This is a genomic window from Nitrosospira sp. Nsp11 (assembly GCF_900142705.1).
In the GTDB taxonomy this organism is placed as follows: domain Bacteria; phylum Pseudomonadota; class Gammaproteobacteria; order Burkholderiales; family Nitrosomonadaceae; genus Nitrosospira.
The window spans coordinates 398,624-444,807 of sequence record NZ_FRBV01000002.1 but is presented as its reverse complement, the minus strand read 5'-3'; the positions used below and the strand labels follow the sequence as shown (position 1 = coordinate 444,807).

The 46,184-nt window shown below is 53.4% G+C and carries 57 protein-coding genes (1 of these 57 cut by a window edge); 27 read left to right on the top strand and 30 right to left on the bottom strand.

Features of this window, described 5'->3' with window-relative positions; genetic code table 11:
- A partial coding sequence (locus tag BUA28_RS05285) for a chromosome partitioning protein ParB (RefSeq protein ID WP_072767047.1) occupies window positions 1–1,419 on the top strand: 1,419 nt, incomplete at its 5' end.
- 92 nt (window positions 1,420–1,511) lie between these two features.
- Here the strand turns inward: BUA28_RS05285 and BUA28_RS05280 are convergent.
- Complete coding sequence (locus BUA28_RS05280; RefSeq protein ID WP_072767046.1) at window positions 1,512–2,012, bottom strand: hypothetical protein; 501 nt, start codon at window positions 2,010–2,012, stop codon at window positions 1,512–1,514.
- 520 nt (window positions 2,013–2,532) lie between these two features.
- Complete coding sequence (locus BUA28_RS05275) at window positions 2,533–3,258, bottom strand: glycosyltransferase family 2 protein (RefSeq protein ID WP_072767103.1); 726 nt, start codon at window positions 3,256–3,258, stop codon at window positions 2,533–2,535.
- 280 nt (window positions 3,259–3,538) lie between these two features.
- Between BUA28_RS05275 and BUA28_RS05270 the strand changes: the two genes are divergently transcribed.
- Complete coding sequence (locus BUA28_RS05270; RefSeq protein ID WP_256598241.1) at window positions 3,539–3,751, top strand: hypothetical protein; 213 nt, start codon at window positions 3,539–3,541, stop codon at window positions 3,749–3,751.
- Window positions 3,752–3,810: 59 nt separating this feature from the next.
- On the opposite strand, the gene BUA28_RS05265 is transcribed toward BUA28_RS05270, so the two are convergent.
- Window positions 3,811–4,083, bottom strand: a complete 273-nt coding sequence (locus BUA28_RS05265; RefSeq protein ID WP_072767101.1) for a hypothetical protein — start codon at window positions 4,081–4,083, stop codon at window positions 3,811–3,813.
- Window positions 4,084–4,223: 140 nt separating this feature from the next.
- On the opposite strand from BUA28_RS05265, the gene BUA28_RS05260 reads away from it, so the two are divergent.
- From BUA28_RS05260 to BUA28_RS15815, 19 genes are all read left to right on the top strand, one after another.
- The gene (locus BUA28_RS05260; protein ID WP_143148444.1) at window positions 4,224–4,514 is read left to right on the top strand and encodes a hypothetical protein; all 291 of its coding nucleotides are present in this window, start codon (window positions 4,224–4,226) and stop codon (window positions 4,512–4,514) included.
- Between the two features lie 207 nt (window positions 4,515–4,721).
- Complete coding sequence (locus BUA28_RS05250) at window positions 4,722–5,291, top strand: hypothetical protein (protein WP_218587229.1); 570 nt, start codon at window positions 4,722–4,724, stop codon at window positions 5,289–5,291.
- Window positions 5,292–5,451: 160 nt separating this feature from the next.
- Entirely contained in the window at window positions 5,452–7,182 is a 1,731-nt protein-coding gene (locus BUA28_RS05245; protein WP_072767043.1) for a replication endonuclease, read from the top strand.
- 68 nt (window positions 7,183–7,250) lie between these two features.
- The gene (locus tag BUA28_RS05240) at window positions 7,251–7,613 is read left to right on the top strand and encodes a hypothetical protein (RefSeq protein WP_072767042.1); all 363 of its coding nucleotides are present in this window, start codon (window positions 7,251–7,253) and stop codon (window positions 7,611–7,613) included.
- Window positions 7,610–8,107, top strand: coding sequence for a hypothetical protein (locus tag BUA28_RS05235; protein ID WP_143148443.1), 498 nt, complete (start codon window positions 7,610–7,612; stop codon window positions 8,105–8,107). Before BUA28_RS05240 ends, BUA28_RS05235 begins: the two co-directional genes overlap by 4 nt.
- A complete protein-coding gene (locus BUA28_RS05230; RefSeq protein WP_083569877.1) occupies window positions 8,104–8,787 on the top strand; it encodes a hypothetical protein in 684 nt (227 codons plus the stop codon). Before BUA28_RS05235 ends, BUA28_RS05230 begins: the two co-directional genes overlap by 4 nt.
- A 134-nt stretch (window positions 8,788–8,921) precedes the next feature.
- Entirely contained in the window at window positions 8,922–9,074 is a 153-nt protein-coding gene (locus BUA28_RS15820) for a hypothetical protein (RefSeq protein ID WP_178297907.1), read from the top strand.
- A gap of 32 nt (window positions 9,075–9,106) precedes the next feature.
- Entirely contained in the window at window positions 9,107–9,937 is an 831-nt protein-coding gene (locus tag BUA28_RS05225) for a major capsid protein P2 (protein WP_072767040.1), read from the top strand.
- A gap of 68 nt (window positions 9,938–10,005) precedes the next feature.
- Complete coding sequence (locus BUA28_RS05220; protein WP_072767039.1) at window positions 10,006–10,254, top strand: hypothetical protein; 249 nt, start codon at window positions 10,006–10,008, stop codon at window positions 10,252–10,254.
- Between the two features lies 1 nt (window position 10,255).
- Window positions 10,256–10,549: a hypothetical protein gene (locus BUA28_RS05215; protein ID WP_072767038.1), complete on the top strand. Its 294-nt coding sequence runs from the start codon at window positions 10,256–10,258 to the stop codon at window positions 10,547–10,549.
- Window positions 10,546–10,944: a hypothetical protein gene (locus BUA28_RS05210; RefSeq protein WP_072767037.1), complete on the top strand. Its 399-nt coding sequence runs from the start codon at window positions 10,546–10,548 to the stop codon at window positions 10,942–10,944. The genes BUA28_RS05215 and BUA28_RS05210 overlap by 4 nt, the downstream gene beginning before the upstream one ends.
- Window positions 10,929–11,417, top strand: coding sequence for a hypothetical protein (locus BUA28_RS05205; RefSeq protein ID WP_072767036.1), 489 nt, complete (start codon window positions 10,929–10,931; stop codon window positions 11,415–11,417). The genes BUA28_RS05210 and BUA28_RS05205 overlap by 16 nt, the downstream gene beginning before the upstream one ends.
- Window positions 11,414–12,169 (top strand): hypothetical protein, encoded by a 756-nt coding sequence (locus tag BUA28_RS05200; RefSeq protein WP_072767035.1) that lies wholly within the window; start codon window positions 11,414–11,416, stop codon window positions 12,167–12,169. Before BUA28_RS05205 ends, BUA28_RS05200 begins: the two co-directional genes overlap by 4 nt.
- On the top strand, window positions 12,166–12,378 hold the full coding sequence (locus BUA28_RS05195; RefSeq protein WP_072767034.1) for a hypothetical protein: 213 nt from the start codon (window positions 12,166–12,168) through the stop codon (window positions 12,376–12,378). Before BUA28_RS05200 ends, BUA28_RS05195 begins: the two co-directional genes overlap by 4 nt.
- Window positions 12,368–12,961, top strand: a complete 594-nt coding sequence (locus BUA28_RS05190) for a lytic transglycosylase domain-containing protein (protein WP_072767033.1) — start codon at window positions 12,368–12,370, stop codon at window positions 12,959–12,961. The genes BUA28_RS05195 and BUA28_RS05190 overlap by 11 nt, the downstream gene beginning before the upstream one ends.
- On the top strand, window positions 12,958–13,245 hold the full coding sequence (locus BUA28_RS05185) for a hypothetical protein (protein WP_072767032.1): 288 nt from the start codon (window positions 12,958–12,960) through the stop codon (window positions 13,243–13,245). The genes BUA28_RS05190 and BUA28_RS05185 overlap by 4 nt, the downstream gene beginning before the upstream one ends.
- Window positions 13,227–13,541 (top strand): hypothetical protein, encoded by a 315-nt coding sequence (locus BUA28_RS05180; protein WP_178297905.1) that lies wholly within the window; start codon window positions 13,227–13,229, stop codon window positions 13,539–13,541. The genes BUA28_RS05185 and BUA28_RS05180 overlap by 19 nt, the downstream gene beginning before the upstream one ends.
- 14 nt (window positions 13,542–13,555) lie before the next feature.
- The gene (locus BUA28_RS05175; protein WP_072767030.1) at window positions 13,556–13,933 is read left to right on the top strand and encodes a hypothetical protein; all 378 of its coding nucleotides are present in this window, start codon (window positions 13,556–13,558) and stop codon (window positions 13,931–13,933) included.
- Between the two features lie 6 nt (window positions 13,934–13,939).
- Window positions 13,940–14,095 carry a hypothetical protein gene (locus tag BUA28_RS15815; protein WP_178297903.1) on the top strand — a complete coding sequence of 52 codons (156 nt, stop codon included), beginning with the start codon at window positions 13,940–13,942 and terminating at the stop codon, window positions 14,093–14,095.
- Window positions 14,096–14,151: 56 nt separating this feature from the next.
- Here the strand turns inward: BUA28_RS15815 and BUA28_RS15810 are convergent, their stop codons facing one another.
- Together BUA28_RS15810 and BUA28_RS05165 are read right to left on the bottom strand one after the other, a co-directional pair.
- The gene (locus tag BUA28_RS15810; protein WP_178297901.1) at window positions 14,152–14,298 is read right to left on the bottom strand and encodes a hypothetical protein; all 147 of its coding nucleotides are present in this window, start codon (window positions 14,296–14,298) and stop codon (window positions 14,152–14,154) included.
- Window positions 14,295–14,738 (bottom strand): helix-turn-helix domain-containing protein, encoded by a 444-nt coding sequence (locus BUA28_RS05165; RefSeq protein ID WP_083569876.1) that lies wholly within the window; start codon window positions 14,736–14,738, stop codon window positions 14,295–14,297. The genes BUA28_RS15810 and BUA28_RS05165 overlap by 4 nt, the downstream gene beginning before the upstream one ends.
- Window positions 14,739–15,394: 656 nt before the next feature.
- On the opposite strand from BUA28_RS05165, the gene BUA28_RS05160 reads away from it, so the two are divergent.
- Window positions 15,395–15,886, top strand: coding sequence for a hypothetical protein (locus BUA28_RS05160; RefSeq protein ID WP_072767028.1), 492 nt, complete (start codon window positions 15,395–15,397; stop codon window positions 15,884–15,886).
- Between the two features lie 134 nt (window positions 15,887–16,020).
- Entirely contained in the window at window positions 16,021–16,365 is a 345-nt protein-coding gene (locus BUA28_RS05155; protein ID WP_072767097.1) for an NrfJ-related protein, read from the top strand.
- Window positions 16,366–16,414: 49 nt separating this feature from the next.
- Here BUA28_RS05155 and uvrB read toward each other — a convergent pair whose 3' ends face one another.
- Window positions 16,415–18,499, bottom strand: a complete 2,085-nt coding sequence (gene uvrB / locus BUA28_RS05150) for an excinuclease ABC subunit UvrB (protein ID WP_072767027.1) — start codon at window positions 18,497–18,499, stop codon at window positions 16,415–16,417.
- Window positions 18,500–18,597: 98 nt separating this feature from the next.
- Between uvrB and BUA28_RS05145 the strand changes: the two genes are divergently transcribed.
- On the top strand, window positions 18,598–19,791 hold the full coding sequence (locus BUA28_RS05145; RefSeq protein ID WP_072767096.1) for a pyridoxal phosphate-dependent aminotransferase: 1,194 nt from the start codon (window positions 18,598–18,600) through the stop codon (window positions 19,789–19,791).
- Window positions 19,792–19,836: 45 nt separating this feature from the next.
- Here BUA28_RS05145 and BUA28_RS05140 read toward each other — a convergent pair whose 3' ends face one another.
- The 3 genes from BUA28_RS05140 to BUA28_RS05130 form a co-directional block, all read right to left on the bottom strand.
- Window positions 19,837–21,210, bottom strand: a complete 1,374-nt coding sequence (locus BUA28_RS05140) for an alkaline phosphatase family protein (RefSeq protein ID WP_072767026.1) — start codon at window positions 21,208–21,210, stop codon at window positions 19,837–19,839.
- Window positions 21,197–21,847 carry a hypothetical protein gene (locus BUA28_RS05135; RefSeq protein ID WP_072767025.1) on the bottom strand — a complete coding sequence of 217 codons (651 nt, stop codon included), beginning with the start codon at window positions 21,845–21,847 and terminating at the stop codon, window positions 21,197–21,199. Before BUA28_RS05135 ends, BUA28_RS05140 begins: the two co-directional genes overlap by 14 nt.
- Before the next feature lie 166 nt (window positions 21,848–22,013).
- Window positions 22,014–23,102 carry a hypothetical protein gene (locus BUA28_RS05130; protein WP_072767024.1) on the bottom strand — a complete coding sequence of 363 codons (1,089 nt, stop codon included), beginning with the start codon at window positions 23,100–23,102 and terminating at the stop codon, window positions 22,014–22,016.
- Between the two features lie 520 nt (window positions 23,103–23,622).
- Here BUA28_RS05130 and BUA28_RS05125 point away from each other — a divergent pair.
- Complete coding sequence (locus BUA28_RS05125) at window positions 23,623–24,375, top strand: hypothetical protein (protein ID WP_072767023.1); 753 nt, start codon at window positions 23,623–23,625, stop codon at window positions 24,373–24,375.
- A 124-nt stretch (window positions 24,376–24,499) separates the two neighbouring features.
- On the opposite strand, the gene fliR is transcribed toward BUA28_RS05125, so the two are convergent.
- The 13 genes from fliR to fliF form a co-directional block, all read right to left on the bottom strand.
- Window positions 24,500–25,294, bottom strand: coding sequence for a flagellar biosynthetic protein FliR (gene fliR, locus BUA28_RS05120; RefSeq protein ID WP_072767022.1), 795 nt, complete (start codon window positions 25,292–25,294; stop codon window positions 24,500–24,502).
- Between the two features lie 112 nt (window positions 25,295–25,406).
- Entirely contained in the window at window positions 25,407–25,676 is a 270-nt protein-coding gene (fliQ, locus tag BUA28_RS05115) for a flagellar biosynthesis protein FliQ (protein WP_025039698.1), read from the bottom strand.
- Between the two features lie 134 nt (window positions 25,677–25,810).
- Complete coding sequence (fliP, locus tag BUA28_RS05110) at window positions 25,811–26,587, bottom strand: flagellar type III secretion system pore protein FliP (RefSeq protein WP_072767094.1); 777 nt, start codon at window positions 26,585–26,587, stop codon at window positions 25,811–25,813.
- Window positions 26,577–27,164 carry a flagellar biosynthetic protein FliO gene (fliO, locus tag BUA28_RS05105; RefSeq protein ID WP_256598240.1) on the bottom strand — a complete coding sequence of 196 codons (588 nt, stop codon included), beginning with the start codon at window positions 27,162–27,164 and terminating at the stop codon, window positions 26,577–26,579. Before fliO ends, fliP begins: the two co-directional genes overlap by 11 nt.
- 23 nt (window positions 27,165–27,187) lie before the next feature.
- Window positions 27,188–27,583: a flagellar motor switch protein FliN gene (gene fliN / locus BUA28_RS05100; protein WP_072767093.1), complete on the bottom strand. Its 396-nt coding sequence runs from the start codon at window positions 27,581–27,583 to the stop codon at window positions 27,188–27,190.
- Window positions 27,584–27,639: 56 nt separating this feature from the next.
- The gene (gene fliM, locus BUA28_RS05095; protein ID WP_072767021.1) at window positions 27,640–28,617 is read right to left on the bottom strand and encodes a flagellar motor switch protein FliM; all 978 of its coding nucleotides are present in this window, start codon (window positions 28,615–28,617) and stop codon (window positions 27,640–27,642) included.
- A 7-nt stretch (window positions 28,618–28,624) separates the two neighbouring features.
- Complete coding sequence (fliL, locus tag BUA28_RS05090) at window positions 28,625–29,128, bottom strand: flagellar basal body-associated protein FliL (RefSeq protein WP_072767020.1); 504 nt, start codon at window positions 29,126–29,128, stop codon at window positions 28,625–28,627.
- A gap of 363 nt (window positions 29,129–29,491) precedes the next feature.
- Window positions 29,492–30,973, bottom strand: a complete 1,482-nt coding sequence (locus tag BUA28_RS05080; protein WP_072767018.1) for a flagellar hook-length control protein FliK — start codon at window positions 30,971–30,973, stop codon at window positions 29,492–29,494.
- A 48-nt stretch (window positions 30,974–31,021) separates the two neighbouring features.
- Window positions 31,022–31,471 (bottom strand): flagellar export protein FliJ, encoded by a 450-nt coding sequence (gene fliJ, locus BUA28_RS05075; protein ID WP_072767017.1) that lies wholly within the window; start codon window positions 31,469–31,471, stop codon window positions 31,022–31,024.
- Between the two features lie 76 nt (window positions 31,472–31,547).
- Window positions 31,548–32,978, bottom strand: coding sequence for a flagellar protein export ATPase FliI (gene fliI, locus BUA28_RS05070; RefSeq protein WP_072767016.1), 1,431 nt, complete (start codon window positions 32,976–32,978; stop codon window positions 31,548–31,550).
- 113 nt (window positions 32,979–33,091) lie between these two features.
- The gene (locus BUA28_RS05065) at window positions 33,092–33,778 is read right to left on the bottom strand and encodes a flagellar assembly protein FliH (protein WP_072767092.1); all 687 of its coding nucleotides are present in this window, start codon (window positions 33,776–33,778) and stop codon (window positions 33,092–33,094) included.
- Window positions 33,779–33,925: 147 nt separating this feature from the next.
- Window positions 33,926–34,924, bottom strand: a complete 999-nt coding sequence (gene fliG / locus BUA28_RS05060) for a flagellar motor switch protein FliG (RefSeq protein ID WP_072767015.1) — start codon at window positions 34,922–34,924, stop codon at window positions 33,926–33,928.
- Window positions 34,917–36,614: a flagellar basal-body MS-ring/collar protein FliF gene (gene fliF / locus BUA28_RS05055; protein WP_072767014.1), complete on the bottom strand. Its 1,698-nt coding sequence runs from the start codon at window positions 36,612–36,614 to the stop codon at window positions 34,917–34,919. The genes fliG and fliF overlap by 8 nt, the downstream gene beginning before the upstream one ends.
- 346 nt (window positions 36,615–36,960) lie before the next feature.
- Here fliF and fliE point away from each other — a divergent pair, with 346 nt between their 5' ends.
- Together fliE and BUA28_RS15325 are read left to right on the top strand one after the other, a co-directional pair.
- Entirely contained in the window at window positions 36,961–37,302 is a 342-nt protein-coding gene (gene fliE, locus BUA28_RS05050; protein WP_072767091.1) for a flagellar hook-basal body complex protein FliE, read from the top strand.
- A gap of 403 nt (window positions 37,303–37,705) precedes the next feature.
- Entirely contained in the window at window positions 37,706–40,174 is a 2,469-nt protein-coding gene (locus tag BUA28_RS15325) for a PAS domain S-box protein (RefSeq protein WP_083569887.1), read from the top strand.
- A gap of 75 nt (window positions 40,175–40,249) precedes the next feature.
- On the opposite strand, the gene cas2e is transcribed toward BUA28_RS15325, so the two are convergent.
- The 8 genes in view from cas2e to BUA28_RS04995 are tightly spaced (at most 49 nt apart) and all read right to left on the bottom strand, a layout consistent with a single transcriptional unit that may run on beyond the window.
- Window positions 40,250–40,549, bottom strand: a complete 300-nt coding sequence (gene cas2e / locus BUA28_RS05030; RefSeq protein ID WP_072767013.1) for a type I-E CRISPR-associated endoribonuclease Cas2e — start codon at window positions 40,547–40,549, stop codon at window positions 40,250–40,252.
- Window positions 40,527–41,426 (bottom strand): type I-E CRISPR-associated endonuclease Cas1e, encoded by a 900-nt coding sequence (gene cas1e / locus BUA28_RS05025; protein ID WP_072767012.1) that lies wholly within the window; start codon window positions 41,424–41,426, stop codon window positions 40,527–40,529. Before cas1e ends, cas2e begins: the two co-directional genes overlap by 23 nt.
- Window positions 41,416–42,147: a type I-E CRISPR-associated protein Cas5/CasD gene (gene cas5e, locus BUA28_RS05020; RefSeq protein ID WP_072767011.1), complete on the bottom strand. Its 732-nt coding sequence runs from the start codon at window positions 42,145–42,147 to the stop codon at window positions 41,416–41,418. The genes cas1e and cas5e overlap by 11 nt, the downstream gene beginning before the upstream one ends.
- Complete coding sequence (gene cas7e / locus BUA28_RS05015; protein ID WP_072767010.1) at window positions 42,140–43,204, bottom strand: type I-E CRISPR-associated protein Cas7/Cse4/CasC; 1,065 nt, start codon at window positions 43,202–43,204, stop codon at window positions 42,140–42,142. Before cas7e ends, cas5e begins: the two co-directional genes overlap by 8 nt.
- Window positions 43,205–43,253: 49 nt before the next feature.
- Window positions 43,254–43,895, bottom strand: coding sequence for a type I-E CRISPR-associated protein Cas6/Cse3/CasE (cas6e, locus tag BUA28_RS05010; RefSeq protein ID WP_072767009.1), 642 nt, complete (start codon window positions 43,893–43,895; stop codon window positions 43,254–43,256).
- Window positions 43,888–44,442, bottom strand: coding sequence for a type I-E CRISPR-associated protein Cse2/CasB (casB, locus tag BUA28_RS05005; RefSeq protein ID WP_072767008.1), 555 nt, complete (start codon window positions 44,440–44,442; stop codon window positions 43,888–43,890). Before casB ends, cas6e begins: the two co-directional genes overlap by 8 nt.
- Window positions 44,439–45,941, bottom strand: coding sequence for a type I-E CRISPR-associated protein Cse1/CasA (gene casA / locus BUA28_RS05000; RefSeq protein WP_072767007.1), 1,503 nt, complete (start codon window positions 45,939–45,941; stop codon window positions 44,439–44,441). Before casA ends, casB begins: the two co-directional genes overlap by 4 nt.
- Window positions 45,938–46,184 carry the 3' portion of a CRISPR-associated helicase/endonuclease Cas3 gene (locus BUA28_RS04995; protein WP_072767006.1) on the bottom strand. The gene runs 2,357 nt beyond the window's last position, so the window shows 247 of its 2,604 coding nt (coding positions 2,358–2,604); its start codon lies off the right edge, out of view — the gene reads right to left on this strand; its stop codon occupies window positions 45,938–45,940. The genes casA and BUA28_RS04995 overlap by 4 nt, the downstream gene beginning before the upstream one ends.

The following is a 46,184-nucleotide window of genomic DNA, read 5'->3' as shown; positions in this document are numbered from 1 at the left end:
TTCAAGCTGTATGCCGAGGACGAAATGAACTTCGAGCAGATTTCCGCGCTGGCGCTTACCGAGGATCACGAATTGCAGGAGCGCATCTGGAACAGTACTTCGGAGTGGCAGCGCAACGGCTCAACCTTCCGGCGCTTGATTACGGGAACCGAAATAGACATTCGGCAGAGCCCGCTTGCCAAGTTCGTCGGAGTGGAGGAATACGAAGCGGCTGGAGGATTAATACGGCGCGACCTGTTTGGGAAAGAGGACGAAGGTTATATACAGGACGCCGAACTGCTGGAATCGCTTGCCCTGGAAAAACTCAATCAGGCGGTTGAGGCCATCGTGGGCGAAGGCCATGCCTGGGCGCAATGCCACACCACGTTCGACCATGCGGATGAGGCTGAATTCGTGAAGGCGCGAACTATAAGGCGTGAGCCAACTTCTGAAGAACAGGCCGCAAAGGATGCGCTTGACGCTGAAATGGAGGCCATCGAAGCCGAATTTGAGGGTTACAACGAGGACGAGGACGCGTCCGGCGAAATCTATTCGGAGATTGAAAAGAGACATGAAGCCGTACAGAGAAAGATGGCGGCGTTGAGCGAATCACTGGAAGAACTTTATGCAGACGATCTTGAAATTGCGGGAGTCATCGTTACGGTTGACCATGCGGGGGAGCTACGCATCGAGCGGAATCTTATTCGCAAGGAGGATGTGAAAAAGCAGCCGAAAGAGCAGGGAACAGGACTGGCAGGAACCGGCCAAAGCGAGGCACTCAAGCCACTGCACTCGGAAAAGCTCACGCGCATGCTGACGGCGCACCGCACCGCAGCCCTTCAGGTAGAACTGGCGAACAGGCCGGACGTGGCGCTGGCGGCACTCGTACACCAACTGGCGCTGCAGGTTTTCGGGAGCGGGTACGCATCAAATCGTATCGTGCAGGTCAACATCGAACGTCCTTATCTCAAGCCGGATGCGGAGAACATCGAGCAGAGCCGCGCAGCTATGGCAGTCGAGGAAAAGCGTAAGGTATGGAAGGAGCGCATCAAGGCAGGAGAGCAGGGCGGCAAGAACCTCTTTCAGTGGCTATTGGAGCAGCCGCAGCAAGACCTCCTGGACTTGCTGGCGTTCTGTATGGCGGTTTCGGTCAATACCGTATCAAGCAGTGAGAACGCGCCATCAGATGACATAGCAGCCCTTATGAATGCGCTGAATCTGGACATGGCCGACTGGTGGGAACCTACGCCGGAGAACTATCTTTCGCACGTGTCCAAAGACAAGATTCTTGAGGTGGTGGGAGAGGCGGTTTCTCCGGACATAGCACAGGCCCTGGCGAAGATGAAAAAGGGCGAACTGGTCGAGTCGGCAGAGAAATACTTGTCCGGTTCGCGCTGGCTACCGAAAAATCTCAAGGTGAAGCCAAGCGCTGAAATCTAAAGCAAAAAAACTGCAAATCCTTGTTTTTGGGCTTGCAGTTCTGTTCAGCATTTAAAATGAAAGAAATTCATAGCCAGGCCCTTCTGGACGACCTAGCCCGCAGAAGGAATGAATAAAGGCGTACCGGCCTTGTATTCTGGGTTCTTGGCTAAATAATCCTCGTAATCCTTATGATCCCCTATATACCGCAACGAATACACCGCAGTTCCAGTACTCTCTCTAAGGCTCGCTCGATGCTCGATTAATCGATAGTCGAGTTGATATACCTGCCCGGCTTTCACGGAAACGTTAAGTACCGGTAGTTTTAGGGCCATCATACGGTCATGACTTACGGATAACACTAGCTCATGGCTTCCAGGATCAACATGAAGAACATTCGGCGATCCGTACAATGTCTCACCGTCAAGCTTATGGACCCTTAAGGTTACAGGCCTGTTCCAGTTCGTCCAGTCGTTTATTCCAATAATAGTTGCAACATCTTTTTCGTTTTTTATTTCACCTTTATACATCTTCCTTGGTGTATGGGTCGCGCATCCTGAAAGAAATAGCGCAATTAGGAAACCCAATACATACCGTTTAAAGACTGGATTCATGCCACCCTCTTGAGAAAAAATAAGCGAGGCAGGATTTTATCAAAATACTGAAGAGTCAGAGCATGAGCTAATATCCCCTCATGCTCATCATCTGGCGTGAGCCGAGGAGAAAAAATTGCAACAGAAATTGCACTTGGCGTGAATAAACGAATCGACTTGCTAAAGCTGAAGCGTACTCGCGGTCCAATCATCGATAGAAAGATCAATGAAAAGATCACCCAAGCAGGATAGATATTCGCTGGCGCAAATATCCTGTTTCCCCCGCTTATAGCTATCACAGGCTACGCCAGTCGCTGGCGCGGTTCGCATTGCCTGTCATGCCTTGTGACCCGCGAGTTCTTGCGGCCGCAACGCGCTTGGACCCTGGTGGTTACGACATGGGCTGTAAAAGAGAACTGGCAACGTCACCGCCAACCTCGTCAGTTAGTTGCAGTTGATCCTGGCTCAAACCGGGTTGAAATCGGGCTGAATGTGTCAGCGCCATTTCAACTGCAGGGACTGCTAAAACGACGAGTCTGTTTTAACGCCGCCCGTCATACCAGACCGGCAACTGCTTCTTGTCTTGCAACGACCGGCGCGGGTGTAGCATGACGCGCAGGATCTGGCCGGTAATCTCTCCGGCGGAATAAAGCTGCACCTTGCGTGGCGACGACTCCAGGGGATGTCCTGTCAAGATGACAAATTGAAGCCCGCGTTGTTGTCCCCATTTTTTGAGTTTCTGGCTCAAGCCTATTTCGTCGGCGGCGTAAAGTTCCTGGTCGAAGCCGCCAACGTCGCGAAACGCATCGCTGCGGGATACGACCAGCGCCCCAGCCGCCCAGCCAAATAGAACGGAGGTGCCGGTCCAGAGCTTCAAAGTCGCGCTCGCCCACCACGGCAATCCCGGCATTTGTATCGTGCTGCCACAGCCTACGCTCTTGCCATCCTCGATAAGCCGCAGGATATCGGCAAGCAGCCCGGTATTTAAGTAGCTGTCGGCATCCACAAACAGCAACCAGTCGCCTGTCGCCTCAGCCGCGCCGGTATTGCGTGCCCGGCCGATCTGGTTGATCGGCTCAAACACGACTCGGGCGCCTGCCTGTCTTGCCAGATCGGCCGTGTTGTCAGTGGAGTTGTTGTCCACCACGATGATTTCGGAGGTGAAACCGGGCTTGTAATTTGCGGCGAGTGATGTAGAAATAGATTGCAAACATTCTTCGATCAGACGCTCTTCATTAAAAGCCGGAATAATAATTGAGAGATGCATAGGGAGATTTTGATTTGTCCAGTTGGAACGCCCATTATCCCGCAAAATATAGCCCTGGATGAAAAACACACGGAAGATCTTTGCAAGCAATGAAATGGGAGCGCTCGGGCCAGTTTACCCACAAAGCCGATCTTTCGGATTTGTTAGGTCATAAGTACATACGCTTGACTCAACAAGACCTGCTTTAAATGCCGCTAAGCGCGTATAGCAAGGTCGATCGCGAAAATTACATATTTACGAATTTCATCATTTCAAGATGAGCAATTCGTGTGGAGGTCATATGAGTCAATTCGGAGTTTTACAATGGCTGGTGGCTGCAACCATTTTTTTTGTCGTGCCATTCTGGAGAATACATAAACGAGCCGGTTTTAAGCCGGAACTGGCATTGTTCGCATTGGTTCCAGGAGGAGTCCTGATATTACTGTTGGTCATTGCGTTTGTCGATTGGCCTGTTTTAACGGAAAAGAAGGCTTTAACGGAAAAAAAGGAATAATGGCCATCGCATTCGATCCGCCTCAATGTTTTTATCCAATTTAACATAATATACATTGATTACGGAGCAAAAGTCCGGGCAATCTCTTGCCATGCAGACTTTGTTTCCGGGGTCGATGCGCGCTGTAAATGCATGCAGGCGATAACATAGCGGTAATCGGTTTTAATGATTTGCGCTACACGTATCGCTGTGCTGTCGTCAAAAGTCGATGAGCCGGTTCGCCATTTACTGATCTGCTGCTTATGTACGGTCAGGGCGCGGGATAGGGCGTAATCGCTCTCTATCCCTAAAGCGGCTTTCAGGTCGTCCAAAAAATCCCACGTTTTTTTCACAAGAGTTTTATATACCGCGCGCAAAAATGGCGCAATAGTCACCCTGAGTGGTTGACAGTCCCATTGGTTGGGACTATAGTTCTTTCGCGTGCAGAGAGGTTCTTTCGAGTTTGTCAATGATTCTTTCAGAGAGGTGAAAAATGGGTAGGGCTAAGAGTTTGGGTTTTCGGGCTGTAACGCTGGATCAGCCGTTGACGATGAGTCAGGACGAGAGTTTACGCACGGCGCTGGAATGTCTGAGAAAGGCGGCGCGCTTGGTGGCGTCGGCAAGTAACGCAATCAATGATGCAGAGATTGATGGGCTAGAGCCGGTCCCTGTGTTCACGTTGAGCATGTCGTCGGCGGATGTATTCGCGGTGCTGGAACAAAGCAGGATGTTGATGGAAAAGCGCATGCAGCGCATGGGCTTGAAAGTCCGGGCGGTTGCGTAATGGGATCGCGGATAGGGGTCGCGGTTGATTTGTCCGGGCCTGAGGAATCGGTTAGAGAGGTTATCGCTGACGGCGAATATTCCTGTCGCGTATTCAAGTTTCGCGGTGCGGTGCGGGTTGTTGGTCGAGACAGGGAGATTATGCGCCTGTTGGGTAGTTTGGCCGAATATGACGTTAGCGTAAAAATGATACGGTGTGAGGGGCTTTATGGGACAAGCTAGGTTGCGGGTTCTCGTTGCCTGCGAATATTCCGGCGTTGTGCGCGATGCGTTTGCTCGGCTTGGACATTACGCCATGAGTTGCGATTTGCTGCCTGCTGAAGTGCCTGGGTCCCATTATCAGGGTGACGTTCGGGATGTGCTGGATTATCCGTGGGATTTGATGGTTGCGCATCCGCCATGTACGCATCTGAGTGTTTCGGGCGCTCGGCACTTTGCGGATAAGCGCATGGATGGGCGGCAACAGGCGGCTGTGAGTTTTTTTATGATGTTGGCAAAGACAGACATTCCAATGGTCGCAATAGAAAATCCGGTTTGCATCATGTCGTCTCTGTGGAAAAAGCCTGATCAGGTAATTCAGCCGTGGCAATTTGGGCATGGAGAGACAAAGGCGACGTGTCTATGGCTTAAGGGTTTGTCATTGCTAAAACCGGAAAACATTGTGGATGGAAGGGAAAGCAGGATACATAAAATGCCGCCTTCTCCTGACAGGTGGAAGGAAAGAAGTCGTACTTATAGCGGGATTGCGGCGGCGATGGCTAATCAGTGGGGGGGGTAATGGGGCGGGCTAAGGAAAGAGGAACGTTTGGGCAGAGAAGTGATGCGGCTATCAGGCGCGGAATGTTGCGCAGGAAACGGCGCAATCGGTTCGATTGCTTGTGTTGGGCGGTTGCGTCGGTGGTGGTGGTGTTGGCGTTCGTTGGGCTGGTAGTGGCTTGATGTATCCGCAACTCTCGGCGCTTGAAAATGCGCTTTGCGCCTTTGACCCTAAATTCCGGCGTCCAACGGATGCGCTTTGGGATGGGTTTAGGCTTGAGTTGGTGCGTACCACGCTGGCGCGGTTGCCTGCGCGATTTGCGCGGCGTGTGGAAAGTGAGGCGCTGTCTATTTATGCGGCGGCGGGTGATGGCGCGGCGGGTGGCTATATTTGGGACGTGCGGGAAACGTTGTCCGGTGGCGCGGTGTCGCTGGCGTCGTCGGATGACGATATACGCGGGCTTGCAAAAACGCGGGCGCTGGAATGTCGCGGGTTGTGGGATTTGGCCGCGTGTGAGCGTCTGGCAAGGCGTACCGGGGTAATGCCGCCTGATGTGAAGAAAACGGGCGTCAAGGGCGCGCTGGCGCGTCTGTGGGACGATCAGTGGTGGCGGCGGGCAATCCGTACCAGCGTGGCTAGACAGGTCGAGCGGCATGCAATCGGCCTGGGTTTTGTGCATCGGCGCGCAGGCAAGTATGCGTCGGATGAGTCTGTCAAGCGTAGACAGGAGCAGAAAAAGCGCAATCGAGCAATGCTGGAAGCGGTGCGCGTGGTCAATGAGTTGGGGCAAGAGTACACGCTAGCGGCGCTGTCGGATTTGTCGGTAGCGAATCCGCGTATTCGGCGCGGCGAGTTAATGATGCGGATTGCCGGGTTTGAGGACGTGGCTAAAAGTATGGGGCATGTGGGCGAGTTTTACACGCTTACTTGCCCGTCAAAATATCATGCGCGTATGAGCGCGTCAGGCAAGAAAAATCCAAAATATCGACGCTTAACACCGCGTCAGGGTCAAGAATACTTATGTGGCGTCTGGAAAAAGATAAGGGCGCAACTCGCAAAAAAAGGGGTCCGGTTGTACGGGGTCCGGGTCGCTGAGCCGCAACATGATGGCACACCGCATTGGCATATGCTCTGCTTTATGCCTGCGGATCAGGTTGAGTGCGTGCGGGCGGTGATGCGTAAGCAGGCGCTAAAGGAGGATGGCGCGGAATACGGGGCGGCTGAGCATAGATTTGATGCGGAATCAATAGATTGGAGCAAGGGTTCAGCGGTGGGTTATATCGCTAAGTACATTTCCAAAAACATTGACGGGCATGGGCTTGATTCTGACGTTGACGGCGGGCCTATAGATGACGTGGCGGCGCGTGTTGATACATGGGCGAGTACTTGGGGCATTCGTCAGTTTCAGCAACTTGGCGGCGCGCCTGTGGGCGTCTGGCGTGAGCTAAGGCGCGCTGAGGAAACGGATGGGCTGATAGGGGAAGCTGCGCAGGCGGCGGATAAGGCGGATTGGGCAAAGTATACAAAATTGCAAGGCGGGGTTTACGCAAAGCGGGCGGATATGCCCATAAAGGTGTTAAAGGTCTGGAATGATGCGCTGGGGCGGTATGGCGAGGAAATAGGTAATATTATCAAGGGTTTGAAGTGTGACACAAGCGAGTTGATAACGCGCGTTCATAAATGGGTTTCGGTGTTGGGTGTGGGGGTTGGGTTTACTTGGAGTCCTGTAAATAACTGTAACTTTGGAGTAGTGAAAAATGATGCGTCAAATGGGAAAAACGATACCGGTAGCGGCAATGGTCACAACAGCGGACCTGCGGCGCGCGGCATTGGCGGCAAAAAACGCGGATTTGTTGACAATGCGGGATCGGATGGCGGATTTAATCGAACTTTTAATCTGCAAGCTGGATGATTTGGATCGTCAAGCGGATTTGATGGGCGTTGACATCGTTGGCATTCAGCAAAGGGGGAATTACTAGCATGGCGAAAGGTGATCTTCTCGGAAAAATCGAATGTCCGTGCTGCGGTACGCCTGGGGGAATGCGGGTGACTGAGGATAAGAACGGTCAGCCATTCGGGTACTGTGAAGCAACTTGCAATGTGCAGATGCGCCTGGGGGGTAGTGGTTACCGGGTGGATCAGTTTTACAAAAAATATCCGGGCGTTCGTCGTCCTGGTGCTGTAACGGTAACGGTAACAGGCGAGGGCGGCGCGCAGGAAAAGCCTGTAACGGTAACAGGCGAGGGCGGAGTATCGGTAAAGCCTGTACCGGTAACGGGCGGGAAGGGTAAGCCGGTCAAGGCGGCGATTCCTGATTATCTATCCATGCTGGGGGTCAAATGATGAGCCATCCTGAAGATGCGCGCTGTACCAGTACTGAGGACGTATCCAGCGAACAGGCGTCAGATTTTGCGGCGCTGCGCGCGGCTGTGGATGAGGTTGAGCCGGTAACGGTAGCAGAGCAGAGCGGGCCGGGTCTAGCGGATGAGTTGTCGGGTTATATCATGCTTTTTGTGTCTGTCGCAAAGCCTGCTTTGCCGTCGCTGGGCGTGATCTATACAGGCGAGGTTGTCGGCGCGGCGGCGGCTGCGATAGCGTCTGTATGTGAAAAGCATGGGTGGCTGCAAGGCGGACTCGGTGGCGAGTACAAAGAAGAAATAGCTGCGGCAATGGTCCTGTTGCCGTTGGGCTATGCGACCTATCGCGGCGTCAAGTCCGATATAGGGGTTAAGCCTGAAAAGGCGCTGTCGGTAACGGATAGCGGGGTGGTTGGTACTGGTCCTGGTCCTGGTACGGTAACGGCTGGCGAATCCTTGAAAACGGTAACGTTCGGATGACAGCGGGTGATGTAAAGCTAACGGACAGGCAAAAAAAAATAGCGGCTGAAAGGCTGTATGAAGCCTATCTGAAAACGGTTGACGGTCGATTGGTTGTGGTCTCAGGCGCTACGCGGTCCGGCAAAACCGCGTATGTCCGGGGTCAGGTTCGGAAGGATCGGCGCGTCATTGCCTGGGACCCTGAGGATCAATGGTCAAGGCTTCCTGGATGGAAACGAGTCACGTCCAGAAAAGAATTGCTGGCGCTGGCACAAAGGCCGGGGCCTGTCAGGGCGGGTTTTGTCGTGGGCGGCAAGCTGCAAGATGAATTCGATTTTTGGGCGGCTTGCATGATGTACGCGGGGCGGTATGTTGCGCCTATCGTGGCTATCGCTGAGGAATTGGCTGATGTAACGACTCCAAGTAAAGCCCCGGGCGCTTGGGGGATTCTGCTGAGGAGGGGTCTGAAACGCGGCATAACAATCTATGCGATCAGTCAACGATGGTCTGAAGCGGATAAAACGGCGGTTGGCAATGCGTCTGAATTCGTCCTATTCCGGCAATCCTCGGGTGATGACGTGCGCTATCTGTCCAGAAAAACGCGGGTCCCTGAATCAGAGCTTGCAGGCTTGATGCAACTGCAATATGTGCGGCTGTCGGCCATTGACGGCGCAATTTCGAGGGGAAAACTTACTTTTTGATTCTTTTGGCTTTTGTCAAGGTGCGGTATGGGTAACGGTTACTCATACCGCATATTCATTTGAAAGTCATATTTTGATTTAATCCTTCAATACCGCGTGGGGCGGTTCTGGTTTTATTACATGGGGAAAATCAAATGACTCAAGAACAAATGATGGCTTTAGCCGTCGCTGGTGGCATCGTTTTTGCTGCTTACAAATTCGGTTCGGGCGTGGTGAAGGCTGGCGCGCTGGCCGTTGGCGCTGTCGTGGTTGCCAAGCAGATTCCTTACGTTAACCGCGTAATCTAAACCGCATAAAAACGACAAAAGGGGATTAGATTATGAGCGTAGGAATTCTGACTCGTTATTCGCTGCCATTTTCCAACGTGGCCGCTAACAATATCGCAACTGCCAATGTGACGCCTGGTCGTTTGATTGAGAATGTCAAGCTGTGCCTGGGCGGGACCACGTTTACCAAAGCGCAGATTACTCAAGTTCGCGTCAAGGCGAACGGCAAGGTAATCATGGAAGGAACGGGAACGGAACTCGATCTGATAAACGCCTTTCGCGGCGAAACGACTGATCCAAAGTTTCTCGATTTGTCTTTTGCGGATTATTTCCTGAACAATGAATTTGACAGGAAAGTGGGCGGCTTTGATACAAGCGTGGGGATCAGCAATATCACGCTGGAAGTCACCATAGCAGGCGCTACTGCGCCAACGCTCAAGGCCATTGTGACGGAATCGGCGGCGCAAAAGGACAAGTCCGGCGAGTTCGCTCCTTACGCTACGCTTATCAGCAAAGTGTTGAAATATCCTTTCAATATTTCCACTGGTGGCCGTCTGCCTTTTCAGGTTCCATTCGGCGCGCAGTCCGGTTCCATTATCAAGCGCTTGCACATTTTTCACACTTCCAAGATGACTGGAATCACGGTCAAGCAGGATGCTATGGTTATCCATGAAAGTGTGACGGCTGAAAACGAACAGGAACAAAAGCGCTTTGCGCGTAAGCCGCAAGCCAACGTTTACACGGTGGATTTCACTGTGCAAGCTGCAATCAAGCATGCTCTCGATACAAGGGATGCGAGGTCGCTGGAATGGCTCCCGGAATTTTCCGGTGCTGATTCCGGGAGCGTGATTGTTGAGTACTTGGACCCTCTCGGCAATCTGTAAAAGATACATTCCGTAATGTAAGCGCGAAAGGGCCGGTCGCTGGATCGGCCTTTTTTGGAGGAAAAAGAATGGACGATTGGGCAAGCACGGTTACGGGTTGGGCGACCAAAGCGCTTGACGCTGCGATTGCCGTCAAGGTCAATAACCCGCATGAACTCAACAAGATGCAGCTGCAAATGTATGGAAACTATGGTTTCTATCCTGACGCGCAGGGGAACTACGGTAATCAGCCGATTATGGGTGCTGCGGGCGGGATTTCGCCGGTCGTGCTGATAGGCGGCGCTGCTGTGCTGCTCGTTTTGCTGCTGAAGGATTAGCATGGACCCTATGTCATTACTCGCGGCTGTCGGTCCTGGTCTTGGGCAAGGTCTCGGGCAAGGGTTGGCCGGTCTTGCGGGCGGCGCGGGCGGTCCTGCGGTTTCGCGGGCGGATGGCGCAAAAATCGAGCCGGTTTTTGATAATAGCGGATGGAATGTCAATTTTTCCAGCGGGTCCATTACCAGCGACCGGCAACAACTGCCTGCGCTGGGCGGAATGGAATGGACTACTGCGGCGATGTGGATAGCGGGCGGTCTCGTCGTGTGGAAAATCATACAAAAGAAGGCTAAATGATTATCCGTCTGGTAGCGGGTGACTGGTGCACCAGTGCGGACCGGTGGCTAGGTCTGACTGGCGCGCAGCATTTGCCGGAATACAAGGCGCAATTTCGCAATGGTGCGCGCCTTCTGTACGTGCTGGCGGATGGCGTGGAATGCGGTGCGGTGCTGGTGCGCATAGACGTGCGGGCGAATGGTGCGGATGGCGTGATAGTCGCTGCCGGTTGTCGGTTGCCTGGGGTTGATCTGGTTGCACATGTGCTGCCTGCGCTCGAATCTCTCTTTCTCGGTGTGGATGCGGTGCGAGTTCACACGTCGCGCCCTGGTCTGGTGGCAAAGCTGAAAAAATCCGGGTACGAACAGGCTGAAGTCGTGATGGTTAAAAAGGTGACGTCATGCATATATCATTAAGGCAACTATACGCGGCGGGCGAACCGATAGGCGATAGCGCTACCGAACGTTTGCCGTGCGGTCGCATCATTTATGGTGGCGGCGGTTCCAAGTCGTCCAGTACCGTTTCGAGTAGCGCATCCAGTCAAGACAAAAGGATGGCGCTGACAGGCGGTGTCGGGATCAATGCTGAGGATTCGGTAATCAATGTCGAGTCTGTAGACAAGGATATGATGGTTCGGGCGCTGGATTCGGTTGATTTAGCGACTGCAACAGGCGGGGAGGGGCTGGATAAGTTGTTGAATGTGGCCGTGGGTTTATTCGAGGGCGCGGGCGCGCTGGTGGATAAAACCCAAAGCACAGCGCTGGCGCAGCTTGATACGCTGAATCGTGCGGCGAATGACTCACGCGGCGCAATCGATCAAAAAACAATGATAGCGCTGGCAATCGCGGGCGCGGCTATCGTAATCATTCCGAAAATGGTGAAAAAATGACAGGCTTTGTCTATGAAAGAATCGCTCAGTCATTGGCTGCGAATGCAATTGCGCGCATGGCGATAGCGGCGGGGGAGTTGCGTATCGCGGCGTCGTCTTATCCGGTGACGGTCAATCTGCTGCTGGGCGGGCGCATCCTGGGGAGTGCGTCCGGTATGCAGGCCGGTGACTATGTTCGCGGCGTGCCGTTCGATGGTTTTGAGATTGTCAATGGTCCCGCTGCTCAAACGGTAGTAATAAGACTGGCGTCAGGGCAATCGGGTTCTGACAGGATAGTGGGAGAGGTGTCGGTTATTTCCGGCGAGGTCACGCGTAGTGCCAGTGGGGTGGCTTTTTTTGCTGCTGGGGGGAAAACGGCGGTTGCTGCTGAATATAGCTATGTGCTGCTGTGGAATCCGGTAGCAAGCGGGAAGAGATTGATTGCGAATCAGATTATGGGGCGCGTGAATACGTCGGGCGCTTTTAATTTGCGCTGGGTGTCGGGGGTAATCGGGACCTTTCCAGTGGGATTGGAGTTGCCGTCAAATAAGCTGATCGGTGGGGCGGCTACGGTGGCAGAATTCCGGGCCGGATCACAAGGGACGTTTCCGGGAACGTATATTTCTGGCGTTTATTCAGCCCCTAGCACGTCTTTCGTCGTTCCGATCAATGAGCCGCTAGTAATCAATCCGGGGTTCGGGGTGCTGGTTTGTGGTACTGCGCCTAATGAGCAGGTAAATGGATCATTTCAGTATTGGGAAGAGTCGCTATGAAAATCAAGAATCCGAATTTCGTGAGTGATGTTGACAAGTTTTTGGCATCGAACAAAGTGGCTTTGAAAAAGGTGTTTTCCGACAAAGCGACTCGGGAAACGCTAACGGCTGAGGACGTGCGGGCGGCATTACCTACGATCAGGGATCAGCTAACAGATGGCATGATTGCCGAATTTGCAAAGCGTGAAGGAATGACGCTTGAAGAGTGATGCGCTGATATTCGTGGCGGCGGGCCTGTTGGCGGGAATCGCGGCCTGGAAAGCGGCGGATGCGTCTGTTGATGCTGGTGAGTATGAGCCGTCAGGCGTAGATAGTATTTCTGACGTGATAGATGATTTCACGTTTGACAATTTCGGAATATCCATTATGAGCAATTGGCGGGATGATCTGGCTGGGCGGGGTGCTGCGTATGCGCCTTTACTCGCGGCGGCTGAGGTCCGTCATGGAATCCCTGGTGGAATGCTGGCGCGTCTTGCGTGGCAAGAGTCGCGGTTCCGGGCTGATATCATAAGCGGTCGCACGGTGTCAAGCGCTGGCGCGCTGGGGATCATGCAAATAGTTCCTAAGTGGCATCCTGGCGTGGACCCTTTAAATCCTGCTGCGGCGATCAACTATGCAGGCGGCTATCTTGCATCGCTTTACCGGCAATTCTCGCGGTGGGATTTGGCACTGAAGGCGTACAACTGGGGTCCGGGTAATGTGCGGGCTTGGTTAAATGGGCAAAAGGTCGAGCCAACAGAAACGCGGCTTTATAGCGCGCAGATTTTGAATGACATGGGGGCAATAGCATGAGCAAGACAGGGCAAAATATCGCAATAGCGGGGGCGGTGGCTGTGGGGGCTTTTATGCTGCTCAAGTCGAGCGGTGGCATAGCTGCGCCTTTTCGTAGGGTCCTGGGGATAGGCAATCAAACAGGAAACCCGGTAACAGGGTACGACAAGGTTACTGAGATTTTGAATCAGGCATTACCGGCGCAACCTGGGTATGCCTGGAAATACTACTCTGACGGCACGTCTATCAGTCCTGAGGGCAATTATTACCACAATGGCGCGCTGGTATGGTCTCCGGGCGGTTGATGCCGGTTGCGCTGTATGCGGGCGCGGGTCTCGTCCTGGCTGTGGTCCTGGCGCGCAAATTTGACGTTATACCTGGGTTGTCGGATATTGCCTACAGCGCAGGGAATGCGGCGGTGGATACAGTGGATGCGGTGGTATCGGGCGTGGTGGTAGGGGCGGGCAAAGTGGCGGGCATTCCGGCAACAAATAAAACGCAATGTCAACATGATTTGGCGCGTGGGGATATGTGGGAAGCATCCTTTTCCTGCCCTGCGAAAGATTTTCTGTCGGCGGCCTGGAATCAATACGGTTTTTAACTGAGGGGTGATAAATGGCAATATTGGGAATGGTGCTGCCTGCGCTGCTGCCTATGGTGACGGATGGCGTTCGCGGTCTTTTTGCGCGCTTTACCGGTGGCGCGGGCGGAGTTCCGGTCAACATGGCGGAGCGCTTGCAACTGATGAAAGCGGAAACGGAAAAGCTGCGCGTTCTGGCTGAGTTGGATCGGCCTGCGGGCGAGGTCTCGCGCTGGGTCGCGGATTTTCGGGGTGCGTTCAGGTATATCGCTATCCTGGTCATATGGGCGGTGACGGCCTGCGCGGTGTTAACTGGCGCGTCCGAGTTGTATACGCTGCCATTGATAGATTTGTCTGCGGGAACGGTCAGCTTCCTTTTTGGTGAGCGCTTTTACCTGAAGTTAAAGGGGTAATGCTAAATGGATATGCTGTCGGCGTTAATCCTGGCGGTGCTGAATGGGGCTGTTACCTGGGGCGTGGTGTCCACTAAATTGAAATACATGGATCGGGATATAGTCGAGGGCAAGCGCTGGAGAGAAGCGCATGCGGAATATCATTTGAATAAGGGGGTGTGATATGGCGGCAAAGCGTAAGGCAAAAAAGCGGGTGGCAAGGGCTAAAAACGGGCGTTTCAAGAGGCGATAAAGAAAAGCCAGATAAGAGCGGGCATAGCCGCGCCGTAGACGGGAACGGCGTAGACGTGCGGCAATGCAAACATGGCGCCGGTAAGGGCAAGAAGGCATGCGATAAAAAGTGATAGTCGAGTGTGATTTTTCATGATTTCGTGAGTGCCAGTCCCATTTTTGATTCTAGCACAAGGTTGGATCGGTAAAAATCGCGCTGGCGGATAATATCTGCCAGCGTTTTTTGTTGGGCGTCAATCTCGGCGCGCAGTTTGTCATGCTCTCGCTTCAGGCTGGACGAAAGCTGTACGCCATAAAACATAGCTCTTATCTCGTCCGGCTTGAATCCTCGGGTCCATCCTGGAACATAAAGATTGCCATCGCGGGCAATGAAACCTTGCCAGTCCGGGCCTATGAGCGCGGACAGGTCGCCGTCTATGAACAGGCGCATCATGGCAAGCGCGGCGGCGGGCGGTTTGTGCTGCCCGGATTGCCAGCGTTTGGCGGTTTGCTTGCTGCATCCTGTGATTCGCCTTATTTCCTCGGTGCTGTAGTTTTCCATTCGCGCATTGTCCTGAAGATTATTTTCGTCCATCACTCAATCAAGGCGGCTTTCATGCCGTTACTCGAGGCGTTGGCCTGATAGCGTTGGTCTATCATGCTTTCCGTGGTGTTTGAATGGACGAGGCAATGACGGCGGCATTTAACATAATATACATTATGCGCAAATTAAAATAATTATGAGGCGGATGTAAATAAATTTTTCCCTTATGTGCGGTTGGGAACAGAGTCGTTGAAGCCAATTGAACAAACTATCGCCGGACGTCTACTTTTTTCTCCCTCTTGTAGTAGGCGTCTCTGGCCCGGCAAGGCCGACTACTCTTTGCCGGGCCTTTTTCTGGATAACGCTTCAGCATGAAGATTCTCCTTCTCGAATACTTACGGCCCGCAGTGAAAAAGGCAGCAGTTGCTGTGTATGATCATCCAATAATCACTATGCCCCAATCTGGGCCGCCTTGAATTTGGTATCCACATATAAGCCATTGAAGGGCCGGCGCTGGTGTCGGAACTCTTGTATGGGAACAGGATCCGTGCGATTTGGACCCCGACTTAAAACTGTTCGATTGTTCTCGTTCTTTCACTTTTAAACTTGTTAAAAACGGCTTATTATTGAGTGAGTAAATAAGCGTTACGGGTTTTTTTAGGCGCCGTCTTATAATTCTCAAACTCCATTCATTGAAAGGAGAAAACATGAAACTTATAGTTCTGGCAATTTTTACCGCAATCATTTCAACCGTCGCATCGGCGGCGGACGCTCCTCCGATATTTCAAAAGCCGGATCCCCAAAGCAAGTTCAAGGACGCACAGCTTCACGTGAAAGAACTGATGAAAGCCGGCCAGTACAAAGAAGCGTCTGATTATATGGCTGTTTATCAAAGATTGGCCTGTGAGGCGGCGGAGCAGAAAGCAGGAACGAGCATAGAAGAAGGAACTGCAATTTGCGCACGCAAGCACCATCAGGCGGGTGTTAACGCCATCAGCGCCTTACATCAGGGGCAATCTGCGACAGAAAGTACGCTCGCCCCTGGCATCATGGTGATGCCTCGTACCCTGCCTGGTACCCCGACAGCGCTGGATAGTGGCTCAACACCTTCCCTTTTTGTATTTGATCCCCGATCTGCCCCTGGGCAATCTGGTCCTCAGCCTGATCGCAAGGTTGATCCCTGGACCGGAAGCCCTTAATTTTCTTTCCTCTCAGCAAAAATAAGCAGCTGAAACCCTACGCTATTAGGGAGAGACAGCTTTTTTCGGTTGGAACCTCAAGAATTGAGGTGTATGATTTCGTCCTGCCAATATTATTGATACTGGAGACAATTTTGAAAATATCCCATCTAACGGTAGCTTTTTCCATTGGACTCTTACTGCTGAGCCCGTTACATGTGCTTGCCGAAAAGGCGGGTACCAATACGGCGAGCGCGGCGGCGGGAATGCCGAGCAATGAGGGCAAAGTACTTTCTACGCTGGATGCGCCAGGCTATACCTACATGGAACTGGCCAATACTGAAAAACGCTTCTGGATCGCCGCCCCAACCACCAGAGTAAAGGTAGGAGATCGTGTTCGTTTTGAACAGAGCCTGGTTATGAAGAACTTCAACAGCAAAACGCTCAATCGATCCTTTGATCAAATTATCTTCGTCAATTCAGCAACGATAGTTAACTAGTTTGAAACAACATTAATATTGGAAGGTAAGCACCTAATGCATAAAAGTATTATGCGCCCTTCCGCATTCTCTGATGTTTAGTGGTTTTTTTCAGGTCTTTCCCAGATTCTGGTTCAACAAACCCAATGAAGAGCTTGTTTTTTAACCTTTTTAGCTCATCCCGATATTCTGCCGCTTTTTCGAATTCCAGGTTTTTTGCGGCATCATGCATCTGCTTCTCAAAGGCCTTGATTTCCTTGGCCAGTTGGACTTCACTCATCGAATCGTAGCGCGCTTGCACTTGCGCTGCCTTGAGATGCTGCTGGGCGGTTTCAATGTTATAAACCCCATCGATCAAATCCTTCACACGCTTGTTTACGCTCCGTGGCGTGATGCCGTGTTCCTGATTGAACAACGTTTGTTTATTGCGGCGGCGCTCGGTTTCGTCCATTGCCAGGCGCATGGAATTGGTGATCCGGTCGGCGTATAAAATGGCGGTGCCATTAATGTGACGTGCGGCACGCCCGATAGTCTGTATCAAGGAGCGTTCGGAACGCAGGAAGCCTTCCTTATCGGCATCCAGTATGGCCACCAGCGACACTTCGGGTATATCCAGACCCTCCCGTAGCAGGTTGATCCCGACCAGCACGTCGAATTTCCCAAGCCGGAGGTCGCGAATGATCTCAACGCGTTCCACTGTATCTATGTCCGAGTGAAGGTAGCGTACTTTGATACCGTGGTCGGAAAAATAGTCGGTCAGGTCCTCGGACATGCGTTTTGTCAGTGTCGTTACCAATACACGTTCACCTTTGGCCGTGCGCAGGCTGACTTCCGACATGAGATTATCGACCTGGGTTGTAGCGGGACGAACCTCAATCTGCGGATCCACCAGGCCGGTGGGTCGTACCACCTGCTCTACGACTTGCCCGCTGTGCACCCGTTCAAACTCAGCGGGGGTCGCTGAAACAAACACCGTTTGCGGCATTATCTTCCTGAATTCATCGAATCGCAGCGGACGGTTGTCCAGCGCCGAAGGCAGGCGGAAGCCATATTCCACCAGATTTTCCTTACGTGAACGGTCTCCCTTGTACATACCCCCTATCTGAGGGACGGTGACGTGGCTCTCGTCGATTACCATCAACGTATTGGGCGGCAGGTAGTCCAGCAGCGTAGGTGGGGGTTCACCCTCCTTTTTTCCTGACAGATGCCGGGAATAGTTCTCGATGCCTTTGCAGAAGCCCAATTCGTTTAGCATCTCCAGATCGAAACGAGTGCGCTGTTCGATACGCTGTAGCTCCACTAACTTGTTGGACTGGTGGAAATAATCTATGCGTTCCCGCAACTCGGCCTTGATCGTTTCGATCGCGCGTAACGTGGTACTTCGGGGAGTTACATAATGGCTGGACGGATAAACCGTATAACGTGACACTTTTCTCAACGTGTGTCCGGTGAGCGGATCAAACAGCGTCATGCTTTCTACTTCATCGTCGAACAGCGATACGCGCACTGCGGTTTCCGAACTTTCAGCGGGAAATATGTCGAGTACGTCTCCCCTCACCCTGAAGGTCCCGCGAGCGAACTCAAAATCATTGCGTTCGTACTGCATTTCGATCAAACGCTGTATAGCCTGGCGCTGGGTAATTTTTTCCTGTTCGCGCAAATGCAGGATCATCCCGTGGTAATCCACCGGATCGCCGATACCATATATGCATGAAACCGTGGCGACGATTATGGTGTCGTTTCGCTCAAGCAGCGCCTTGGTCGCGGACAAGCGCATTTGCTCGATGTGTTCGTTGATCGCGGAATCCTTCTCTATAAACAGATCACGCGAAGGAACATAAGCCTCCGGTTGGTAATAGTCGTAATAGGATACAAAGTACTCTACTGCGTTTTCCGGAAAGAACTCGCGCATTTCCGCATAAAGCTGAGCTGCGAGTGTTTTATTGGGCGCCATGATAATCGCCGGACGCCCCAGCAGAGCGATCACGTGGGCCATGGTGAAGGTCTTGCCGGAACCTGTCACGCCCAGCAATGTCTGGAACGCGAGGCCGTCCCCTATCCCTTCCACCAGCTTGTCGATTGCTTCAGGCTGGTCGCCGGCAGGCGTGAACAGCTGATGCAGTTTATAAGGGCTATTGGGGAAGGTCAGGATCACAGGTATAATCGCGGGCTCAGTTGTTTCGGAATCATTCTTCGGCTATCCAGCAAATTTTACCATGCGGGCGCAGCCGGCATCAGCGTAAGGAAATTATCGTGGAACTCTCAAAGCGCGTTCAGGCCATCAAGCCCTCCCCTACTTTGGCGGTCACCGCCCGGGCCGCACGGCTCAAGGCAGAGGGCAAGGACATCATCGGGCTGGGCGCCGGAGAGCCGGATTTTGATACCCCGCAGCATATCAAGGATGCCGCCATTGCCGCCATCAACAGGGGTTTTACAAAATATACGGCAGTGGGCGGCACCCCCGGCCTCAAGAATGCGATCATTGCCAAATTCAAACGCGACAACGGTTTTGATTATGCCGCGCGCCAGATCCTGGTTTCGTGCGGCGGAAAGCAGAGTTTTTTCAATCTGGCGCTTTCCGTCATCAACGCCGGCGATGAAGTCATCATACCCGCGCCCTACTGGGTGTCCTATCCCGACATCGTTCTTATCGCGGAAGGCAAACCGGTAATCGTCGAGGCCGGCATCGAGCAGGATTTCAAGATAACTGCGGCGCAACTTGAAAAAGCCATCACTCCCAGAACCAAAATGTTCGTCATCAACAGCCCCAGCAACCCTTCGGGTGGGGTTTATACGATGGAAGAGCTTAAAGCCCTGGGCGAAGTTCTGCTCAAGCATCCCGATATTCTCGTAGCGACCGACGATATGTACGAACATATTCTGCTTTCCGGCGGCAAATTCGTGAACATACTGAACGCATGCCCCGCGCTATATCCGCGTACCATGGTGCTCAATGGCGTGTCCAAGGCCTACGCCATGACGGGCTGGCGCATCGGCTACTGTGCAGGGCCGGCGAACATCATTACCGCCATGGAGAACATTCAGTCTCAGAGTACGTCCAACCCCACTTCCATTTCGCAAATCGCTGCGGAAACCGCCCTTAACGGTGATCAGGCCTGTATTGAGCCCATGGTGGCCGCGTTCAGGGAACGTAACCGGTTCGTCACCGATGCGCTCAACGCCATCCCCGGCATCAAGTGCCTTTTGTCCAAGGGCGCATTCTACGCTTTCGCAGACGTCCGGAAGGCGATTAGTGAATTGCATGCCAAAGGCGATATCAAGGATGGCAGCGATATCGCCTTTAGCGAATATCTCCTGGAACACGGCGGCGTGGCGGTGGTGCCGGGTTCAGCGTTCGGAAGCGAAGGATATATTCGTCTTTCCTTCGCCACTACCATGGCGAACCTGGAAAACGCGCTCGGACGCATCGCGAAAGTACTTGCCTGAAAAAACAACGGCGATAGTGAAAGCGAAGGTGCGGCGTGTGCGGCGTTACTTCGGGGAAGCCGGAGGAGGTTCTTCAGGGAGGTGCACAAGCTCAGGATATTTTTCCAGCGCTCGCTTGCGGTCGTATTTCAGAAGATCTTTGGCAGCCGCGCTGAAAGCCTGCTGACTATCGGTCTGCGGTTCAAGTTGCGGTGTCTGCGCTATCGTGCTGGAAATCGTCTCCCGTGGCGGTGACGGGATGTCTGTCCTTGGCTGGGCAAGTGGCTCGGCGAGTACTTGCGACACGCTTTGTATACCCAGTTTTCTCCTTCGCGCAACCTCATCATTATAGTCCGGCGTCCCGGCGAACTTCTCGGACAGCAATTGCAGGATCGATGTGTGATCCATCGATCCCTTGAAAACCGTTCCGGGGGGGATCCATGGAGACGCAATAAGAGCCGGAACCCTCGGGCCGGTGCTTTCAAACGCCGTCGAAAATAGCGCATGGGGCGGAACCACGGCAGGGATTGCGAGCGGCGGAACATGGTCGAAGAATCCGCCATGCTCATCATGCGTAGTAATCAACAGCGTACGGTTCCATTTAGCACTATCCCGGGTCAGCAGGCTGTAAATATCGCGCAGGAAGTTTTCGCCTGGTCCGATAGGCGTGGGTGGATGGTTGTCGTTGGGAGTCCAGCCGAAATGGGTAGGAGAGTCGCTGTATTCGGGTTCTATGAATATCACACTGGGCATTTCCGCCGCGGATTCCGACTCAAAATCTGCCGGAAAATGCCGGAAACTGCGAAAATTAGGCCCTAATACTTCCTCATGGAAGCGTTCAAAAAGCGTGAAGAATGAAATCCCGCAGTGATAAACCCGCCAACTGACATTTCGGGAATTCAGCCACTCGAACACGAAGCTTTCCTTGACGGTTGGAATCAGACGGGGCTTCGTGTTCTCAATCAAGCTATAGCCGCTGTAGGCTATCGAGCGATTTGGCTGAGTATCCGTCGGAAGCGGAGCAAACCAGTTATCGCACACGGCATACTGTGCCGCAAGAAAACTCGATATTGGCGTATCGACCGGCGAAAGAAAGCCCAGCGATGGGGGATCGTTCACCTTGCTTCCCGATTGCTGAAAATAGGCATCGGCGAAACCACTCATCGTAAAGCGTGTGCCGGTCTTTGCCAATTGGGTCGTTACACTAGCCCTGCTGTGGGGTAGATCATTCGGCAGGGGCCCATCCTTCAACTCGAAAGGCTGGTAACCCTGACCATTCAGGAAATTGGTATAGTCGAAGTTCGTCTCGGGGTCGACCAACCCCTCCACATCCTTCCGGTTGCCAAAGCGGGCCATGCTGAGGTGCCCGAGAACGTGATCGAAGGATCGGTTCTCCATCATCACGATCACAATGGTCTGAAACTGATCAAGAGCCGCCATCGGGTCTCTCCTCGCAGCTCATCTGCGTTCTGATGGTTAATCGGCCCCTTACCGCGTCGAGCGCATTATCGCAAGTTTCATCGGGAGCCAGTGGGGTGCGAACCGTCCAGGTACCGATAACGGATGCATTTTTGAAGCGGCCTGTCGTCCCATGAGGGGGTATTTCCGCCTCAATACCTTCCTTGCTGACACCCAACGGCCGATTATAGTTATTTGCAATCGATACGGCTCGGACCCGTGAAGAGGTGTCCTTTTGCTGCAGTGTGAATGATGTTGATACAGACTGCGGGCTGCCGCCACATTGGGCAACGCCTCCCAGCAGTCCGACGCTCTGGCTGGGTATCACCTGCACGTCCCACTCGCGCTGGGCGCTCTTGAGCAGGCCTGGAACCTTGATCGTAAACCGGACATTTTCCATGGGGGCGAAAGAACGCGAACCTTCCGAGGGTCCTTCCCCTGTCCCCTTGAGGGGAGGAGCCGCATCCAGGGTGATTGTGTCTGAAGCCTTCCAGTCGACCTCGACGGTTTCTCCGGGACATACAATGCTCGGGGTGACAGAGAAAGATTTAATCTGGGCACAACCCGCAATCAGCGGCGCAATGAGCAGCGTGGTCAATACTATGAGTTTGTCATGCATTTGCAATCCCTCGGATGACCTGCGCTGTCGCCAACACCCATGTTCTCTCCTTTACGCCTATACTCTTTCCAGCGAGCGACTCATCAGAGCCAGCACCCGGTGGATAGCAACGATCGGGACATGCTGATTACACCAGGTTTTCCCCTTCCCGGCCATTCCGGTGGCTTTACCAATATCCCGGCGGCACCAGATAAAGTCCCGTATCCCATTTCCATTGCCGAACGGGGTTCTCGGTCATCGCGTCTTTATCATCAGGCTGCGCAGTCCAATGAAAATCGCACACGCTTCCTTTATGCCCTACGAATGTATGTATGCCGCCATTCGCTACACCGACGAAGAAAGGCACATTTTCCAGCTTTTCAAGCATCATTTTGGTGTTGCGGTCCGGCGTGACGTCGCGGTAGCCTGTAATGACCGCATCGCAGCGTACCCCTTCCGATCCCGGAATCGGTGATTTCCACACGCGTGCACCCGCCTTTGCCATATTAAGTGCGCCCAATTTCTCTCGCTCGTTCGAGTCCGCCAGGTCTTCTGCGGTTCTCGGGCAGTAAAAAACAGCGCTCCACCCGTCTTTCTGCAATTCTTCGCAGAGCACGGTGCCGCGCAGATCGGCAACCTTTACTCTTCTGTTGATCTCAGCGAAACGGTCACCATAGCCGCCCCCTTCGTAGGCTGCCTTCACGTTTTCAATCACCCAGCCGATACACGAACTTTCCTTAAGCCGTGCAGCTTGCCCGGACGTACTTTCTAAGATAATCGACCCGGGTTCGATCGATTCCATTCGCCAATTACCCATGCTCATGGCGTCTATTTTCGTTTGCAGGGCTGGTCGGTCGCCTTTCAGGATAGCATCATGGAAAGGGGAGTGGTCGCCGTAATAGAGGCCAATACCGGTATTGTCGATAGCGGCTTTGTGCGCGTTGCTATTGTCAGTGATACTCTTGTCACCCAGTTCCGCAACCTTCTTCCAATTTCCCGTTTCATCTCTTCCCGGCGCGAGATTTCCTGTTTTTGAAAATAACCATTGCGCAATGGCCAAGGCCGGCGGGTCAGAGATTGTATTGACATCACCGTCATGGTCGTAGTTATCGATGACCTCCCACAACCTCTCAAGGTTTTGGGTCGTGCCTTCAATAACCCCGTTACTGGATATACGCCTCACATTCAAATCCGGATGAGCGCTTTGAAGCTCGGCGGTATTAATGAGTTTTCCCCTCAAGCGATTAATGAAGGTGTTGTGGTCGAGTATGGGCATTTCGTAGCTCCTGATGATAACCGGACAAAATGGAAATGGCGGCGATTTCAGCTTCCGGTTTCCCCTGCCCTATTAATTTACTTTAGCAGCAATTACGAAAAGTTCAATTGCTCTCAAGGTTACACGATCAGTGCTGCAATACCGGTTGGGGTATTGCCTATTTGGGTCAATTTAGGTCATATGAGCCATATGTGTCATATCGTCATAGGAGATACTGGAGTATAAGGGTTGAATGTTTCAGATCTTGTTCCGCATGAGTGGGAGATTGGTCAGTCACGGCTCAGGCTCATGCATGCAAACCTTGTGCTGGCGTCAATAGAGCCCGCCAAGCCGACAAGTTGGAAACAAGTTAGAAGTCCGCATGAAGTAAGGGCCACATCATATTGAATATGTTTAGTAATTTTTGGTTGACGCAGAAGGTCAGGCATTCTAAATTTGCGTCGGGACAAAACTTACACCTCAGTTGGCTACAGAAATACTGACGCGTTGTAACTTACTTATTCACTTGAAGGGAGTTAACTTGAAAATAGTCAGTTCAAATTTAATCAAGCACCTCGCGGCATCCGCTTTGGCAATCACATCCGTTACTGCGCCGCTGGCTGCTGAGAGCGCACTGTTGTCAATCAGCGCAATCACATATGAACAAACGGGTTATAGACCCGATTGCGCTTCGAGCTTCGGGGGTACGGCTATGGGTTCCGGGCTCAGTTCGCTCCTTGGAGCGGTTTCCTTCGAGACGAGCGATTGCATCGCCCCTGTTGGGAATTACTTCGCTTTTACCGGGGAGATGATCTTTACGGTATCGAATGGAGATGAACTATTTGCCGACTATTATGGTTCCCTTACTCCGACGATTTATCCATCGATTTTTTCTTTAACGAAATCCGCTTTCAAGATAACGGGGGGTACGGGAAATTTCCTGGGAGCAAAAGGTGACGGAACATTGCAAGGGGTTCAGAACATCGTGACCGGCATAGGATTAATGCAGCTCACTGGACAGATAGCTCAGGCCAAGAAAAATAGGGGTAAATCCGAGCCTTTATTATTTTATCAACGCGCCAGCGATAGTCCGGATGATTCCACCATAGTTTATGCCGGTTTGGATAATAGTTTGTTTCCAGGCTCGACTTCGCTCGGCGATAATTTTTATCAGGATCAGAATGGACAGCTACTCGCGATAAACGCGCTACCCGTATCTGGTTCATTTAGCTTGCTCGGCATCGGCCTCGCCGGTTTCATGGTCATGCGCCGCCGCAAGATATCAAATTCGTGAAATAACTTTAGTAACCGTATCCTGCGGGCGATGCGATATATTAAATGTAGAGCGCCCCGATCCCGTTTTGAGCGCTGTGCGTAGCATTGCAAACTTGGGAATAGCGATCAGGATGGGGCGGTCTTCACGGTGACGGAGGGCGAGCATCATGCGCTATCTGCAGCATGGTTTCCAGTCCTTCCGTTATCAGATGTTCAATCACTGGTATAAAGTAAGGCAGCGACAGCATCAACACGACCATTCCCACCATTAGCGTGATCGGGAAACCGACTGCAAAGACATTCAACTGGGGTGACGCACGCGTCAGGATACCAAGCGCCAGATTCACGATCAGCAATGCTGCAACGACCGGCAGCGCAAGTTTCAGGCCTGCCAGGAAAATCGTGCCTCCCCACTCGGCGAGCCTTCTCCATCCCCCGGCTGAAAAGGGTTCGGCCGAGATAGGAAATGCGCTGAAGCTTTCGGCCAGCACAGACAGCATCAACAGATGACCATTTAACGACAGGAACACAAGTGTCGCCAGCAGCCCGAGAAATTTGCCCACTACCAGCGTACTGCCATCGCTGTGTGGTGTGAAGAAAGTGGCGAAACCCAGGCCCATCTGCAAACCCGCAATCTCTCCCGCCAATTCCACTGCACTAAACACGATACGCATGGCAAAGCCCATCGCCAGTCCGATTACGACCTGCTGGCTCAGCACCAGCAGTCCTGCGGGCGAAGCTGGCTCCAGGCCCGGAAGCGGGCCTATGGCGGGCGCCAGGATCAATGTAATGAGAACGCCCAATCCGATCTTCACCCGCATGGGTATGGCCGTGTTGCCGAGTACCGGTGCCGCCGCCAATAGCGCCAGGATGCGGACAAGCGGCCACAGGAATGAGGTCATCCATGCGTCAATATCGGCGGAACTGAAGGTGATCACTAGGAATATCTTTAACCTGAATCAGGCAGTTGGAGGGGGTGGAGTGCGATGTTCAATCCACCCCAGGGAGCTCATTAGAAAGATGAAGCTCACTGCAAGCCAGCAAGGATTGCTAGCTCACTAAAGCTGGAATTCCTTCAAATACCTGCCGCATATAATCGAGCATCACCGAGAGCATCCACGGCCCAGCCAGTACCAGGGCCGTAAATAGGGCCACGAGCTTGGGAATGAAGGATAAGGTCATCTCGTTGATCTGCGTGGCGGCCTGGAAGATGCTTACCAGCAGGCCGGTCGCCAGCGCAACCAGTAATAGGGGGGCAGAAATCATCAGTGTTACCTCCATGGCCTTCTGGCCCAGAGTCATTACGCTTTCGGGGGTCATGGTTTCATCCTTAAAAGTCGATATGGTGCTAACTGGTTAATGGCTGCCACAAACATTTCTGCTCGATTCATTTTTCCCTGATCGGAAAAAATTTCAAAACCGGTTACCTGCCAACCGTTAAATGATTCTCAGCGTCATTGGTAGAAGCTCTCCGCAAGAGAGCCGATCAGCATGTGCCAGCCGTCGACCAGCACGAACAACATAATCTTGAATGGCAATGCCACAAGGGCGGGAGATACCATCATCATGCCCATGGACATGAGTACCGACGCCACAACCATATCGATAATAAGAAAAGGAATAAACACCGCAAAGCCGATCTGGAAGGCGGTTTTTAGTTCGCTTGTGACAAAGGCCGGGACGAGTACGCGCAATGGCACGTCTTCCGGGCCGTTCAGTTGCTCGACCCCGGAGAGCTTGACGAACAGCGCAAGATCCGCCTCCCGCGTCTGCTTCATCATGAACGCTTTGAGCGGTGCAGCGCCTCTGTCCAATGCCTCCAACATTGTTATCTTATTGCTGCTGTAAGGTTCGTAGGCATTTTCGTAGATTTTGTCGAAAACCGGCCCCATGACGAAAAAAGTAAGAAATAGCGCAAGCCCGACGAGCACCTGGTTTGGCGGCGAAGACTGCGTGCCGAGTGCTTGGCGCAGCAGCGAGAGTACGATGATGATACGGGTAAAGCCGGTCATCATCAGCAGTGCCGCTGGCAGAAAGGTGAGCGATGTCAGCAGCAGCAGGGTTTGCAGGCTTAGTGAATAGTTTTGCCCGCCGCCCAGAGCCGGCGTGCTGGTGAACGCGGGCAAACCGGGATTCTGCGCCAGCGCAAGCAAGGGTGCGGCCAGTAGTACTGTTCCGAGCGCGGCCCCAAGCACGATGCGTGTCCAGGACGGAAAACTGCTATTTGCCATGCCGTTCACCATCGCGCTTCGCCATTGTCTTCCTGAACCAGGCAGAAAAATGGTGATCCGTGCTGGCGCCGCCGACGGTATCAGCAGTGCCGGTGGTAATCTCGCCCTTGGGCATGCTATGCAATGCTGTGACATGACCTGGTGCAACGCCTATCACCAGCCAGGTATCGGCAACTTCCACTAGCACAACCCGCTCGCGCTGACCGACAGCCGAGCCGCCTATAACCTTGATACCGCCCCCGGACCTCTGCTGGAGCCCGCCAAAGCGCTTCAATAACCATGCGGAACCCGCCATTACAGCGAGCACCAATCCTAGACCGAGTATGACCTGGAGCATGCTTCCGCCGGAGGCGGCAGTACCCGTTGTATCTGATGCTACCGTTTGTGCCATGGTAGTCACTGGCAATGTATACAATATCAATGACAGCGGAGCCAGAAAAGGTATTGGTCCGGCCGGAAAACCTTTGGGGTGGCGCGCGACGTTATCGCGATATGATGAGTTTATAAAACATGCGCTCTTGCCTGAGAAATGTGCAAATGTGCTGTTGCGAATGCCGCCGATCTTCATCTCATCCATACCTGAATTCGTCGCCTTCAAACTTAGCGGTTTAATTTACGGATCCGCTCGCTCGGCGTGATGATATCGGTCAAGCGAATACCAAATTTCTCGTTGACCACTACAACCTCGCCTTGGGCGATCAAATAACCATTGACCAGCACGTCCATCGGCTCGCCTGCCAGGCCGTCGAGTTCTACGACCGAGCCTTGTGCCAGTTGGAGCAGATTCTTGATGGCGATTTTGGTACGCCCCAATTGCACGGTGAGTTGAACGGGGATATCCATGATCATGTCGATGTCGTTGTGAATCTGCATCTTCTGACCGGGGGTAAACTGCTCGAAAATTGGAGCCGGGGCGCCCTCCGCCACCGCCGCTGCAGCAGTTTCCTGCTCGGTAATTCGTGATTCGGAATTGACTTGTTTTGCCTGCACGTTCATCTCCTCGGATTTATTCGTAAAGGGCCGCCTGGACAGATCGCGGCGTTCATCTGAGCTCATTCGTTGCTCGCGGATCCAAGCATTTTTTCCATGCGCAGCGCGTACCTGCCGTTGGAAATGCCATAACGGCATTCCATTACCGGTACGCTGTCGACGCTGGCGGTGACAAACTCGGGTATATCCAGCGGAATTACATCGCCTACCTGCATATTGAGTATTTGATCGAGGGTAACGTGCACATGCGCCAGGTCCACCAGCATCGTTACCTCAGCAGATTGCACCTGTTTTGACAGGCGGCCGACCCACCGCTTGTCGACCTCCAGCGCCTCACCCTGCATGCTGCTCGAAAGCAGGTCACGTATCGGCTCGAGAATGGAGTATGGGATGCAAATATGCATCTCTCCTACGATGGAGCCGAAGTTGACCTCGAACGTAGTGGCGACAACCACTTCATTAGGTGTCGCCACGTTGGCAAATTGCGTATTTGTCTCGGCGCGCACATATTCGAACTCGATTGGATATACTGGATGCCATGACTTTCCGTAGCTGTCGAATACCAGATTGAGCAGGCGCTGGATGATGCGCTGCTCGGTTTGGGTGAAGTCGCGCCCTTCTGCCGCGGGAAGAAGGCGGCCATCGCCGCCGAACAGGTTGTCAACCACCAGAAATACCAGGGTGGGATCGAATACGAATAGCGATGTACCGCGTAGCGGCTTGACGTGCACGAGGTTCAGATTGCTTGGCACCACCAGGTTGCGCACAAACTCGCTGAATTTGATGACCCGGACCGGACCTGCAGTGACGTTTGCGCTCCGGCGCATGAAATTGAACAGGCCAAGCCGTAAAAGCCGGGCAAAACGCTCGTTGATAATTTCAAGCGTGGGCATGCGCCCACGCACGATACGTTCTTGAGTCGCCAGGTTATATGGACGGAAACCTGAAGGGCGAGCCTCCTGCTGAGTTTCACCCGCGCCGCCTCTGATCCCTTTGAGTAGCGCGTCCACTTCTTCCCGCGAGAGAAAGTCGTTACTCATGAGGCATTCACTGGATCACGAAAGAAGTAAAAAGCACGCTTTCGACGATTTCTTTGGAGTGCCCTTCACTGAACGGCTGATTGATCTCGGCGAGCAATTCGGCGGCAAGCTCCTTTTTGCCGTCGGTAGCAATAATCTGTGAAGCAGCCTTGCTGGAAAGGAGCAGCAAAATGCGGTTGCGCACCTCCGGCATATGCAGCTTGATCAATCCTACCGCTTCGACATTTTCAACCTTCAAGGTCAGATTGGTCTGAAGGTGCTGCTCGCTGTGCTCGGGCTGCAGATTGACGGTAAACGTATCCAGGCTGACGAATACGGGCGGCTTCTTCACAGGAGTTGCTCCGTCCTGCACCTGGCGAAAATACCACGCCGCGCCGCCTGCGCCGGCGCCAAGCAGCAGTACGGCCGAAACAATTACCAGGATCAACTTACTGCCTTTGGGCTTTTGCTTCGGGTCAACGACAGCGGAATCGCGATATTCCCTTTCCTGCTTGTTCAGCCTGGTTGCCATGATTCGTCCTGTTCCAAAGTGTAAATACCATTATCACGGTAGTAACCCTGCGACAACACGGCGAACAGAAGGAGAAAAACCGGCCATCTCGAAATTTGATCTATGAGACTGAATCAGCCAGGGATTGAACCTTAATCCTGTCGTTCAACTACCGGATTCAGGTGAAGGAACGATGAAAATAAGGCGCCAAAATTCCCCGCCTTTTGGGATTTGGTTTCCAGGGAGGGTGTGCTGCCAGCCAAAAGCAATTTCAACGCTTGGCAACCTGCCGGATTTGAAGAATCGCAGCGAGAAAGTAACGCTTTTGCAGCCGATTTCCTTTAAATCCCATAGGCCCAGTTGCGGCTTTTGCATTTTTGCAAGCTAAGCGAACGTATCTACCAAGCTGCTTACGCCGGAACGAATAGGGTTTGCACCCGCATCTATCCCCGGCACGGTCATTTGACTGTTGCCCTTACCGTATCTTGCGCCAGAATGGTTTTGCTGTTCGGACTCTGCCTGTTGCCGGGTAGAATCGGCACTCACGGTCGTATTGCTTAGATTGATCCCGCTGTCCGCCATCATTTCCTTGAGCCGGGGAAGCGCGGCTTCCAGCGCTTGCCGAACATCAGCCTGTTGCGAAATGAACATCGCACTGACCTGGTCATCGGAGATGGATAAGACGACTTGCAAGGGGCCCAGATCGGGCGGGTTGAGGCTCAGCTCCGCAACCTGCTGCTGATTGGAGACCATCCAGAGGACTTTCTGACCCAGCGCATTATCCCAACCGGCAGCACCGAGGCGAGGTTCCAACCCAAGCGCAGCGTGAACAGGAGTACCTGCCGGAGCCGCTGAAGCTGAAACTGAAGCCAAAGCTGCCGATATCGAACCGCGCTCAGGTACGGCTGCACTCACCCCCGCCCCCGCGTCTACCTGTGCGGCGGACAAGTTGTGCTGTGCAACGTCCAGCATGGATTTTTCGAGTTGCTGGGTTTCGTCGGCTAACCTGAATTTCGGCGAGCCGAACTCCAGTTGCGGCAAAATGCCCTGTCTTCCATCCTTGGACGGCTTGATCGAGGCGTCATCGTTAGTAACGAAAGTCCTAGTAACGAAAGTTTTATCCGGTATAACCGGATCGCTAACACCGCCCTGCCCCGCTCCGGTTGCTATCCGGGCGACTACGCCAGCCTCGACGTTAGTTAATGCGTCAGGTGATAATTTAGCATTTTGGGACGCGCCCGCATCGGCGGCGGCCATGGCAGCCCTCGTGCCGATGCCTGTGCCGATGTTTGCACCAGTGTTGTTTGGGATTCCGACCGAGCGTGCTATAACCGGGCTAAACTGCGAAGCCGCCAACCCTGCATGCTGCGCCGCCGCAGTGGCGAGCTCGGCCGGGAACATGCTGGCCAGGATATCGGCGGGATCGTTGCCCTGAGGATCGTTGCCCTGGGTATCGGCCTGGACATCGGCTCGGACTTCGATTCCGGCATCGGTTCGGGAACCTGGCGTGCGAGCGGCCGCCAGACTGGGCAATACTTCCGTCATATTCATGGGCTTAAGCGCCACAGCAGCCACAATCACATTACCTTCCTTTTCCTCTGTATCTTTCTTTATTTCTGCATTTCGCGCTTTCATCTCCCCAATACTGATGACCCTGCCATCGCGATCTTTGCCTGGAGCTGTCTTCTCGTCGGGTAGCTCAGCCTCGGAGCGGTCCTTGCCGCTCATTTCATGTGCAAGCACTTCGCCAAAACCAGCAGTAGTGGCTGCTCGCCCCGCCTCCTGTGCATCAGTAGCGGGAGCGGAATTCTTGAGCGGAGACACCGGGGATGAAGGCGTATTGTGGAGCGCGGACAAGGTCAGCATAATATTGGTCCCGATATTTTTCGATGGTGATGGTTAAGAAGGAAGCGATTAGCGCGATGGATTCTGGCGGGCGGCGGCGTTGACTGTATGCTCGTCGGTTTCACGCTGCTCGCGCTTTGTGGCACGCAGCAATTCCGCGCGAGCCTGGCGTTGCGCGAGCGTGTCATAAGAATTAAAAGTGCGCTTGGCCGACTGCCACGCAACTTTGCCTGCTGCGACGCGTTGCTGCGCCGAGGCCAGGGTCTCGCGCTGTTGGGTGATTGCGGCGTCGAGCTTGTCGATAAACTCCTGGTAGTTGCGCCAGTCGGATGCCGTTAGCCCTTGCCGCATCGACACCTGAAAGCGAGCAGAGTAGTCATCCCGATATTGCAGCAGCAACTGGAGCTTGGCTTCTACCTGCACACCTTGCTTGCACAGCATCCCCAGGCGTTTTGCCGCATCATCCGTGCGTGTCTGCGCCAGTTCGATCAATGTATCCAAAGCAGATGGTTTTGCCATTTTCTTCTTTTCGGGTCAGGGTTGGTTGGGGCCAAGCTTGGGCTAATTCAGTCAGGTCAGACCAAGGCGGACCAGGTCAGGTTGGCCGCGGCTGTTCGCCGAGCAGCACGCCCAGTTTAGCGGCACTGTCCGCATAATCCGCACGCTCGAACATGCCTTGCTGAAGGAACGCTTCCAGTTGGGGATATAGCGTGATCGCGCGGTCCAGCAGCGGGTCGCTCCCGGAAGAGTAGGCTCCTACACTGATCAGATCGCGTGAACGCTGATAACGCGAATAGAGCTGCTTGAAGCCACGTACCTGTTCGAAATATTGCGGCGAAATCAATCCGGTCATGGCCCGGCTGATCGAAGCTTCTATATCGATGGCGGGATAATGACCCGCTTCCGCAAGATGGCGCGACAGCACGATATGCCCGTCGAGGATGGCGCGGGCTGCATCCGCGATGGGGTCCTGCTGGTCGTCCCCCTCGGTCAACACGGTGTAGAAAGCGGTAATCGAACCTCCTCCCTTGATGCCGTTGCCGGCCCGTTCTACCAGTTGCGGCAATCGGGCGAACACGGAAGGCGGATAACCTTTCGTGGCGGGCGGCTCTCCAATTGCCAGCGCTATTTCTCGCTGCGCCATGGCATAGCGCGTAAGCGAATCCATGATCAGCAGGACATTCTTGCCCTGATCGCGAAAATATTCGGCGATGGATGTGGCATAGGATGCGCCCTGCAATCGCATCAACGGCCAGGTATCGGCCGGGGCGGCCACCACCACTGAGCGGGCCAGCCCTTCCGGACCAAGGATTTGTTCGATAAATTCCTTGACCTCGCGGCCTCGCTCACCGATCAGCCCCACTACTATCACATCGGCGCTGGTGTAGCGCGCCATCATGCCGAGCAGGACGCTCTTGCCCACCCCGGAACCGGCAAACAGGCCCATGCGCTGGCCGCGTCCAACAGTAAGCAGCGCATTGATGGCGCGTACTCCGACATCCAGTGTCTGATTTATCGGATCCCGATCAAGCGGATTGAGCGGTTTGTTGACGAGCGGCGCGCCATGCTCCGCCTGCAACGGTCCCAAACCATCCAGCGGCCGTCCAGCGCCGTCCAGCACGCGCCCCAGTAGCCCATTTCCCACCGGGAAACGCTTGAGTCGGTCGGAGGCGCGACGTCGTGGCTGGCCAGCGTCATCCAGCACCGGCAATGCGCCTGTGTTGCTCCAGGGGATCACCTTCGCGCCCGGTGTCAGGCCAAACACATCGGTGTTGGGCATCAGATAAAGCCGGTCGCCTTGAAAACCTACTACCTCCGCCTCTACCCTGTTGCCATTGGGCGTCAGCACAGTGCAGCCGCTTCCCACTGCAAGCTTGAGTCCTACTGCTTCCATTACCAGTCCCGTAACCCGAGTAAGACTACCGGAAACCTGGAAGGGTTGAGCGTTGACGGCCATATCACCGCAGCTCTTGAGAAATTTGCGCCACTGGTCCGTGTGAGGGTCTGTGTGAGAGGAAGCTTGCATGGGTTTGTCCTGAATCTGCCTAGCGAACTATCAAAAAGTGAAGGTCACGCGCCCCATCAGTTCCAGCAAGTCATCACCTGACTGAAAAATGAGTGGTAAACCGTGGGCTCGGGTTACTCCAGCCAACTGCTGCTTTGCCCCAGCGTTTGAACCATGCGCTGCCAACGCGTCGCCAGGGTGGCGTCGATCTGGCCACTGACCGTCTTGATCCGGCAACTGCCGCGGTCCAGGCTGGAATCAACGCAAACCGTGCAATCGTTGAGTTCGTGGTGCAGATGTTCGCGCACCAGCGCGGCATCATCCGGATGCAAGAATAGTTGTACCGGGCGACTGAACGCGGCATCATTTTGCAGGCAATCGCGCACCACCCCAAGCATGAGCTCCGGCTTCACCTTCAAGCCTTCACGCAGCATTTGCTTGGCGAGGCACAGGGCCAGAGTGAGCAAGTTGTCAGAGACAGCCTGATCAGCATTTGTTAATTCACGGTGGAAATTAAGCAGCAGCGCCTGCAATTTGCCGACCTCCGCTGCGCCTTGCGCACTGGCGGCCTGATAGCCAGCCTCTTGGCCAGCATTGAAGCCGGCTTCATATCCAGCAGCGTAGCCTTCCTGCCGTGCTTGTTGATGAATCTGTTCGATCTGCTCGACCGTAGGCAGGATCACTGCCGTGTTGGAATTATCCGCACTCTCGTGCTTTCCTTCGCAAGGCTCGGGCACCGATACCCCCGCAGGTTCGAAAGTATCCATTTCCCAACGTTGATAGGCAGCGAGTGATTTCTTATGAATAATCCGGCTGGCCATGGTCGTCATTCGTCCTTTTTTCACCTTATCTATGCGGCGGGGCGCGGGAGCGAAAGCGGCACCAGGTTAGCTATTGGCCTTCAAAATCCGCAAAATCCGCCCGCACCCAGTCACTTTTTCGCTGCGATTCTTCAAGTACGACAGCTGCTAGATATAACTTTCTTCTTTCTTGCTGCCGAATACGATCCGGCCTTCGTCGGAAAGCCGGCGAACAACCTGTAATATTTGCTTCTGCTGGGCTTCTACCTCACTCACCCTCACCGGACCCATGACCTCCAGGTCTTCACGCAGCGTTTCGGAAGCCCTGTTTGACATGTTTCTGAATATTTTTTCGCGAAGTTCCTCGGCCGCGCCTTTCAGCGCGACGACGAGCGAGCCGGAATCGGTCTCACGCAGCACGAGTTGAATGCCACGGTCGTCTATGTCCATCAGGTTCTCGAAGACGATCATCTGGTCCATTATTTTTTGCGCCAGATCCTCGTCGAACTCGCGTAAATTGCCAAGCACGGAAGTCTCGGCTGCGCTACCCATGAAGTTGATAATTTCGGCTGCCGTCCGGATTCCCCCTACAGGGCTTTTGTTGATATTCTCGCTGCCGGAGAGCAGGTCGGTCAGCACATCGTTGAGCTCGCGCAAGGCGTAGGGTTGAATGCCCTCGAGCGTGGCGATACGGAGCAGTACGTCATTACGCAGTTGCTCGGTGAGCTGGCCCAGAATATCGCTTGCCTGATTGCGATCCAGATGCACCAGGATGGTGGCTATGATTTGTGGATGCTCACCCTTGATCAGCTCCGCCACCGATTGCGAATCGATCCATTTGAGCCCCTCGATACCGCTGGTATCGTTGCCTTCCAGAATACGGCTGATGATGTCCGTGGACTTGTCCTCGCCCAACGCCCTTTCGAGTACCGCGCGGGTATAACTTTCCGAGTCGAGATCCATGAGAAGGTTTTCCCCATTGGCGCGGCTGCAGAAATCGCTGAGTACGGCATTGATCTGCTCCTGGCTCAGGTTCTTGACTTTTGCCATTGCTATGCCCAGCTTCTGCACCTCGAGGGGGTTCAGATGCTTGAGTACCTTCACCGCCTCATCCTCGCCCAGCGATAGAAGCAGGATCGCGCCTTTGCTGATGCCCTCCTCATTCATTGCCCGTCACCCACTGTTTGACAATGCCCGCTACCAGCTTCGGGTCATCCCTGGCCAATTGCCGGGCAAGCGCCAGGTTTTGCTCATAACCGGAGAATCGCGGCGCGGTAGTCGCGGTAGTCAGAGCCGGCGCAGGTTGCGCGGTTTTATCTTCGTCATTCTCGGTGGAATCGGTCAGCAAGGGGGGCGGCGGCTGATTCGCACGCTTTAGCATCGGCCGCAATACGCCCAGTACCAGATACAGAATCAGCGCCCCGATCAGTAAATTTTTTCCGGTCTGTTGTGCAAGGTCAATCATTTCCGGCTGTTTCCAGAGCGGCAACTCGGGCAGAACATCCTGCTCGATGTCCGTAAAGGGACTGTTGACCACATTTAGCGTGTCGCCACGCTCATTGCTGAAGCCCATGGCTTCCTTCACCAGATCCGTGATCTGTATCTTCTGGGCGTCGCTCAACGGTTTGCTGCTGACTACTCCATTCTGATCCGTCACCTTGCTGTGGTTGACGACCACCGCAACGGACAGGCGTTTTATGCCGCCCACCGGTCTGCGCACATGCTGGATCCTCTTGTCCACCTCATAATTGATGGTGGCGTCCTTGCGTGTGTTGGTACTGGTTTGCACAGGAGGCATTACGGGCTGCGTCGCACCGGTTGTCGGCGTCTGGCTGAGGGGCGAGCCCGGCGGTGTCGTGATCGGAGCCGTTGCCGGCATGGGAGGCTGATTGGAAAGGGCGCCCGGAACGCCGCCCTCCTGGGCCGTCCCATTGGCTGATTCCGAGGTCTGCTGGCTGCGCACCGTGGAGCTGCCCGGGTCCTGGTTGGGTTTATAAATCTCATCCATTTGCTCGGAGTGAGCGAAATCGACATCGGCCGTAACCTGGGCTCGCACGTTTTCCTTTCCCACGATGGGCGCGATGATGGCTTCTATACGTTTGGTATAGTTCTGCTCCAACGCCAGCAAATACTTCAACTGGTTGGGGTTCAAGCCGGAGCCGGTGTCCGATTCGTCGGTTTTGCTCAACAGGTTGCCCTGCTGGTCTACGACTGTGACATTACTGACAGGCAGGTTTGGGACGCTGCTGGAAACCAGGTGTGTGATTGCGTTTACCTGCTGCTGGTCAAGCACGCGGCCGGGGTAGAGATTTACCAGGACCGAGGCGCTTGGTTTTTGCTGTTCACGCATGAACACGGATTGCTTGCCGATGGCTAGATGGACCCGCGCGCTATCGATTGCTGCCACTGCCTGGATCGAGCGGGCAAGCTCGCCTTCCAGTGCACGCTGGAAGTTGACCTGTTCAAGAAACTGGCTGGTGCCGAACTTCTGGTTTTCCATCAGCTCGAAACCGACCAGGCCGCCCTTGGGCAACCCCTGTGCCGCAAGTTTAAGGCGGACGTCGTGAACCTGGTTGGCAGGCACGAGAATCGCTCCACCTCCATCGGCAAACTTATGCGGTACATTCATTTGCTGCAGGGATGCAATGATAGCCCCGCCGTCACGGTCGGATACATTGCTGAACAGCACCTTGTAGTCGGGAACCTGGCTCCACATCCAACCGCCTGCCAGCAATGCGACAATGGCCGAGACAGCCAGCATCAGGCCCATCTTCTGCTGACTGGACATCCGCGCCAAAAAACCCTGCGCGAAAGTCTGAATTCCGCCTGGTGCAGTGGCTTCAGCAGCTACTGCCATGGTGTCTCCAGTGATTCGATATGAATAGAATGGATTTTTTTATTGTTCGTCATATAAGCCCAACATGGCATTCGACATAAATCTGCAGGCTGTAGCGAGGGTAATGAACTGACCAGGAAGGTGAGGATAAGCGATACAGGAAATCTTTATGGTCCATGGTGCTGAATTTGAAAATGTGCGGTCGACTGCCGGATTTGGGTTTAAGCGAATTCGAGCATTATCAACATGCACGCAGGTTTTAAAACAAGGAATAGAAGCGGCTTTTACAGCCTTTTCAGCGAACGGATTCGTGGCTGAGCCGTGTATCGTGCATGCTTTCCAAAGAAACGCAAGAAACGGGGATCAGATGGATGTATCAAAAATAGACGCAATGCTCGCCCAGTTGCAAAGCGGTGCTGCGCTCGCGGCGGGAAAACCGCCATCGGCTATATCCAATGCTCGCGGGGCCGGCGGTGAAGGTATGGGGGTTGATTTCACCACCGTATTCAGGAAATCCCTGGATCAAGTCAATAACGTCCAGCAGCATGCGGCAAAGCTTGCGCGAGATTTCGAACTGGGCGCGCCTGATGCAAACCTTACCGAGGCAATGATATCGATGCAGAAGGCCTCCATCTCATTCCAATATACCCTGCAAGTCCGCAACAAAATGGTATCGGCGTATCAAGATATCATGAACATGCCGGTATAAATGTCAACTTCGGCTATCGGCCTGTCGGGCTCGAAGGATCACAGCGGAATATGAACCGACCAGACGCTATAATCATTGCTGAAGTACTGGCAGGCAGTTGAGCTCGCAATATGGAAAATTTCTTTGTAGCAAGAAACAAATCAATCCCCAAAAGCCCCTTGTCGTGGAACGGCCCCCTCGCCTAAAAACCACAGAAATTGTCGACAAGACTAGCTCGCAGATTCCCTGCACCAAAGAATATACACCAGCGTTTGCAACATATGCTGCAAGAAGCGCTGCTGCTATATCAGCTTTGCGGTATTGACCTAACCTTTTGAACCAGCAATTTTCTGGAGGCTTTACCGATTGGTGCCCTTACCATGCCTAATTTCAAAATGAACGAACTTCTTTGCGAGCAATGGTAATGGCAACAGATTTTGGCAAGCTTGTTCTTGATGAAATGCCCGACGGGATTGTGATTACGACACGTGACGGCATTGTTGTTTACTGGAACAACGGCGCGGAATCTGTATTCGGCTATACCGTTGCAGAGGCCTTGCAGCATTCGTTTGAGGAGCTTATCAGTACACCCGATTATCAGTGGAGAATGCAGGATGAGATCAATGATCTTTTGCAAACCGAGGTTTCCGTACACGAAGCATTGTGCCGGAAAAAAGACGGCGCTCTGATCCATGTAAACCTTTCGTTCAAGGTCCTGGCATCCGAACAGCAGCAGCATGGATATGTATTGATCAGCAGCACAGACATAACCCATCTGAAAGCATTGCGTGATGCGAAGCTGATCAGGACTAAATTCGGCAACCTGCTCGATTCGACCCCCGACGGGATAGTGATAGTGAATTCGACAGGTCGCATCGTGCTGGTCAACATGCAGGCCGAGAAGCTGTTCGGCTATCAAAAGCAGGAATTACGAGGCCAGACGATAGAAACGCTATTACCGCAGCGCTATCGCAGCCGTCATGTTGGACATCGCGCTAATTTCTTTACCCAGCCCCGTACCCGCACCATGGGTGCCGGACTAGAGCTATACGGTTTGCGCAAGGATGGCATCGAGTTTCCGGTCGAAATCAGCCTGAGCCCAATCGAAACGGAAGAAGGAGTTTTTAGCATGAGTGCGATTCGCGATACCAGCGAACGCAAAAAAGCGGAACAAAAATTCCGTGGGCTGTTGGAAGCTGCACCGGACGCGATCGTGATCGTCAATAATAAAGGCGAGATTGTGTTGGTCAACTCACAAACTGAAAAGCTTTTTGGCTATCCGCGCGAACAGCTTCTGGGCAACAAGATCGAGATGCTGATTCCCGCCCGTTACAGGAAGAAACATCCGATTTTTCGCAAAAATTTCGCTAGTGCGCCGCGAACACGGCCAATGGGGATTGGGCTGGAACTGTATGGATTGCGCCGGGATGGCACTGAATTTCCTGTTGAAATCAGCCTTAGTCCCCTTGAGACCGAAGAGGGCACTCTAATATCCAGCGCCATTCGCGATGTCACCGAACGCAAGCGGGTCAAGGAAATACAAACACAGCTCCGGCGCGATCTTACAGAACGCGAGATTGCCGAAAAAGCACTCCATGAAGAGAAGGAGCGCCTGCGCGTAACGCTCAGCTGCATCGGTGATGCCGTTATCACGACCGATGTGGCTGGGAAAGTGACTTATCTGAACCCTGTTGCAGAAACCATGACTGGCTGGACTTCGGAGGAGGCGAACGGTCTCCCGCTGCCCGACGTATGCCAAATAGTCAACGCGCAAACCAATGAACCCGCTCACAACCCGGTTGAACGAGTTCTCTACGACAAGGAAACCCGCCACGATGCGCATATCCTTCTGATACAGCGAAACGGCAAAATTTTTCCGATTGAAAAGTCTGTTGCCCCCATACGTGATCAACATGGGAAAATTATCGGCGCTGTGCTCGTGTTTCACGATGTGACTCATGCACAGAGAATGGCAACCCAGATGACATATCAGGCAACCCACGACGGGTTAACCGGCCTGATTAACAGGCATGAGTTTGAGCGGCGCCTGAAGCACGCACTGCGGACGGGTAAACAGGATGGTGCCGAGCACACGTTGCTCTATCTTGATCTTGATCAGTTCAAGATCGTAAATGATACTTGCGGCCACATCGCCGGCGACGAGCTGTTGAAACAACTCAGCGCCGTACTGCAAACCAGGCTCCGTAGGAACGACACCCTGGCGCGCCTTGGAGGAGACGAATTCGGCGTATTACTGGAGAGTTGCCCCACAAAGCCTGCATTGATTCTGGCTGACGAGTTGAGGCAGACAGTGCGGGACTTTCGTTTTATTTGGGAAGACAGAATATTCCGGCTTGGTGTCAGTATCGGGCTGGTGACATTCAGCGACGGCGAGGAAACGATTACAGACATTCTACGCATGGCTGATTCAGCCTGCTTTCTTGCCAAGGACAAGGGGCGCAACAAGATCCAGCTCTATACTTCCGAAGATGAAGGCCTTGAGAAACGGCGGGGCGAGATGGGATGGGTTGGGCGTATTCACAAAGCACTGGAAGAACAACGGTTTGTGCTGTACTCGCAAAAAATACTACGGCTCTCGGACAGTACTGGAAATGGTGGTCACTATGAAATGCTGTTGCGCATGCAGGACGAAGACGGGATGCTGGTACCACCCATGGCATTTATCCCGGCCGCCGAACGCTACGGCGTCATGAATCAACTCGACAGGTGGGTAATTGCTACTGCCTTTGCACAATACGCGAAACAGCATCCCTCAAGCAATCCGGTGAGTATATGCTTTATTAATCTCTCCGGCGTATCCATCTGCGACGAGCTTTTATATGAATATAGAAACACCCCCACGGGCGTGGGGAAGACACCTACAAATTGTTAATGAGCGTTACTAAAACAGTACCACTTGTGTTTTGTATCGAGCCTCCTAAAACAGCTCTTATGCAAACTTAATAATTTAGCTCGCTGGCCCGGAGAGTATTTGTTTCTCGATCACCAATTGCAAACCGGAGATCTCGATGAGATCGCGCTTGGTATCACCGATGCCACGAATTTCATAGCCCGGGGTTTCCGGAATACGGCGAAAAACCATTAAGCCGCTTTCACGAGGGCAATGGTCGTACAAATAGTCCACAACTTTTCTGGCAACGGCGTCTTTGACGCCGGAAACGAATACATTGGGGCGTGGTTCAATAAACCAGAGTTTCATCCGCCCACGCACGGCGGGCGGTAAATCATTGGCGATCACTACGAGCATTTTTCACTCCTAACATAGTCTCGATGTCGTGGCCTATTTTGCTCAACAAATCTGTTTCAATGACACGCTGGCGAAAAGCGGCGGATACCGTGTGCTTGTTGTATCGTCCAGCCATCTCGAGCGTGAGTGAAAAAGCCAAATCGATACAAAGATGCTCCTTATATAAATCGGCCAGGTCATAAACAAATGGCAAGGGACTGCCGGAATGAATAAAGCCGATATGTGGTGAGTAGCCCATGCTATGCACGGCTGAGCTTAATATTCCGTAAAGTGCGGCATTGCTGGCAGTGAGCACCTGGTTGGTAATGTCGCCCATTTCGAATTTACCTGGGGTAAAGCTGCGCCCTTTCCAGCCCACGCCGTACTTCTGCCCGTTTTGCTCATATAACGCGCGCACGCGATAGCCTTCCATTCCCATCATTTCCTGCAGGGATTTTCCGGTCAAATCCGCCTCTGAAAAACGCCGGGCGAACATGCGTCGCGCGACTTCCACCGATTTTTTCGGGTCGGCGGAAAGTTTGAGTTGCGTGCGCATATTGCGTGTATCGGCGGCCGGGGCTTGTCCGCTGGCATAAAAGAGGAGGCTGTCCTCTCCTACCCAGCACACGCCACAATTGGATTGCGCGATAACTTTTACCGCTTCGTGGGTAATGCTGGTGCCGGGACCCAATAATAGACAGTTGAGTGTGGCGATCGGCAAACGTACGACATTGGCTTCGCAGTCTATCCATTTGACACTGGAGTCATCGATTTCCAGTCGCCCCCGCTCCAGATAGATAAATGGATATTTGTCTTTGACCTGCGGCAGGCTTTCGCGGGTTACCTTGATGAGGAGGCGATTGGATGATGACTTCGATGGCGTGCTTTCATCCGGCATTAATCACGCTCACTTGGCGGTCGCCGTAGCGTTTGTCGTCACCGAACTGCAAGGGAACATCATTGATGGTGAAAACCTCATCCGCGTCACCTTCATCGGATGCGCCGTGCAGTACCCGAAAATCCTCGATACGGTTTTTTTGCCAGGCAATGGAGTGCGCCTTTTCCAGGGCTGCGGCTTCGCTGTCGAAGGTTCCGCGATAAATGAAGTCGGTCGGGACGCAGCTCTTGCGTCCGAGATAAATATCCCAAGCGGGATTTTGCAGGGCTTGTGCAATGGTTTCGGCTTTATCAACGGGCACTTCCAACACCACTGCAAAGCCGGCGTCCTGTAAATAGTATCGGTAGGTCATTTTGGTGCCACCGCCCACCGCCTTCTTGCCTTCTCTGGTTTTGGGGATAAGCAAATTGGCCCATGGGTTCTGGTCGTCATAATCACTTCCGACCATGTGGAAATCCCGTAACAAGGGTTCCCGGTCTTGTTTGGTAACCCCACCCACTGCCTGTTTACAGCGTGCAAAAGAAACCACGGTTTGACCGAGCGCGGCAAACTCGGCCAAAAGCGCTTTTTGTTCGCCGCCCGCACCGAGCGCGGCGCATACCAGGCCCAGCAGTCCCGACTTGGTCGGGAAAGCCAGGGTATCGCGCCGCCCGAATTTTGAGTCGAAACCCCAGGACTGCAACGGCGCTTCCAGCCACAACAATAAATAAGGGTTATGCATTTGCTTCTTCCCTGGCAACGCTCCCTGCAGAATGCTGTTTGAGCGCGGCAATCAAATCATCGATATTGAAGCTGTCATTTTGCCCGTAGGTATACTCCGCCTGCTTGCCGAATAGACTGCCGTGCAGTTTTTCCTGTTTGGCCAAATAACTCGTCATGGCATCAATGCTTGGTTGGAGAAAGCCGCCATCTTTGGCTTTGATCGCCGTTTCGAATGGTACTTGCAGGCGCTGGCCCCTGCGCACCAGCACCTTGGCGAATTCCCAGGGCGATGCACCCGATTGGGTGGTTTGCCGCGCGGCAGGCACGGCAACAAACAGGGCCTTGGTAAAGCTTTCGACCGCGCCGGGGAGATCTTGCCCTGCCAAGGTTTGCCAAAGCTGGCCCAGATCCAGGCTCACATAACGGTAGTAGGTAGCAGAGTTGAATTCCAGGCTGCCCATGTGCGCCGAACCCGGTTCAGTAGCGAGATCGTCCAAGGCAGTGAAAAATTCAACTTCATTGCTGGCTTTATGCGTGGAAATCGCATGGGAAAACGATGTGGCGGCCTCGACATTCAGGTCAGCCGCTTGCGCAACCATGCGACCGAAAAGTGCAATATCAATGCCATCAATAGCTGGATTCAACGCCTTTTTAGCGATCTTATGCACATCCTTATCCTTGAGTTTTTTGGCATCGAAACCCTGTTCCTGCGCATACTCGGCGAAAGCCCTGGCTTCAGTCATGGTAAAAAACAGCAAAGTGTCTTTGCTCAAATAGGAGGCGATTATTTCACCGCAACCATTTGCCTGCTCCTCCGACGCGCCTGAATCAGTGCAGGCCTGCGCCACGATGTCGGCAACATGCTTGGTGCGAATCCCCAGTTTCGCGCCAAATTCGTGCATTGCCATGCGCACCGGCCGCTTCCACGCCTGCGAGCTGACGCGGGCGCGTTGCACGCCGCCGATCATGGCCGTTTTGGGTGCGCCCACGTCGTCGCGGTTGAGGCAGGTAACGGGAAAGGATTGCAGGATGTGAAATTCGATGCGCATATTTTTGAGCGGGTTATTGATGGTCATTTTGATATTGCCTTTTAAGTGAACGAATTGAATCGATATGAATTAGAAATTAAATGGCTGCAGCCAAGGGAACGATCTGCAAGAGCCCGAAGCCGAACGCGCGCCCTCGTCCTATGCCCTGGGTGAAACTCCGGGTAAAACGATCTTTGTCGATGACCGTGAGTTCGCCCTTGAGTGTGGCGCTGCTATGGGTAACCGCCCTGCCGGATTTCTCAAAAGTTTGCACGCTAATTTGCCCGGTTTGCAGGTTTTGGGGATTGACCCCAAATCCCCAGGATTGCGGCGCATGCGCCTTGAACCACTGCTCTATGCCCTCGCGCCCTCGAACGGGCACGACCTTGCCCGTTTGCTTGTCGCGCCTGCCGGGGTTGAGCGTGACTTCGAAGGCATAACGTTCATGCTTCAGGAAATCCGAATGAACGATTCGAGTATGGACTTCACCAAACTGCGGGGTCTGGTGCGGTTTGCGATTGGACAGCATCAGGATTTGCCGCATATTGAAATCGCCGCCCTTGTCCGCATAAACGATGCCGCTGCGAGTGCTGGCTTGCTTCTCGTTCTCCGAACGAATATCTTCAAACAATCCATACACGACCTTGTGTAAGGCATAAGCATCCTTGATGCCAAGGATGTTCATGTCGGCGCGACTTAAGCGCAGCACACTCGCATAAGCCACCGCGTCTTCACTCATCCTTGCCTCCGTCTGCCGGCTTGCCGTAAAAATCCTGCGCCCAGCGCGCTTTGATGCGTGTCTGGCTATCAGCATGGTCGAACCAGAGCAAATCATTCAGAAGGCTGGCATAGTCAGGAGCGGTATTGCTTCTTGATTCAATCAGGCTGAGCAATGGACGCAGGATGCGGCAGGCCTCCGGGACCGAATCGCAGGCCAATAGACGGCGCAGCCTGGCTTTGGCCTGATCGCTGGCGTTGCCGTCCTCATAGCAGCGCGCAATGGCCTGGCCGATTTTGACGGTGCCGTTTTGCTCGATTTTTGACCGGGCAACAGCGGCGGCAATGGTTGCATGGGGCAAGCGCTGGTTTTCGTATTCCAGATTTATACGAAAATCTGCCATCACTTCCCAGCTCTGGTATTCAGTAGCGGGATTGTCGGCCCGCTTGAGTGCGGCACGCAAACCGTTGTCGGCCTCGCATCGACTAATAATGTAATCCACGAACGCCAGACTTTTATTGCGAGGCGGAACCGTTTTTTGCAAGGGGCCTTGGGTATCGATACTCATGCTGCTTCCTTGGTCGGGTTTTTAAGATATTTGCTTAAATTGGGGCGGTTTTTCGCCCAGGCGTCGAGCTGACGGGCAGAATCACCAGGGCAATGGGTATCGTAGGCCTTGTGGACGAACCGTGCGAAAACAGGACGCATGGCACGGGCTTGATCCACATCGCCGCAAGCATTCACCAAATCCTGAAACTGCCGCTCGCACAGTTGCCAGAAGAGATTGCCGGCTTGCGCACTCTGCCCTTTGGCTTCCATATTCTGGCTTTTAAAATAATTCAGCGTTGCGCCATAAACAGTTTTGGAGAGTCCATTCAGCTCGTCCATTTCCAGTTGCAGATTGGTGAACCACAGCTCGCCCAAGACAATGCTTTCAAGCTCAATCACCGATTCCACAAAATCATCTGTGCCCGAAACATATTGCTCACCCGCGTTGCTACTAACGCGCAAGCCTCCCGACCAGACACCAAGTGTTTGCATATGGGGAATGGCGCGCTTCATGCTCAAACGGAGCTGGTAACAGTCAAAGCTCCTGTTATTGGTTTGAGAAAAAAAGCTTAGCAATGCGGTCAGTAACCGCCAAGGGCGCTTTTCTGGATCAGCCCAGATCGCTTTTGGGTCTTTAGTGGAAAAATCGACCGATACGCTCGGGTCAATAACCCCGTCCTTGTGGCCTGGATGAGAAATGCCTTCAGAGTAATGCAAGCCGCTTTCCATCAATAAACAAAAACGGGAAAGCGGGACAAGTCTCCCCATGAGACTGGATTTCATTACATTGGCGATCGGGCAATTTTCACCTTCCGGCATCTGCTCCCAGGGCGCCCTACCCACTCCTTGCGGATAAATATCAAGATTGGAAATTTGCTGCCGGGTAAATAAATTGATCCATAATGTTTCCAGCAGGGATTTTCCTTGCAAAAAATTATGCAGAAACCCCAGGAAGCCAATCGATGCGCTGGGCTTGCCCGTGGAAGGCTTGCCTTTGTCATTAAATTTACCTTGATAACCAGGCGAGAGAACGATTGAATTATCGGTTTTCTTGCCGCCCAGGCCGAATCCCATCAGTTGCACAATCAGCAAGGACTTGTCTGCATCAGTCAGACGTTTTTCTATCTGGGATTGGATAAGTACGGTTGCATTGCCGGTAGAAACCTCGGCCAGTACCGCGCCAAAAGTCTGCACGGCGGCAGCTTTGATCCTTGGCATCTGCAAAAATGGCTTTTCACCGTAAAGATAAAACCGGTCATGCCATTTGTCGAGATATGCCAGACACCTCTTCGCCATCCCTGTCGGTTGGATATCCGCCCAATCGTCATCGTTTTCAGGCGTACAGGCAGCCTGGGCAATAGCCAGCAGAAGTTTGGTCAAGGTGATCTTCTGCACCGGGTTGCCGCCCAATGCGCGGTATTCCGGATGGCTGAACAACTGCCTCAGGCTGACTCGTCCCGAGTCCACAACGGGAATCCACGGCTCATCAATGAGATTGAACCGACTTACAGATGTCATATTTTTGCTCCTTCCTTTTTTATGGTTTGATAGCCGATCAATGAGTCATAGTGGATACGGTAGCTGCTGTTCGCCAAACTGTTGTCGAGCGATTTGACCGCTCCGCTTTCATCAACCAGTGCCACGCGCAGCATGACGCTTTCTTCATATTCGGGCCTCCCCAGGTAAAAATAATCGCCGAGCCAGTTGATCCGTGTTTTATTAACGACGTCCGGAGCGAGATAATCAGCGACTTTCAATGTG

Bases quoted from the DNA above. Each gene is read 5' to 3' on its own strand.
- fliP (WP_072767094.1), bottom strand. From the start codon at position 26,587: ATGGCAAATAGCAGTTTTCCGTCCTGGACACGCATCGTGCTTGGGGCC.
- fliG (WP_072767015.1), bottom strand. From the start codon at position 34,924: ATGAATGAGGAGGGCATCAGCAAAGGCGCGATCCTGCTTCTATCGCTG.
- BUA28_RS05245 (WP_072767043.1), top strand. From the start codon at position 5,452: ATGTATCCGCAACTCTCGGCGCTTGAAAATGCGCTTTGCGCCTTTGAC.
- fliL (WP_072767020.1), bottom strand. From the start codon at position 29,128: ATGGCAACCAGGCTGAACAAGCAGGAAAGGGAATATCGCGATTCCGCT.
- cas1e (WP_072767012.1), bottom strand. From the start codon at position 41,426: ATGCCGGATGAAAGCACGCCATCGAAGTCATCATCCAATCGCCTCCTC.
- fliM (WP_072767021.1), bottom strand. From the start codon at position 28,617: ATGAGTAACGACTTTCTCTCGCGGGAAGAAGTGGACGCGCTACTCAAA.
- casA (WP_072767007.1), bottom strand. From the start codon at position 45,941: ATGACATCTGTAAGTCGGTTCAATCTCATTGATGAGCCGTGGATTCCC.
- BUA28_RS05080 (WP_072767018.1), bottom strand. From the start codon at position 30,973: ATGCTGACCTTGTCCGCGCTCCACAATACGCCTTCATCCCCGGTGTCT.
- BUA28_RS05140 (WP_072767026.1), bottom strand. From the start codon at position 21,210: ATGGCGGCTCTTGATCAGTTTCAGACCATTGTGATCGTGATGATGGAG.
- casB (WP_072767008.1), bottom strand. From the start codon at position 44,442: ATGAGTATCGATACCCAAGGCCCCTTGCAAAAAACGGTTCCGCCTCGC.
- BUA28_RS05240 (WP_072767042.1), top strand. From the start codon at position 7,251: ATGGCGAAAGGTGATCTTCTCGGAAAAATCGAATGTCCGTGCTGCGGT.
- BUA28_RS05230 (WP_083569877.1), top strand. From the start codon at position 8,104: ATGACAGCGGGTGATGTAAAGCTAACGGACAGGCAAAAAAAAATAGCG.
- BUA28_RS05065 (WP_072767092.1), bottom strand. From the start codon at position 33,778: ATGGCCAGCCGGATTATTCATAAGAAATCACTCGCTGCCTATCAACGT.
- fliO (WP_256598240.1), bottom strand. From the start codon at position 27,164: ATGGATGAGATGAAGATCGGCGGCATTCGCAACAGCACATTTGCACAT.
- fliE (WP_072767091.1), top strand. From the start codon at position 36,961: ATGGATGTATCAAAAATAGACGCAATGCTCGCCCAGTTGCAAAGCGGT.
- BUA28_RS05275 (WP_072767103.1), bottom strand. From the start codon at position 3,258: ATGCATCTCTCAATTATTATTCCGGCTTTTAATGAAGAGCGTCTGATC.
- BUA28_RS05135 (WP_072767025.1), bottom strand. From the start codon at position 21,847: ATGCATGACAAACTCATAGTATTGACCACGCTGCTCATTGCGCCGCTG.
- BUA28_RS05235 (WP_143148443.1), top strand. From the start codon at position 7,610: ATGATGAGCCATCCTGAAGATGCGCGCTGTACCAGTACTGAGGACGTA.
- BUA28_RS05220 (WP_072767039.1), top strand. From the start codon at position 10,006: ATGGACGATTGGGCAAGCACGGTTACGGGTTGGGCGACCAAAGCGCTT.
- BUA28_RS05225 (WP_072767040.1), top strand. From the start codon at position 9,107: ATGAGCGTAGGAATTCTGACTCGTTATTCGCTGCCATTTTCCAACGTG.
- fliI (WP_072767016.1), bottom strand. From the start codon at position 32,978: ATGCAAGCTTCCTCTCACACAGACCCTCACACGGACCAGTGGCGCAAA.
- BUA28_RS15810 (WP_178297901.1), bottom strand. From the start codon at position 14,298: ATGAAAAATCACACTCGACTATCACTTTTTATCGCATGCCTTCTTGCC.
- BUA28_RS05210 (WP_072767037.1), top strand. From the start codon at position 10,546: ATGATTATCCGTCTGGTAGCGGGTGACTGGTGCACCAGTGCGGACCGG.
- cas2e (WP_072767013.1), bottom strand. From the start codon at position 40,549: ATGCTCGTAGTGATCGCCAATGATTTACCGCCCGCCGTGCGTGGGCGG.
- BUA28_RS05260 (WP_143148444.1), top strand. From the start codon at position 4,224: ATGGGTAGGGCTAAGAGTTTGGGTTTTCGGGCTGTAACGCTGGATCAG.
- fliF (WP_072767014.1), bottom strand. From the start codon at position 36,614: ATGGCAGTAGCTGCTGAAGCCACTGCACCAGGCGGAATTCAGACTTTC.
- BUA28_RS05165 (WP_083569876.1), bottom strand. From the start codon at position 14,738: ATGGACGAAAATAATCTTCAGGACAATGCGCGAATGGAAAACTACAGC.
- BUA28_RS05130 (WP_072767024.1), bottom strand. From the start codon at position 23,102: ATGCCCATACTCGACCACAACACCTTCATTAATCGCTTGAGGGGAAAA.
- BUA28_RS05195 (WP_072767034.1), top strand. From the start codon at position 12,166: ATGAAAATCAAGAATCCGAATTTCGTGAGTGATGTTGACAAGTTTTTG.
- BUA28_RS05215 (WP_072767038.1), top strand. From the start codon at position 10,256: ATGGACCCTATGTCATTACTCGCGGCTGTCGGTCCTGGTCTTGGGCAA.
- cas6e (WP_072767009.1), bottom strand. From the start codon at position 43,895: ATGAGTGAAGACGCGGTGGCTTATGCGAGTGTGCTGCGCTTAAGTCGC.
- BUA28_RS05250 (WP_218587229.1), top strand. From the start codon at position 4,722: ATGGGACAAGCTAGGTTGCGGGTTCTCGTTGCCTGCGAATATTCCGGC.
- BUA28_RS05200 (WP_072767035.1), top strand. From the start codon at position 11,414: ATGACAGGCTTTGTCTATGAAAGAATCGCTCAGTCATTGGCTGCGAAT.
- BUA28_RS05185 (WP_072767032.1), top strand. From the start codon at position 12,958: ATGAGCAAGACAGGGCAAAATATCGCAATAGCGGGGGCGGTGGCTGTG.
- cas5e (WP_072767011.1), bottom strand. From the start codon at position 42,147: ATGCATAACCCTTATTTATTGTTGTGGCTGGAAGCGCCGTTGCAGTCC.
- BUA28_RS05180 (WP_178297905.1), top strand. From the start codon at position 13,227: ATGGTCTCCGGGCGGTTGATGCCGGTTGCGCTGTATGCGGGCGCGGGT.
- fliN (WP_072767093.1), bottom strand. From the start codon at position 27,583: ATGAACGTGCAGGCAAAACAAGTCAATTCCGAATCACGAATTACCGAG.
- fliJ (WP_072767017.1), bottom strand. From the start codon at position 31,471: ATGGCAAAACCATCTGCTTTGGATACATTGATCGAACTGGCGCAGACA.
- cas7e (WP_072767010.1), bottom strand. From the start codon at position 43,204: ATGACCATCAATAACCCGCTCAAAAATATGCGCATCGAATTTCACATC.
- BUA28_RS05175 (WP_072767030.1), top strand. From the start codon at position 13,556: ATGGCAATATTGGGAATGGTGCTGCCTGCGCTGCTGCCTATGGTGACG.
- BUA28_RS05205 (WP_072767036.1), top strand. From the start codon at position 10,929: ATGCATATATCATTAAGGCAACTATACGCGGCGGGCGAACCGATAGGC.
- BUA28_RS15815 (WP_178297903.1), top strand. From the start codon at position 13,940: ATGGATATGCTGTCGGCGTTAATCCTGGCGGTGCTGAATGGGGCTGTT.
- BUA28_RS15820 (WP_178297907.1), top strand. From the start codon at position 8,922: ATGACTCAAGAACAAATGATGGCTTTAGCCGTCGCTGGTGGCATCGTT.
- BUA28_RS05160 (WP_072767028.1), top strand. From the start codon at position 15,395: ATGAAACTTATAGTTCTGGCAATTTTTACCGCAATCATTTCAACCGTC.
- BUA28_RS15325 (WP_083569887.1), top strand. From the start codon at position 37,706: ATGGCAACAGATTTTGGCAAGCTTGTTCTTGATGAAATGCCCGACGGG.
- fliQ (WP_025039698.1), bottom strand. From the start codon at position 25,676: ATGACCCCCGAAAGCGTAATGACTCTGGGCCAGAAGGCCATGGAGGTA.
- BUA28_RS05280 (WP_072767046.1), bottom strand. From the start codon at position 2,012: ATGAATCCAGTCTTTAAACGGTATGTATTGGGTTTCCTAATTGCGCTA.
- BUA28_RS05270 (WP_256598241.1), top strand. From the start codon at position 3,539: ATGAGTCAATTCGGAGTTTTACAATGGCTGGTGGCTGCAACCATTTTT.